Origin of the sequence: Spartinivicinus marinus (genome assembly GCF_026309355.1) — a bacterium.
GTDB classification, from domain to species: domain Bacteria; phylum Pseudomonadota; class Gammaproteobacteria; order Pseudomonadales; family Zooshikellaceae; genus Spartinivicinus; species Spartinivicinus marinus.
Genome location: NZ_JAPJZK010000001.1, coordinates 5048437 through 5106107, shown reverse-complemented (window position 1 = coordinate 5106107; position 57671 = coordinate 5048437). Strand labels below are relative to the sequence as shown.

Sequence of the window (57671 nt, the reverse complement as noted above, 5' to 3'; positions counted from 1 at the left end):
TCACCTACATCCAATAAATATATGTGGGTGACACTCGGTGGTCCACCAGAACAACCAGCCGTATTATTTACTTATGATGCCTCTCGCGAAAAGGAGGTGCCCCTGCGACTGTTTGAAGGCTATCAAGGCTACTTACAGACAGATGGTTATGCGGCTTACGATGCGGTATGTCAAGAGAATAGTATTACGCGACTTGGGTTCCGAGTAGATGAGGACGTTACCGCCCTCACCCCTCACAGACCCGGACGAGCGCAATTAACGCATCCGGTTCCTCATCGTTATTGCCTCGCTAGTTGATGGCCTTGAATATACTGATGATAAATATGTGGCTGTTCTAATGGGAAACGGTTGAGGAGGGCCGTAAATCGTTGCCAGGGAATATAGCTTTTCCTGGACCGCCGCCCCAACCACTTACGCCACAAGTGTTGTACTTTATGGTGGATGTTTCTTAGCGATTTACCATTACCCGTGACACCAAAATAGGCATAATGTCCCCGTAATTTACGATTGAGCATTGTATGCTGTACATCCAATGGCTTGTGACGATATCGCCGACAAAACTCATTAAATGCTTTCAGTGTCCTGGCAAGCCGGTCTTTAGCCGTCTTCTGTCTTACAACAAAATGGCCTCGTCTGGATTTACCCCAGTAATGTGTAAACCCAAGAAAGTCAAAATTAACGGCCTTTCCTCGTTGCTGATTTTCTTTCCTAAATCGAAAGCGAAAATCGACACGCCGGGTTTTCTCTGGGTGTAGGTTAAGTCCATATCGCTCAAAGCGTTTACCCAGCACTTGTTGTACACGATAACAATCATCATAACGCTCAAATACCATGACAAAGTCATCGGCAAATCGCGTTAAACTACAATTGCCTCGCATACGTGGTTTTACTTCTTGGGTAAACCATTCATCCAACACATAGTGTAAATACACATTAGCTAATAGGGGGGATGCTACCCCACCCTGCGGCGTACCTCTGCCGGAGTATTTCAATACCCCAGCATCTAGAACGCCAGCTTTTAGCCACTTATCAATCAGTTTACGGACAACACCATCAACTACTCGTCTGGCCAGAAAATTTCGCAGGTGTTGATGATCAATCATGTCAAAATATCGTTGAATATCAACATCCAGCACCCAACGGCCTTTCTCATCCATAATATGATTACGTAGACTTTGCAGAGCTTGATGAGCTGATCGGTGTTTACGGAAACCAAATGAACAATCATAAAAGTCTTGTTCATAAATAGGCTCCAGCAACATCACAACCGCTCGCTGAACAATCTTATCCTCAAAGGTAGGAATACCTAATGGCCGTTGTTGGCCATTACCCTTAGGGATATAACTGCGACGTATGGCGGGAGCTTTATATTGCCCCGATTTAATTCGGTCCAATAAGTCTTGGAGGTTAGACTCCAGTTGGCTCTCATACATTGCTGCTGTTTGACCATCCACACCAACCGCCCCGTCTTTACGGGTAAGTTGGTAGGCTCTAAGAAGCCATGCATAATCAATATAGTGATTTAGAGAAGTAAAGGCCATCGCTGGGTTATTACGGGCCAGCATGGCTATTCGTTGTTGTTTCGTTGACACAAATATAGGTTTCTGTGCACCCATTATGTTTCCCAATAACGATTCAATAACAATGGTGCTCCCTTTCCTCGTTAGGGTCCTCCCGAGCAGAGTTCCCCTAAGTCAGCAGTACTATGGAGCACTAAGACTTCCAGTATTTACTACCCGGTCACTTATGGATTCGCTCACGGGCTCCTGAGATTGCTTCCTGTTTGCTCCATCAAGTTGGAAGCAGTTGCTTGATGGCCTGGCCCTGTTCAACCATAGAGCCTATGGTGGTTACTACCCAGGTCAACACTGGACCTCACAGGTTCCTGAGAAATCCATCCTATACCTTTGCCCTGGTCATAGATCCCGGTCGGACTGCAATACCTCACCTGTAGTGGTATTGGCAGTGCTGACCCCACACCCAACACAATGAGGTCTCCGACTGGTACATGATATCGAGACTCAATCCCACGGCTTCAGTACCCGCTGTCTACGCTTCACGAATAACGTTGCCGTTACCCATGCAAGACTCACTTCCGGCTGGTGGTTAACCTTTACCGGGAGGGAGTTGAACCCTCTGGATTTCAATGAATGATTTCAGCTCATTTAATACCTCCTTCATTCTCAGGCTTAGCCTGTCGCAAGTTGGGATCATGCTCGCCGTAAATTTGTAGAGGCCAAAAAAGCTGAGCCTCAACATACAAGTCAAACGGGCAACGTCAGCAAAGCGACCATTGCTCTCAATATGATTGCCAAGCTATATCGCATAGAAAAAGATATAAAAGGGCTGGATATTCAACAAAAATATCAAATCAGACAAAAGCACGCTAAACCACAATTAGACAATATCCGGAAATGGTTAGATAAACATAAAGACAAAGTACCCAAGGACGGCAAAATTGGTCAGGCCTTTACTTACCTTGATAATCAATGGGATAAACTGGTCGTCTATTGTGAATCAGGAATACTCCCCATCAGCAATATCAAAGCAGAAAATGCTATCCGCCCCTTTGCTGTTGGTCGAAAAAATTGGATGTTTGCAGATACACCACAAGGTGCCTATGCCAGCGCCACTTATTACAGCCTCATTGAAACCGCTAAAGCCAATGATTTAGAGCCTTATGATTATCTTAGAATCGTCCTAAAAGCACTACCCTATGCAGATAGTGTCGAAAAGCTTGAGGCATTACTTCCTTGGAATGTTGATAAAAGCCTGCTGAGTTAACCGTAAATTATTGACTAGCTTAGCTCAATAACGCTAAAGAATTGGCGCTTACAGTTTTACATCTAAAATAGCGACTTCTAGTATCATACTATCTGCCCCTGGCTATATAGCCACTCCATTATCTTACTTGATACTAATGAACAGTTCTGTTTATCCTGGTAACCTAACCATTTTACTGCCTCAATTTCAGCATTAGCCCGAATTTCACCACTAAACTCTGCTAAATAGCAGGTCATCTTAACCTGAGTACCTACTGAACGACCGTGGGCTTGCGCTTTAAATGTTGCTATATATTCAAGCGTTTCAGGTTTAAGCTCAATTGATAATTCTTCTTTAATTTCTCGAATAAGTGCAGCTTGGTCCGTTTCACCTACTTCCCGTTTGCCTCCAGGAATATAGTAAGTATCTTTACCTTTAGATCGAGCACCCAGTATTTTTTTATCTTTTATAAAGATCCATGCCAACTTATCTATTTCTTTCATTATTATCTCATTCGTGAAAAGCATACCATTGCTGTTTAGTGATTTTATACAATACATGCTCCCGTAATGGGCTTTCCGTTGATACACTAGGATGCTCAAAATTTTGCCTGGTATTGACCATCCCTAGCCTTTGCATCACCGCTTTCGACTGTTTATTAGTCACTGATGTAAAAGAAACCACTTCACTCAAGTTCAATTGATTAAACGCAAACTGTAATACTGATTGTGCTGCTTCTGTTGCGTAACCAACGCCCCAATATGCCTTAGCCAGGCGCCAGCCAATTTCAACACAAGGGGTAAAAGGCAGCTTTGCTTCAGGCTGATGAAGACCTACAAAACCAATAAACTGTTTAGTATCCACTAACTCTACTGCCCATAGCCCCCATCCTCGTTTGGCAATCAAAGAGACTATTTTATCTGCAAACGCATCACTTTCCACAGCTGATAAACAACTGGGAAAGTACTTCATCACTACAGGATCAGCATTGATAGCAGCACAAGGTTTATAATCCTCCGACTGCCATTGACGAAGTATTACCCGCTCTGTTTTCAGGGTTGCTATTTCAACCATTTATATTACTTCCAAACAAAGTGTCATAAAAGCTAACTAGAATACAGTAACTAAGATAATGCTACTACCGCTTCAATTTCAACCAGTAGATCTGGATGAATTAAGCTGGATACCTCAACCAGAGAGCAAGCAGGAAGATGCTTACCGTAAAACTCAACAAGCATAGGTCGGATGGTTGACAAACCATCGATTGATTTTAAAAATAATGTGGCTTTTAGGATATTAGTTGAATCACACCCTTCAATCTCAAGAATTGTTTGAAGCTGGCTCAATACAGTTTCTGTTTGCTCTGCTATACCTTTGCTTTGATTATCAGTACCTAATGCCGTTAACCCTGATACATACAATGTTTTATCATGACGAACAGCATGTACATAGGGCCCTACAATTTCAGGTAAATTTTTATGGCTCTATATGGATTCCTAGGGGGTAGAGCACAATACCACAAATGAGGTATTATTTGACCTCATTGGAAGGCTGTCATTAGATAATATACAAAAAATGATCAATATTAAGCAGCTAGTGGGCCGTGCGGAAAATAAGGTAACATTTATTGTTTTAATATAAAATAGTAGTATGAATACTACAAATGAATTTCGTTTAGCAAATAGCGATAAAGCAGAACTGAGCGCGTGGCTTCGACTAACAACTTTGCCACAAGGGTTAGCAATGAGGGCAAGACTGCTTTTATTGCTTGATGAGGGGCATAGTCCTACCTACATAGCCCTGTATCTGCAAACTTCCCGCAAAAGCATTTACAAGTGGAAAAACCGCTTTATTGAAGAAGGGGTAGATGGTTTGTTTGACCGTCCACGTCCTGGTAGACCTAGCCTAATAGATGAAGCAACCATACAAAAAGTTCTAACGTTGACAACTGAGCGTATTCCTCATGAGTCCACACACTGGAGTGTTCAGTTAATGTCAAAATATGCCGAAATTAGCACTTGGCAAGTGAGGCAAATATGGAAAGCTTTTGACCTGAAACCTCATCGGATTAAAACATTTAAGATTAGTAACGACCCTGACTTTGCAGAAAAAGTGGTGGATATAGTGGGGCTTTATATGAATCCTCCTACCAATGCAGTCGTTCTATCTGTTGATGAGAAATCACAAATACAAGCACTGGACAGAACCCAGCCGGGACTACCATTGAGTCCAGGAAAAATCGGCAGTCGAACCCATGATTATAAAAGGAATGGAACAGTTTGTTTATATACTGCATTCAATGTACTGACTGGCGAGGTGACAGGCAAAGTGACAGATAATCAACGTTCAAAAGAGTTTTTAAGCTTTTTGAAGCAGATTGAAAAGAAGACGCCAGAAGGGTATGAGTTGCATGTCATTCTTGATAATTTAAGTGCTCATAAGACACCTGATGTCATGAAATGGGTAAATAAAAAGCCGCATTTACACTTTCACTTCACTCCAACAAGTTCATCATGGTTGAATGCTGTGGAAGGGTGGTTCGCCCAGCTTGAGCGTAGAAGCTTATATAGAGGTGTATTTACAAGTGTTAAGGAACTTAAGGATGAAATCTACCGATTCATTAGCGTACATAATCGAGAACTAGCTAAACCATTTAAATGGGTAAAAAGTGCAAAAAGTATTATTGCCTCTGTGGAACGAGCAAAGAAACTGTTACCTAATTAGCCGCACGGCCCACTAGTAAACGACAAACAGTGTTATCAGTTCATTCGTCAGACTCGTTGGCCCAATGGCGTCAGTTGCCCCCATTGCCAGTCCCAGCAGGTTGAAAGCAAAGGCTATCACCAGAAACAAAAAGCCAGGAAGCGTTATCTCTGCAAGGCATGTTGTCGTACCTTTGATGACCTAACACTCACCGTTTTTTCTGGACATCACCAGCCAGTTAAAGTCTGGATATTATGTCTTTATTTTATGGGATTAAATCTATCCAATCGTCAAATTGCTCAAGAACTTGATATCAATAAAGACGATGCTCAAAAGATGACAAACCAGCTACGAGAAAGTATTTTTTCTAGGCTTCCAATGGCTGTACTCAGTGGTGAAGTAGAGGCTGATGAGGTCTATGTAGTGGCCGGCCACAAGGGTAATCCTGAGGCAGTTAAAAAAAGGCCGTAAAGGTCGAAGAAATCGATTAAGAGGTGCTCGTGGACGAGGCACATTAGAAAAAGAAAAGCCGCCTATCTTTGGACTTGTTCAACGAGGTGGGCAAGTGATTATACGGATGTTAGATAATGTCAAACAAAAAACCATAGAGCCCGTAATTAAGCAGTTTGTTAGTCCAGATACGCTCATGCATACTGATGAGTATAATATCTATTCACGGCTAAAAAGTTGGGGCTACCAGCATAAGACTGTTTGTCATGGAAAAGGCGAGTACGCTCGAGATGAAGATGGTGATGGCTTTTATGAGGTACACGTTAATACAATAGAAGGCTGCTGGTCTCTATTACGATCATGGCTAAGACCTCATCGTGGAATATCTCAGGAAAAATTGCCTTATTATTTAGCATTATTTGAGTTCGTATATAACGTAAGACGTCGTGGGAAAAGTTTGCTTAATGACTTAGTGGAGTTATTAGTATAACTCCCCCAGGAATCCATATAGAGCCAAGGTAATTATGGTTCACGGCGTTTGGCCAAAGAACTCCAAGAGTTAGGCTTTGAAATCGGTCGTTATAAAGTTCGTACATTAATGAAAAAACTTAATTTGAAAGTAAAGATAAAGACAAAATATAAAATCACCACTGACAGTAAACACAACCAACCTATTGCTGCTAATATTCTTAATAGAAAGTTTAATGTGAGTACAGTTAACAAGGTTTGGACGACAGATATTACCTATGTTTGGACTAACCAAGGATGGCTATATTTAGCAATCGTAGTTGACCTATATTCTCGGCAAATTATAGGCTGGTCTGTACAAGATAATATGCGTTCACAGTTGTGCTTGGATGCATTAGCTATGGCGTGGCACTGTAGGCTGCCTGCACACGGAATCATCCATCATTCAGATAGAGGTAGTCAATATGCAAGTGAGGAGTATCGTAATCAACTTAAGAGCTATGGCATGATCCAAAGTATGAGTAGAAAGGGAAATTGTTGGGATAATTCCCCAACAGAAAGAGTATTTAGAACACTTAAATCAGAGTGGTTACACCGATTTAACTTTCAAACGAAGGATGATGCACGCCAAGCTATCTGGGACTATATTACATATTATAATAGCGAGCGAAGGCATTCAGCTTTAAACTATCAAACACCGATGGAATTTGAGAGAGTCCATCAATTGAAGAAAGCCTCTTAAAAAACTGTTGGTTTTTACTTGACCACTACACTCTGTCTGTTTTACTAGTCAAATAGTCGGAACCAAATAGCACTAAAAACCACGCTTGCTGTACTATAACTCTTGTGTAACCCAAACAACTCTGACCCAGTTGTTACTGCATTGTCTCATGTTCGACTGCTTGTTTGTCGTCCACATTTTGTGAGGCAATGCTTTTTTACAAGCCCTTCAGTTTTACAAACTAACTTCTTTATAAGGTTATTTCTTGCCCAAGATTTTTTAGTTTTAATCAAAACCTAGCTGGGAGTTGATGGCAACTATTTTTCTTCTGGATTGATAAGCTTTAAGCGTTTTAATAGTGGAATAAGCAACAAAAATAGTACAAACCAAGGCACACCCATTAAAATCTCTAGCCTTGTAATAACGTGAATTAGGTACAAAAACTGCCCTAACTGATTAAAATAAGATCATTTATTATACCAATAAATGGTTTTTTAGGCTGCAAACAGTATGTAATAAGCCCACAAAGTAAATTAATAACAAAGCCTTTTTGGCTTCGGTGCCTGCTATGCTCTATATGATTGATATTTTTTAACTGATTCAATTATAGCTTTTTTCTAACTAATAGTTTATCAGACATTAACATCAGTTTATTTTTCATATTCTTTTTAATTCTTATAATTAAGTACAACCCTTCACCAAGTAGTTCATCAGTCAATTCAGATTATATGCAACCTTTGTCACCGAATAACTTTCCACTCAAACCCTTAGTTAATTATTTAAGGGAAGCTCAATCATCTGCATTCTCAGTTGTTAGTTTTAAAATCTCTATAGTGAGACTAGTGGAAGTAAATTAATATGACCAGTATTTCATTGATTGATAGTTTGCAAATCCATGGATTTTTCCGCCCCCTCTTTTTTTTGAAGCAACTTTCCCAAGTTGGCATAAACTTGATAAAAACGTCATCGACATCGCAAAATAATTTTACTGTACTCGTCCTTAAACCTTCTTTTTGTTTGTTTTTTGATTGCACACTTAACTCAATTATTTAGAAGGCTTATATTCAAGAGAGAGAATACTTACCAATACTAAAAGTTCAAAAAACAGCCTAAACCTAGCCAGAACTGATTATTTTTTCTCCAGATTCACGTTATTGAGAATCTAGCTCATTATATTGAAGTACAACAAAAACATGATCAAAGTGAATGGGACAAAATGAATTGCTAGCGGGTTTCCGCTAGCGATGTAACGATTCTGGTTTAATCTGAGTGTATCGACGCAACATATTCCAATCTTTATGACCGGTCACCAATGCCACCTCCTGAATATCATAGCCTTGCTCAAATAACCGACTCGCCGCCTCATGACGAAGGTCATGGAAACGTAAGTCGTGAATACCCAAGCTGCGCACCACACGAGTAAAAGCAGCCCCCACTGACTTTGAATTGTAGGGAAAAATTAAGTCAGAAACTTGTGATTGCTTTAACTCGATTCCGAAGTTTTTTTAGGTTGACATAACTGCTAATTTATTTATGCAGCCGCTCTGTATTTTAATGAGTCAGTGGGCTCTTGTTTGCCCAAATCTAAACCCGCTAAATGCTTTTTCGAGCGGCGCTCAGGAAGCACACTGATTATTGCAGCGGTAAAGGCTTTCAGTTGCTGTTTTGGTTCATCAGCCGTGACAACTGCTTCTACAGTTTTTATTAGGGCTTCTGTTTTGATTCGCTCAGTCAAACAGCCAACAGGAAGCCCGGGCTGCTTATTTTCAAGGCGGACGGATTGCTCTGGATGTAGCAGTAACATATGGTCGTACAGCAGGCTCATGATCACGCCTCGCGTTGATCCTTCTTCGCCTTGTTGTTTGGCCAATCGGTTCCAGCCAGCATGTTGCTTCCAGTCCTCAATGAAAACCTCAACTAACCATCTCAATGTATAAACCCTAGCAATATCACCATGCCGCCAGGACATGTCGGATGCCACTAGATATCGATAATTTTTTTCTCCCTCATATTTCAAAGCAACCACAAACCGCTTTTTACCATGGGCTTTCACATAAACCCGAGCCGCCAGCATGGTGATTGACTGTGTTTTTTGGCCTCGGATAATTAACTTGGTATCGACGCCTGTTTGGCGTGCAAAGTAATGTGTAAGTCGTACTTTTTTTCCTTGGGAAAGGATTAGTTGATTGGAGCGTAATTGACTCACCACTTGAGCACCACCCGTCGCAATGGAAGCCTTATCCATGAATTCTGCTGTGCTATACAGTGCATCAGCAATGACCGCATTAATCTTTATATCAGAAAATGACAATGAAAATGCTTCAACCATCTCAAGTGCTAAAGCTTGTTTGGTCGGATAATCTGGGTTGGGCTTAGGTTTTTTGGGTCTTTCTTTTCCAGGAATACCCAGCCTCTTTAGGGCTTTATTTTTCTGACGCCAAGCACTTAACGCTGGATCAGGTGTATAAAAGCGAAAAGCAATCGGTAAGGTAGCTACAGGTGTCACCAGTAGCATAAACACTAGCTCTTGCCCTTGAACATAGCCGCCGGATTTTTTATGTTTTATTTTATGCACACCTTTAATACGTCGTGTTCTCTTGGAGCGGACTTTATCACTATCGTCAAAAATGAGTACTCCTCTCGTAATATGATAGTGATTGAGTACTTGTCGGACACTGGCTTGCAACAACAATGACCAGGCAATTTTACTATGGTAAAACATCCAACGTAATTGGTCCTGCTTGAATGCTCCTAAGCTACACCGCTCAAAAACAGCCCAGCAAAATACACCAGTGACACCAATTCCCATCAGCATAATAGTTAACCAGCGACACTGGATACGACTTAATCCAGGAGATTGAAAAGAAACAGTCAAGGTGTCGTTTAGAGTTTGAACAAACTTTATCACATGGGGAATAGGGGTAATCAACACAAGTCGTCATCAAGTCGCTATTGAAATACAAGCGCGATATACTACACCATCACTGGTCTGCAGGTGTCGTGTTGATCGTTCTTTGCTAGGCGAAGAAATGGAGCAATACCTGTAGTCCAGTCTTCTGAATCTCTCTCATCGTGCTAGTCAAGCATTAAAAACTTCGGAATCGAGTTTAAAATAATATCCAGCGATTTACCCAGTAGTGGCACTTCCTGATGATTATTGTGTTTATTTTTGGGGTCTTTTCGCTCCCGGATGATGATCGTTTTTTTATCCAGATTCAGGTCTTCCCAACGTAAACTGCAGATTTCGTTTTGCCGCATGGCTGTATCGATAGCAAACTCAAAAATATCACTCATTGGAATATTGGCTTGCTGTTTAGAGAATCTTTTCTCAAAGGCTTCAGATAATTGCTTGATTTCCTCTGGTGTAATTCGTCGATCTCGTCGGCTTGATTTACCGATAAGCCCTAGCTGATTAAGCACTGGTCTTGCCGCATCAATAGCACCAGAGGTAATAGGAAGCCCCCAACCAGCTTGGCAAAGGCTGAATATGGTTCTTAGGTAAGTCACGTCCTGGCTAACAGTGGCAGGCCCCGCTCCTTCAGACTGACGAATCTTGCAGTGCTCAAGGACATCACTACTGGTAAGCTCTGCAGCAATTATCTTACCCAAGTCAGAACAACGTAATTGCTCCAGAGTATAACGCTTGCTTCGCCCTAACGGCTTGATAGGGTCAACCTCTTTGATGTATCGATCGATAAGTTGCTCAATCGTTACTTTTGCCACCTTCAGCTTTTGAATCCCTTCAGGTGTTTGTAACTCTAGCTCACGTTTCCTACCCCACAGTTTTGCTAGCTTCTCACGGTCAAAAGTCCGCGATTCAGAATAGACAATCTTACCTTTCCGCTTTACTCTCACCACGGCTCGATAAGCAACGCTTCCATTTGCTCTGGAACGCTTTAAAATGGTCAACATTTAGCTAGCTCCCAGCGGTGCACCATTTACAATATGGTACACCGAAAGGAGAAATTAAAGGCATTTTTAGGACTTTTTAGTCAACTGTTTGAATAATTTAAGATAGTTAACTTATTGAAATGCAAACAAAAAGCAGTAAAACCTTGAACCGAACTTTCTCCGTGGCGCCCATGATGGATTGGACAGATCGTCATGCACGCTATTTTCTTCGTTTAATTTCTAAACACTGCCTGCTGTATACAGAAATGGTAACCACTGGGGCCATTATTCATGGTGATCACCATCGGTTTTTGGCCTTTAATGCTGAAGAGCACCCCCTTGCTGTTCAACTAGGTGGTAGCAATCCAGCTGAGCTTGCTGAATGCGCCAAGATTGCTGAGAAATGGGGATATGATGAGGTTAACTTAAATGTCGGCTGTCCTAGCGATCGTGTGCAAAATGGACGAATTGGTGCTTGCTTGATGGCTGAACCTGGCACAGTAGCAGACTGCATTAAAGCCATGCAGGATGTCTGCAACATCCCTGTAACAGTCAAACATCGCATTGGCATTAATAGCCGCGAATCGTTTGAAGAGCTAACGGAGTTTGTTGCAACCATCGCAGACACTGGCTGTAATACATTTATTGTTCATGCCCGTATTGCTGTTTTGGAAGGGTTATCCCCAAAAGAAAACCGAGAGATTCCGCCACTAAAGTATGACTGGGTATACCAGTTAAAATCCCTTTTCCCCCAGCTGAATATTATTATTAATGGTGGAATCAACAGTTTAGATCAAGTGCAAGAGCACCTTACCCATGTGGATGGTGTCATGGTAGGTAGAGCAGCCTATCAAACCCCTTACTTGTTGGCAGATGTAGATCGACTGTTATATCAGGATAGTGCTCCTGCCCTCACCCGACACCAAGTGATTGATAAGTTGATACCTTACATAGAACAGCAGATGGCCAAAGGGGCTCAGCTACACCATCTCACCCGCCATATTCTAGGCTTATTTCAAGGTTTGCCTGGTGCTCGCCTGTTCAGGCGTCATTTGAGTGAAAATACCCATAAACCTGGTGCATCAATTGACGTATTAAAAACAGCCTTGACCAAGTGCCCAGACTTTTCACTTGCATAACATCACATGGTACTTCGTCCATGTTATGATGGACGAAGTCAGTTAATGAACGTAGGTCACTAAAATCATATTAGGTATTTTATGAGTAACCAATTAACTCAACTTAAAGCAATGACCACTGTTGTCGCAGATACAGGTGACATAGAAGCCATTAAACGCTATCAACCAGTTGATGCCACGACTAACCCTTCACTATTACTAAAAGCAGCAGCGTTGCCTCAGTATCAACCACTGCTACAAGAAGCAATTCTGTGGGCTAAGCAACAAGGTGGTAATAACCAAGAAGTGCTGGCAAATACAGTTGACAAACTTGCTGTTGCAATTGGCTGTGAGATTCTAAAAGTTATTCCTGGCCGCATTTCTACCGAAGTAGATGCAAGACTTTCATTTGATACCCAGGCAACCATTAATAAAGCTAAACACCTGATTGATCTGTATCAGACAGCTGGTATCAGTAAAGAACGCATATTGATCAAAATTGCTTCCACCTGGGAAGGTATTGAAGCTGCGCGAGTACTTGAAAAAGAAGGTATTGAGTGTAACTTAACGCTTATGTTCAGCTTTGCCCAAGCAGCGGCCTGTGCGGATGCAGGGGCTTTCTTAATTTCACCTTTTGTGGGTCGTATTTTAGATTGGTATAAAAGAGATACAGGTAAAGATCACTACCCTGCCCATGAAGACCCTGGTGTTTTATCAGTTACCAGAATTTACAACTACTACAAACAGTATGGATACAATACCGTAGTGATGGGAGCCAGCTTCCGCAATATTGGTGAAATTCAACAATTAGCAGGTTGTGACCGATTAACGATTAGCCCACAGTTACTGGCTGAGTTAGAAGCGACTGAAGCCCCCCTAACAAGAAAGCTGAGCCCAGAAACAGCTGAAGTAGAATGCGAGAAATACCTGGTTAGTGAACAAAAATTCCGCTGGGATATGAATGAAGATGCGATGGCGACTGAGAAACTAGCCGAAGGTATTCGTAACTTTGCGGCAGACCAGGTCAAACTGGAAAAGCAACTCGCCCAGTTGGGATAGTAAATGTTGTTTTTAACTTACCCCTGACCAACTGGGGGGGGTAAGTGGCCAGTCACTGCTAACTATCGCACTCTAAGCTTTTTACTAAATCTTTGAAAGTGTTGCGGTTTTTCTCATTCATGTTCATTAGCACTTTATGTGCGTCAAGTACTTTTTCTTTAGCCACTTGCTCCGAGCACTCCTGGCAAGGCAACTCGCTCATTTGCTGGCTTTCTTGAAGTTGATCCCTCACCAAAATAAACACCTGGTCAAATCCCATACTTAGCAAGACTCGATTAATGTCTTCATTCGTTGAAACAATGGTTGGGATTAATCCAAAGCGTCTTTTAGCTTGAATAGACAGTTTGGCCAGCAGCCCCAGCGACGTGCTATCAATGCCTTCAGTCTCGGTCAAGTCGACAATAACCGAGCGAAAGTCCGGCTGAGCAAACATCTTATCGAGGAAGGTATCTAGCGTTGAGCAAAGGGTCAGTCGCACATCACCTACAAATTTTAAAATGTACGTGCCTTCACTCTCAGCAAACTGAATTTTACCTACAGTCATGACATATTCCTGGCCAATACCAGTACCGCAATATCATCAGGCGCATCTTTCAGCTGTTCTAGCTCTAACGCCTCTATCAAGGCTTCAACGGTAATGGCGCCACCTCTAATCACTGACAACAAATATTCTTCTTTGTCTTTTAATTTAGCATGTGGGAGCACTTCAATGATGCCATCTGAAAAAGTTATTAACGCAAACTTTTCCGGTAGTTCCATGGTAAAGTCATTATAGGTGGCATCATCAAATAACCCCACTGGTAGTCCATACCCTTCAAGATAGGCAACCTCTTTATCCGTTGCCAATATTGGAAAGGGAAAGTGTCCACCAAATGCGTATGTCAACGTATTCGCTTTAGTATCAACAATACCACCAAACATGGTAACGTGCTTGCCTAAGTCGGTGTTAAGTAAGCCTCGATTGATATAGCTAAACATTTCAGATGGCTTAATTAAATTATTACTTTTTCGTGTAGTATATTCCCGCTTTAAACGGGTAGACATATGCTTAAGTAACACTGTGACAAATGCAGAAGATGCACCATGACCTGAGACATCGGCTAAATAAAAAGCAAACTGATGCTCAGATAACCGAAAATAGTCAACAAAATCCCCACTTAAATAAAGAGAGGGGCTGATATGGTGAGATAATTGGTAGTCTAAATAACGATAGGGAGTTGCCGGCAACATTTTCATTTGCACTTGCCGTCCGGCTTTTTGATCTGCTTGAAGCTCTTCTAAACTTTCACGTAATGTTTGAATCGCTTCTTCTAAGCTTTCTCTATAACGCTGGTTATCTTTAACCAACTGTGCATTTTCAAGAGCACGGTTGACTGCATGTTCCAGAACTTCTAAGTCAACAATAGGCTTAATCAAATAGTCGCTGGCACCCAGCCTAAGCGCCTCAACCACATCAGTCATCACTCCAGCGCCAGAAACCACGATAACAGGGGTTTCTGGTGAAGTTTCTCGAATTTTTTTTAGCACACCCAGCCCGTCAAGCTTAGGCATTCTAAGATCACAAATCACCAAATCAGGCTGATGCTGATCAAAGACTTCCAACCCATGCGCGCCATTTCCAGCTTCTAAAATAGTAAAGCCGCTATCTTCTAGATAGGCCACAACACTTTCACGTACTGTGGTCTCGTCATCTATTACTAGCAGTGTGTTGCTTTCCACCGCCATAAGGCGTCCTTTATATTCTTTACTTGTTTACTGCTTTTTGATGAATGGCTTTTTATCATCACTTTTGCAACCAAGCTTTCAAAAATAGGGTAAAGCACCAGCTAATCAACAGCGCCTAACATGAACCGGCAACACCTTACTCTTTTCTTAATCGAACAGCAAGCGCTTTAAAACTGTGTTATTCCTTAGAATAAACTAGTTATCCACTGTTCGTCATAATAGAGGCTTTGACAGAAAGAAAAATGCCGAGTATAAGGATTGTACAACTACTATAAAAGTGAGGGACAATATGGCTTTGAGCAATAGACTCTTCAGTGAAAAAAGAGGTTTTATCCGAATGGTGATGGACACACCGGCCTCACTCTCTCACGGCGAGCCTCGTCAAACATTTTCCGTTCATTGTCGTAACTTAAGTAGTTCAGGAATCATGATCGAGTATCATTCGCCACTACCAGAAGGAGATCGGGTTGAAATCACAATTCCATCAGAGCGTCCAGAGTTTCCTGATTTTAAAGCAGAAGCAGAAGTGATAAGAGCCGATGTAACTGATGAGACAAAAGACGAGGAGGATGAAACGCTTTATCAAATAGCCTTAAAAATTCACAAAATTATTTAAGGGAATAAGCTTTTCTGTCCACAATTAGCTATCAGACATGTAACAAACAACATTCAACATTTGTAAGCTACACCATAAACAAAACATGCAGAAGGTCAGTCATGCCGACCTTCTCATTATTCTTAATCGTACCCTACAAGCTAAAAATAAACAGATAATTATAACTTTATAATATATAGCCTTTACTCAATATCACTATAACTAAAAGTCATCTTCAGGCTGCTCGCTTGTTAAGAGGAATGCCCTGTTTTGTAAATAAGTATTACGAATAAATGTGTATTTATCCCCTACAATTAAATCCTCTGCTTTTAACAGGCCTGAACGAGTATCAATCACGTTCATTAACATTAAACCATTGCGAGTAGGCACATCTTCAATATGGTTGACAGGGTTAAGTTGTGAGTCAGGGATTAAACCAACAGTAGAACGCACAGTCTGGGGACCAAAGAATGGCAATACTAAATAGTTACCTTGCGGTACATGCCAATGCCCCAATGTTAATCCAAAGTCTTCATAATTTTTCTCTAACCCAAACTCACTGGCTACATCAAGCAAACCTAACATACCCACTGTTGAGTTAACTACAAATCGGCCACTATCATTTAGCGCTTGCTTACCTTCAAGTTGCAGTAAGTCATTAACGACATTACGCACTTCTCCCAGGTTATCAAAAAAGTTACTGACCAAGCCTTCCACAGGATCAGGGGTAACATACTGATAACCTTGCGTGATCGGTTTAAGTGCATAGGTGTCAACTGTCTCATTAAATGCAAAAATAGCACGATTAAACCCTTCCCAAGGGTCTTGATCGTCATTTGCATCAGCCAACACAGGTGTTGCACAAAAAAAACTACAACAAGTCAGTGTAAGCCATTTTTTTGCAAGTCGCATCAAGCTTTAACCTCATTCAATACTAACCTAACTGAACAAAATCAGGCTACCTTATATAAAAGGAGAATATAACAGTTTAAAAGCAGTCAGAAAAACATTTTGCAACAAATTATTGGGCTGGTCACAAACATAGCCCCATATTTCAGGCTAAAAAACAGACAGCACTCATCGCATTAAAACACATACTACAAACAAGTTTGCTTTTTGGAGTTTCATTATAGTTCAAAAAAGCTATGCCTTTCCTTCTAGCTAGGGCTGAGGAAAGGCAACAGTATTATTAGCTACTCCTTATCTTAAAACAGACTTCAGTTTTTGCCCAATATCCGTATGGTGTTGAATGGTTGCAAAACTTTTGGTTAGTGACTCTGGGCCATAAGCCAGCACAGCAACTGGCGTATGAGTATGAGTGCCCGTTCCCCAAACCACGTTTTGTTGTTCTGCTAGCTCACGACCTAATAAGTTAAGCTTTACCTCATCACCATATACATAAAATGCAGTAAAGTCAGAGACTTTAGGAAATTGCTTCAAGCTAAGGTATTTGTGATCTGGCTGATAATAGGGGTTTTGGGCTGTAGCTAAAATTCGTTCAGCCTGTGCGTTGGTAATTTTAAACTCACTGTTTGCATTAACTATCTTCACTAATGCTTTTGCATCTTGCTGATTTTTAGGCAACGCCCAAAACTCTGCAAACATAGTACTAAAGCTTTTTTGTTGACTGTACAGCTTATCTAAAATAGTTGGACTACCAAAGTTAAAGTTAGGTTTAAACTTGACGTTTTTAAATGCATTGCCAGATAAGGTTGATGCTTTTGGTAAGTTTGCAGCAGAATAGCTAAAACCAAAAGATCCTGTTTCATGATCTGCTGTTAATACCACCAGAGTATCATTGCGGTCTTTCGCCCAATCCAGTACAGCTGCAATGGCCTCATCAAACTTAAGCATTTCATGCAACATAGTACCAGCATCATTATTATGACCAGCCCAATCGATTTGGCCACCTTCTATCATCAAAAAGAAACCATCTGGATCATTTGATAATATTGCCAATGCTTTTTCAGTCATTTCCCTCAAACTCGGTTCACGCCGCGCGAGGTCACTCTTTACCTTGCTATAAGCAATACCATCCAGCATACCTGAACTACTGAAAAGTCCTAATACTTTGCCATTATCAGAAGCTGCTGTTAGTTGATCACGATTAAAAGCTAACTGGTAACCCGCTTGCTTAGCTTCAGCCACCAGGTTTCGATTATCTTTTCGTTTTGATTTTAAGCTAATCGTGTCGCCTACCATAGCAGTTACTTGATCATGTAACTTACCCGCCTTAGCAGCATCTTTGGGAATCCAGTGACGTAGCCCACCGGAAAGCATGACATCAGGTGCTGTTGCCAACATATCCTCTGCAATTTTATTTTCCAGCGATCGATGAGGCTGATGAGCAGCAAAGGATGCAGGTGTTGCATGTGTTAAGCGCGTATCAGAAACCAAACCAGTAGCTTTACCAGCTTTTTTAGCCTGCTCTAATACAGTTTCAACCGCATTTCCTTGATCGTCTAAACCAATCATTTCAGAACCGGCAGGTAAACCGGTGGCTAACTGAGTGGCCGAGCTGGCTGAATCAACCACAATGGCTCCCGCGGGATTATGCATTGACAGCCCAACCACTCCCCTATCTGCCAATTGAGCCATCGCCGTTTTACCTTGCGGATAAATGGAATGAGGGGCTTGTCTTGCATAAGCTTCCAACAAGCCAACCTGTTGCGGCCCCATTCCATCACCAATTAAAAAAATTACATTCTTTACCTTACTTTCAGCTGAAAATACCGTCGAAGTGCTTAGCACACAGGCAGAGGCTAAACACCCCCTTGCCAGCCACTTGAATACTTTTTTTATACTTTTATCGTTACTCACGCTACTACTCCCCTTTAAGTTAAGCGTTACAACTCAGCCAACACTGCATTTGGCTAATTAACTAACATTTATTGTCTGTTTTTAATTTACTGACTGAAGGGGTGATGGTAAAGAGGTCATCATGTAAATTTCATAGAATATTCATAAACCCAAGCCGGGTTTATTTCATATAGCTGTCATGTTATTTTTTTATAGTAGATTTAGGAAAGTGTATTTAAAATACCAAGCATTATTGTTAGACAATACTTATTTCAGCCGTCTTCATATAGTAATTAGAAACTAGGGGTTTTTTAACTATCCGGCTACACTATCTTAAAGCCTTCATGACTTTTTACTAGGAGTATTACTTGTACTGTGACTAAACTGATTGGTAGGATAAGCCCAACACTAAAATAGGTTATTTGTCGTCTGCCGGACGCTGTAGCAGCCGCTAACTAATAAGGAACATAATAATGCAGGAGCAACCAAAGAGTTACAGCAATCAGCGCAAATACATTGGCAAAGTCCAAGGCGTCATCTTTGATCTCGCTGGCACTCTCATCGACTTTGGCGCAATGGCACCAGTTGAAGCATTGCAAGCAACATTTGCTGACCATCATATTGACATACCTGAACCACTTCTTCGTCAATTAAGTACCTCTGATTACCAACAACAATTAAAACAATTGTTAGATGAAGGAACGGTGAGTGAAGCCTGGTCAAACCAATATGGTCGACTACCCAGTCATGAAGACTTAGAAAACTTACAACAACAGTTTATTCCTCATCAGATCAAGTCTATTTTAAATCACGCTGACTTAGTGCCTGACGCCATAGAGTTAGCTAAACACTTGCTTAAACAAGGCATTAAACTAGGTATCAATACAGACTACAGTCGTAGTTTAGTAGCAGACTTGCTACCAGAGCTACACAACAAAGGGTTAACCACAACGAGTGTTGTATGTGCTAATGAAGTATCCCGTGGTCGTCCTTACCCACATATGAGCTTAAAAAATGCAATTGAGCTTGATGTTGAGCATATCCATGCTTGTGTGAAAGTCGATGATACAGAAGCTGGCATCGAAGAAGGTTTAAATGCAGGTATGTGGACCGTAGCAGTGGCAGTCAGTGGTAATAAAATAGGCAAAAGACTTGAAGATTGGCAAGCCCTAGACAAGACTCAGCAAGATACGCTAAGAAGCCCAGTGACAATTCAACTGTATCGTGCTGGAGCCCATTATGTGATTGACACCATTAAGGATCTTCCCGCTTGTTTAACCGATATAGAGCAACGCTTAAAAAGAGGGGAAAAACCTTAAAACCCACGCATTGAGTTTTGCATTTACCCTATCTGATGATTGGTTGGGTATTCCCCTCTGGGCAATACCCAACACGCTTATTACTTCACTATACTCATCCCAAATTATCCTTAACCTGTATCACCTATTAAACACCTTTTTTAATAGTGCATTGTTAATTATCTAAAATAAAAATAATCAAGTTATACCCATCATGAATCACTTTTAGGTGTAAAAATAAAGTGGTATATACTCAAAGCGAAGGATTATTTAGGCGAGGCCACCGAGCGATGAAGCCCCAGAAGTTTAGATAAACTAAATGATTGGAGTGAAGAACGACGGTAACAAAGCCCAAAAAATTTTCGCGAAGAGTATAGCTTAATATACCCTTCGCATTGGATATAGATTTAATAAATACTAAAAATATAATTCGACTTAAGTCTATGCAGACAACAATAAAAAATAGTTTACTATAAAAAGACGAAGTGCTGTTTTAGAAAGACTTACACAGGCTATAAGATTGAAACATTATAAATTAATACATAATATATAAATATCAACGACCAAATATTAGTCATCACTGATTCAGCTATTGAGTTACAAAATAATAAGACTCACCCAAAAAACAAACGATTAATATAAAACCTGACCATATGAACAACTTTTAAGGGTTTTAGGATTTCCTTGATAACTTCTTATATCACTGACAGCTTGTTTATCTAAATCTAAATAAATAGCAACAAAAAAGTTGCCAAAAAATAAAAGACAATGATAAGGTTGCCCATCAAATTGGTATGCAAATCATGCAGCCTTATTTTGCAACGTTATACTAAGTGCCATTACATCTATGATATTTGTTAATCTTTATTAAATATATACAGCATAAACTAGATACTTGTAGTGCTAGCACACAATATATAGTCCTTAATCTACTATTGTTTACAAATAGAACATAGTTGCTTGTTCATTTTCTGTCATCAAAATAATCAATGCAGATACTATAAAACACATCTTTACAGCCTCAGCTAGCCCATCCATGGCTAACGAATCTTGACTGTAGAAGTGACAAAAAAATAAAAAATATTAGCAGTGATCAAGCAGTGCAAAATAATGCCTCTGCACCCTAGTTGATAACTTATATAAGAGAAGACCCTATGCCTAGATTCTACAAACCATTAATTGCAGGCCTTGGCGCTTGTCTAAGCCTGCCACTCAGTGCTGAAATAATAATCAGCGAATACAGTGAAGGTAAAAGCTACAATAAGGCAATTGAGTTATACAACCCCACCTCTCAGCCGATTAATCTAACCAATTATCAGCTAACTAAATACACTAATGGCGACCTCAATAAAACCGCTACGCTTTCTCTCAATGGCACGCTTGCCCCTAAAGCCACTTTCGTTATCAGCCATGTAAAAGCAGATAGTGCCATTAAGAATAAAGCACAACTAGTCACAAGTAACTCCGTAATTAATTATAATGGGGATGACCCAATAGCATTATTCTATAACCAACAACTGTTGGATATTATTGGTACCCCAGGCAAGCGCAATAATTTTGGCAAAGACCAAACTATTCAACGCACCATTGGACAAGCCAGCCAGCAATACCAGCCCGCACAATGGCAGTTTGCTTCAGCAAATAATGCAGAGGTCATGGCTAAAACCCTAGGCAATGTTGCTTTTGGCACCCCGAGCCAAAACACGATTAGCTGTAAAACGGGTGACGTTTCTCTGATTAGTCAGCTACAAGGACCAGGCGAGCGAAGCCCACTGATTCCAACTGACAAGTGGCAAAGCGATAATCATGTATTGGTGGAAGGTATTGTCACTCAGTTAACTCCCAACCGCTACCAAGGCTTTTTTATTCAAGAAGAAGTTCAGGATGAAGATGCAGACCCTAATACTTCAGAAGGTATCTTTGTTTTTGGCACTCCTACCATTGCTGTAAATATTGGTGACAAAGTACGAGTGCAGGGTTTAGTGAAAGAGCACTATAACGAAACACAGCTAGTGTTGAAACAAGCCCAAGTTTGTTCCAAGGCTAGCCAGCATCAAGACAGTACGCGTATTGTTGAATTAACTGCTGAGACATCATTACAAGCATTAGAGCCTTATGAAGGTATGCAAGTACGCTGGCATGGTGATGCTGCATTAACTGTTACCAAAAATTATGGTTTCAATTTTAAGAGTCGGCGCAATGATATGGTCCTTACTCAAGGTGCCCCCTTATACAAACCAACACAGCTATTCCCTGCACTTAGTGAAGAAGCTAAGCAGCTAACAAAAGCAAACCAGCAAAATCAAATTACTATCGAAACCGATCATAAACAACAAAATGGAGTGATCAGTTTTTATCCACCATTTGAGCCTAACCAGTTTTACATTCGAATTGGTGACACCATTGACCAACTAACCGGGGTTATTAAATATGCTTATGGTCAATACAGTGTGATTCCTACGCAACTCATTGCTGATAATGCCTTTGATCACTCCCATTATCCTCGACAAGTCACCCCACCAATCAAGCAACACGGCAACTTGCGTATTGCCAGCTTCAATGTCTTGAACTATTTTAACCGTGTTGAACCTGGAGCCACACCCAACCCTGCCAATAACCAAAATCGTGGAGCCACCAACTTAGCTGACTTTACGCTGCAACAAACAAAAATTGTCAGTGCTTTAGTGGCAATGGATGCCGGCATTATTGGCTTAATGGAAATTGAAAATAATGGTTTTACTGAAAACAGTGCCATTCACTCATTAGTCACTGCACTTAACCAGGCCATCAGTAATCCTGATGATCACTATCAATTTGTTAAACCCAAGTCATCGACTTATATTGGCAATGATGCAATTACAGTAGGAATTTTATATCGTCCCGCTCAAGTTGCTATAGTCGGTAATCCCCATATCGTTACTATGCCCCATCAACAATTCACAGTAACATCGGCCGAAGACAAACAGCGAGATTTTGATAAAGGACAACGTGACAGTTTAATTCAAACCTTTAAAACTCAATCAGGAGAAACATTATCCGTTGTTGTTAATCACTTTAAATCCAAAGGGTCTATGTGCCTTGAAGATTACCTGGAATATGCTCTCGATGGAAAAATATCGCTTGATAGCAGAGGACGGGTCACAGGCAAGCCAACTGCTCCTAACTATCTTGATGATTTACAAGGCAGTTGTAATGAGTTAAGGGTATCAGCTGCTTATCGGTTAGGGGAATACCTGAAACAACATAAGAAATCACTTGGTGATAATATTCTTGTCCTTGGCGACTTAAATGCTTACGGTCAAGAGGACCCGCTACTTACGCTCACTGATTTTCAAGCGAACCAAGAATCACGCCCCATTAACACAGCGGTTCAAACGGTGTTAGCAGGAAAACCTTGGCAAGCGCCTCAAACCATTACTACAGGGTATGGTTTAATCAATTTAAACACAAAACTCCATGGTAACAAGACTTTTAGTTACAGCTATGAAGGCGAGTTAGGTAATTTAGATCATGCGCTGGCGTCACCAACATTGGCTAATAAAGTCGTTGATATTATCGACTGGCATATTAACTCTGTTGAGAACAGCTTATTTGAATACAGCCGTAAGTATTCTGGTCAACTGCCGAAATCTGATAACCTGTTTAGCGCCTCTGATCATGACCCCATCATTATCGAGCTACAACTTACCCCTAAAAAATCAGCTAAAACGGAGCTCAACCAACTGATAGAGCATGCCTGGACTGTTTATCAAAGAGTAGTAATTAATGATGTTTGGCACTTTTACCCTCATTCGCTGAAATGGTCCCTTACTAAATCTTTACTTCAGGCAATGGAAGTTCAAACTGATGATAAAGCGACTCAGCAACAGGTTGACAAAGTGACTTCTGACTTACAGCAGGTGCTGGATAAAGCGTCTACATTCCACCCGGTGGTTTACAAGTCAGGCTTAGCAGCAGCCATTGAAATAGCTGGCCATCGTCTTTACCTAGCTAACCAAACACAAGTATTGTGGTATTTTCCAGTTAATGCACAACAAAAGCTGGCTAACCATATCAGTCAGGCAAAGGCTATCTACCAAAACAATAACAGCAGTCAACAACAGGTTAATCATGCTGCTTATAAACTGACGCAAGCCTTATTTTGGTTTGAGCAACAGCGTCAGCTCCGTTGGCGACAACCATGGTCATTAACTATTACAAGCAATAGCAATTGGTTTATTTTTCACTAACCTACCTACTTTAACTGGGGGCAAAATGCCCCCTTAATTCTTCGATTTAATAATACCCTTACATTGCCTTTCAATTTTATAACGACTATTTAGTCAAAAATAGCTTGCTATATATTGCCGCTTTTTTAATTACCATATCTTTTTTAAAAATCAATGTGGTTTGGAGGTACGGATATGACTCCCTTTATAGCAGAGCTGCTAGGGACATTTTTTTTAATCCTATTAGGCAGTGGAGTAGTCGCAAATGTTAGCTTAAATAAAACCATTGGCCATAATAGCGGCTGGATTGTCATCACTTTTGCCTGGGGTTTTGCTGTTTTTACGGGCGTGGTTGTAGCAGGGCCAGTTAGTGGGGCTCATTTAAACCCGGCAGTATCCGTAGGTTTAGCTTTTGCTGGCTTATTTCCTTGGGAAAATCTTGCCAGTTACTGTTTAGCACAAATGATCGGTGCCTCCTTAGGTGCATTAACTGTTTGGTTGGTGTACAAAGACCATTTTGACGCAACAGAAGATAAAAACACAAAACTCGGCGTATTTTCTACCAGTCCAGCTATTCGCAATCTACCACGAAACTTCTTTTCAGAGTTAGTAGGTACATTCGCGCTGGTATTTGTCATCTTATATTTTTCTACCCCTACCCTACAGTTAAATGATGCCAATACAACCATTGGCTTAGGTTCGTTAGGTGCACTGCCTGTTGCTATTTTAGTGGTAGTCATTGGTATGTCGCTAGGTGGCACCACAGGTTACGCAATCAACCCTGCCAGAGACTTAGCCCCACGTATAATGCATGCAATGCTTCCCATCAACAATAAAGGCACCAGCCAGTGGGATTATGCTTGGGTACCTGTATTAGGCCCAATTGCTGGTGCTTGCCTCGCCAGTAGCCTTTATTTAGTCTTGTCTCAGTAGGAAAGTGTTGTAGATTATATGGACAAAGCTGAGGTTGAAATTTGCCAGCCTCAGCAGCAAAATTGTTGGAGTATATAGCCAGCCTTAAGATTAGATTAAATAACCAACAAAGAGGTTAGTGGCTGACGGCTCTTGAGAATACATTAATGATAATAACGCCTAAGACGATCAATAGCATCCCCACTATTGCAGGTAAATCAAGTACTTGCTTATAAACAACCACCCCAACAATAGCAACCAGCACAATGCCAAGCCCAGACCATATGGCATATGCAATTCCAACAGGCATGGTTCTTAACACCAGGGTTAACAAATAAAACGCCAAACTATAACCAATTACAACAATTAAACTGGGAGTCAACTTAGTAAACTCTTCTGATGCTTTTAAAGCACTGGTAGCAGCCACTTCGGCCACAATGGCAATAGCTAGATAAACGTATACCATCTATAACTTCCTCATTAAAAGAATAAAGCTATTAACCCAACTTCTAAAAACCTGGAATTTCAACTTCTTCAACAACTAAAGTTTTAAAAACAACCTTCCTTTAGCCATAAAAACAACAAATGCAATATTTTTATGACTATCCTTGTACTTATCACTTTCCATGTTATACCCGTCGCGAATCATTGTTAGGCTTTGTTATCGTCGCATCTAACCCCAATCACCTATTAATATAGGCTCATGGGGCTTCGTCACTTGATGGCCTCACCTAAAAAAACCTTCGCATTGGGTATACCTCAGTTATGACAACAGTTTAACAAGGTATTGACACCTACTATAACAATATTGCCACTGTTTATGTTAACAGGCGTTTATCATTAAAGGATGATTGAATACTTTACAACAAAAAAGACTATTGGATTATAATCATCATAGCAGCCCACCAATCTATATTAATCCATAGAAAAGTTATAAAATAACGTCATTGCTAGCTATACTTTACTACTGACTGTGGGATTTACGAATAGTATCAAGTGAGTCAAATGACTATGTTATTAGCTAGCCGTTTTTTTCTTCTTAGCTTACTAACTGTTATCTCAACTACCTTAGCCGCTGAGTCGATTTCACTATCAGTGACCCTGGATAAGTCTTGGGAGATTCTTGATGCTAACATCCAAAATCAGCAGGCCATAGGAAGTCAGGTTACTTATCACTTGAAACTAGATCAAGAGGTAATGTTTGAAGCAAATAAGAAAAATACAAATAGTGTTTTTGCTATTAGTCTTATCCCTATAGACTCTATTGAAAGCATAAAATCAGCAAAAAACTATCTGATAAAAAATAAATTACCTGATCCAGATACGCCTTATGATACTGCCACCCAGTCAATCAGTGGTATAGCGTTTGACAAAATCAGTACTACTATTAAATATGATCCGACCGTTACAACCCTAGAACAAAGCTATGCGACATTTAAAGATTCCTATATTATAGAAATCTATACTACTTGTGATAAAAACCATCCATCATGCCAGGAAATACATAATTTAATTAAAGCGCTCAAGTTCAATAAGTAAATAGTTACGCCTTTTCATAAGCTATATTTTGCCTTCTATCTAACCATCCACATCACTAAGGGTACGACAAGGAGTAAAACACCAACAGCACTCCACACCTCTAGAGGCAATAGTTTATTTGATCTTATGTTTACTATATTACCTATTTCAGGCAATACTAATAGCACGAGTCCAATACCAGGTAGAAGGCTATAAAACCCCCATTGTGCTCGATATTCAAATGGACCGGCTATAACTAAATGCAAAATAGTTAAAGCAGCTAAAATAGTCGCAACTATCAACTGCTTACCACTCGCCAAAAACTCCCTAAGCAACTCGCCAACCAGCCAACAAATCAACAAGCAACCAATTAATGGCAAAATAAATACAACTATGGAAAGTGAGATTGACATAAGTTTCTAACAAAATTAGATTATAGTGCCCCTTCGTACAATAAGGGTTATGATTGCTCAAATACCTTAACGACAATATTCTCTAACTCATTACTTCTTGGCAATGGTTCTTCCATCGCAAAAAAAGCGGCCAATAATAGCGATGCTGAAAAGTTTCCCCGATTAACTCGATTAGCTAAATTATTTGGCTCTATATCAATACTCGTTTTTTGTTTAATTAATTCAGCTAGATCTCGAAATGTAAGATTATTTTTCTGCCTAGCCTGCTGGACAAGCGTGGCACAAACTTTATCCCAAGACGATTTATTGATTCGAGAATCTTTCATTTATAGCTATCTCCTATCAATGGCAAGCATTTTTTTTGCCCAATTGATATGAGTAGACGGCTCGCACATTTGCCCATCTGCTTTAAATACTGCTTTATCTTGATGTAGAATAATTTTTTTAGCTAAGTCAAGCTCTTCGTTTTTTACAGAAAGAATTTCCTGAATTAAGTCAACTTGAACAGGATGAATAGCCGTTTTATTTAAAAAACCGTAAGCACGATCAAGCATCAGCTCTTTTTTTAGTAAAGGTAAGTTTTTATCATCAATATATTCAAATACCGGTGCTGATAATTGATAACCAAAGGGCCTAAAAGCAGTAATACAGTTGTCAATGGCAATTCGTACAGGCGTTTCATAAATCGTTACATAGTCAGGCCTTTTTATACCAAGCAGACTTAACAAGTCGTTACCCCCTATTCTAAAACAAGGAATGCCGACAGGAAATGTATCAATAAATTTTCGTAGTCGGATTAGCTCCTGATTATCAAAGGCTATTTCAGTTTCAATTGTTGGCATTAAATAAAACGTATTTTTACCAGAATCCTCAACAGCTTCCTTATATTCATGTACATTACTGTGATCAATTTTCGGAATAACAAACCCTTTAATATGATCGATCGTATCCAGCGCCAGTAAATTAGCTAAAACCTGTGGTGAGCGAGCACGAATAAATACATTAGTATTTATTTGGGGAAAGCTCATCAACAGCTTATTAATATTTTTTAATGCATCTTCAATTTGAGACTCTGAAATGGCATCTTCCGTACAGAGTACCACTGACCCGGCCTGAGTTGTTGTTAGTCTCTGCGCAAGATCAGGTCTGATTGCGGGCATATATAGTGTTGCCCCTAATCGATAATACAGTTGCTCAGCATGTTTTTTCATAGCTGATTCCTTGTTAAATCTTTAATCAAGGCCAATGCATTAAATGGCATGGTGTGATCAAATGTAACACTAACTTGTTTTTCTTCTGCCAACATTAACAAATGCTCAACATCTTCTTGATGCCTATTTTTTAAAATCAATAAATCTGGAATCCGACGCAGCATGACCCGAGTAGCTTCTGCAATACCTGGCTTCACTTTATTAATATCGGCAATATCATGCGACTTCATTACTTGAGTTAAATACGCTAATACAACCTGGTGCTGTCTATGCTGAAACTGTGGATCGAGTATTTCTGGAGCTTCTAATACAACTGGATTCAATTGGGTAATTTCACTGGCAATTTCTTCAATAAACCAGTTACTTAAATCATGATTTTGTAAATCATGATAGGTAACACATTGATGAAAACCGACCACCCCCGGATTACGAATAGTCCTTGAAACCAAGCCAGATACAGTGCTATTTAAAATACCAGAAGGGATCACATAATCATCATGAGTAGCTACATAATGGGCAGTAAAACCAATATCTGATACCACACATAACTTATCACTGAGTTGATAGTCTTTATTTTTTATATTCCAGCCTGCTATTGCCTGTCTTAATTCTCGAGTAATCGCGCCTTTTGCCGTCCAACCATCAACAAACACTATAGAATCAGCCTTCACACCACTCGCTTGTAAATACGCCAAAGCTGCTTCATCAATTCCCTTGCCACGAATAATAGAAATAGAATAGTGCTGCACTGAAGAAACACTGCCTAGTGCTAACAAAGCACGTTTTAGTAAGATACCAATTGGAGTGCCAGCTCTCGCCAAAGAAACCAAGGTAATTGAACTACCAATCGTTTGTTGGAGCAGTTTAGCCAGTTGTAAAATTTCTGTTGCCAGTCTGTTTTTATATTTAGCCGTTAATTTATAAAAGATCTCAAGATAAGCTTGAGTAGGAGCATGTTCAATGGATACCATCTGTGAGTAATGGACACCTGACTGTAAACGTTGTTCTTTTTCCTCTACTGTCAATAACTCTACACCTTCGGCTTCTTGCAAGAGAAACTGACAATCTTTTGGGTGATAGCTGCCTGTTAACAATTGTTGTTGCCCCATATCACTTCCCACTTGATCCTTACTTGTTATAAAGCTTGTTCGGTGATTTGACAGTTTTGTGGCACTACCAGATAATCACAGGCTTTCATAAACTCTATATCACTTAAACTATCCCCTGCCCCAACAAATAATGTATGCTCATCTAGCATTTGGTATTTTTGCTTTAAATAATTAACAGCTTTAGCTTTGGAAGCATAAGGTGGCAATAGAGCCATATTTCGACCGTTAATATGAACCCGAGCTTCTTCCAGGCCATTTACCTCGTTAATAATAGGTTCCAATAATGAATAGAAATCCTCTATCTTATTAACGTGATTGTCTACCTTTATACTGACATAGCAGCTGATATCAAAATCAGTAATCACTTTGGCTCGTAATGGCAACTGCTGTTGATCAATTATTGCCTGAACTTGCCTTGTCCATTCTGCTAAAAGCTCCTGCCATTGAACCAGCATTAACTCAATAATTTGCAACCAACCATTATCAATGGTTCGATCATGATTAAGCACTAATGCCCCATGATTAATCACTATTTCATGATTAAATGAAAACCGGGTACGACAGAGCGCAGCATTATTTCTTCCTGTTACTGGAATCAATTTACCATCACCCAGTAAGTTTATTAATCTATGCTGCTTTTCTGTATAAAAAGAAATAACTTGCCCATCTCGATCAACGGCCCCTGGATGCAGTTTGTCACTGACTGAACACTTCCGTTCTGTTTGCATTAGCGTGTCATCAATATCAGTAAATACAACGAGTGACATCTTTACACCTCAACAGACTGTTGAATGACAGGGATACAGTCAATTTGTTTAGCTAGACCACAGCTCTTATATTGAGCATAGGTTTCATAAGCAATTATTGTCGTGCGTTCTTCAGGGCGATTATAAACGTAGTTTTCATAGCCATCTTCAACGGCAAATATTTCCTTTCGCTTGATTCCATCTCCTTCTAGAATTGGGGAGCGTGTTGTTGACTGAAACACGACATCAAATCCCTGACTTTCCATCTGTTCTGCAAGCTTATAGGGTTGATATAAAAATTCGCCATAACCTAGCACAATATATTTTTCGGACTTAACCAGTTCATCCAATGTAAAAGGTGTTCCGGTTAGTTTATAAAAGCGATTGGTCTCTTCATTAAAAGTGATACCTCTACGTATTTCAACCAACACCGCTTGCTGAGAAATCTGTTGTTGAGTCCTGGCAGGCAAATCACAGGAAAACTCTGCACTTGGGGTAAATTGGAAATCTCCTGCTACTAAACAAACAAAGGATACTTCAACACCAGGTAATAACTGTTGTATCTCGGCTTTACGCTGCTCAGATAACCAGCTAACCAGGCTAACCCATACAATTTTTTGCAAATCGTCTACATAATCAATTAACTTTTCTGACAACTGGAGCAGAGTATTACCCGTGGTAATTTCATCATCGACTAAAACGGCTGTTTGTACCTGCTTGACTTTCATTTGCTGAGCTGGTTGATAAACAATATGTGCAGGCGCATGACTGTGGCTTTCATCAATTTTGAATATAACGGGCACATCAATTAATTGATATCGAGTGGTATGGGTATACAACAGATTATGCCCTGGTTTTACCAGTGCTTCTGCTACACCTGCCCCCAAACCCGTGGCAGTTTCAGCTAACCCTACTACTAAACAAGAATCCCCTATCAACTGAGTCGCTTCAGCCAGGTGACAATAGGTTTTTCTCATTAAGGCAGGTCGACAGGGTATATGTTTACCTAATACTTTTGAAATAAATAAATAGCCACGCTTAGGATTTTGTCTGGCCCCAAATGTTAACAGATCAAACAGACTGTAGTGCTGGCTATTTTGATGATGGTTGATCGTAAAGGCTAACGCGCCTGACTGAATTTCGACTTTTTCTTCCATGGAGAGGAACAACTTCTAAAGAAAGGAAAAAGAAAGGAAATAGGCGGCTAATGCCGCCTACCTAATGAGTACTGGTCCTTAATGATGAACAGACCTAGCCTACATTAACACCGTACTGAGTCGCCATTGACTTTAAGCCACCGCTGAATCCTTGACCCACAGCTTTGAATTTCCATTCACCACCATGGCGATAAAGCTCACCAAATAACATCGCTGTTTCAACTGAGTAGTCTTCACTTAAGTCGTAACGTACAACTTCTTCGTTGTTCGCTTCATTGATGATACGAATAAAAGCGTTAGAAACCTGACCAAAGTTTTGGTTTCTGGATTCTGCATCGTGAATAGTGACACCTATGACAATTTTTTGGATATCTGCAGGAATTTTAACCAAATCAACTTTTACTGACTCGTCATCCCCTTCTCCTTCACCAGTACGGTTATCCCCCATATGCTCAACAGAGCCACACTGGCTTTTTAGCTGGTTATAGAAAATAAAGTCAGCATCGCTACGCACTTTACCTGAGTCAGTGACCAGAAAAATGGAAGCATCCAGGTCAAAGTCAGAACCATCAGTGGAACGAGCATCCCAGCCTAGGCCAATTATGGCGTTAGTCATGCCTGGTGCTGTTTTTTCTAAACTTACATTACCACCTTTCGATAATGAAACTGCCATTTTTTCTCTCCTGTCCTTTTCTTGTTACAATTATTAGAGGTGCTCTTGATTCATACGACGAGTGTTAGGCCAATCCATAAGTCTGCAAAAAGGCTGATAATCCACCTGCAAAGCCATCACCTTTAGCCACAAAACGCCATTCGCTATCTTTTTTGTAGATCTCGCCAAAAATAAGTGAGGTTTCAGTAGAATAATCTTCTGTCAGGTCATAACGGACTACTTCCTGCTGATTATCATCATTCAAAATGCGAATAAATGCATTTTCTACCAGGCCAAAGTTTTGCTTACGCTCTTCAGCATTGTGAATAGTCACCACAACTACTAGTTTTTCAACTTCAGCAGGAATGCTTGGCAAGGTAACCTTGATGACTTCATCATCACCTTCTCCTGCACCAGTCAGGTTATCCCCCATGTGCTGTATTGACCCACAAGCTGACTTGGTACTGTTATAGAAGACAAAACCGCCTTCACCAATACCTTTTCCTTCGTTGTTTACCATTAATAGAGATGCATCAAGATCAAATGCAGCACCATCTGTAGCGCGCACATCCCAACCCAAGCCCACATGCATTTTAGTCATACCAGGGGCTTCTTTTTCAAGGTTGACACGTCCACCTTTTAATAAACTAATTGCCATGTAATGTTCTCCTTAATCGTGGTTATATCTTTTGCTTAAACACCAGTAGGTATTGAGTATTACACCACTTCACTTTCTTTTGAGTTTGGTTCTTCTTTTTCAGGAAACACAATAGATGCCACAACACCCAATGCTATTGTGCCTAAGACAATGAACAAGCTCAGGCTGTGAGAAATTTCAATGCTGAATCCCCAGATATGCTCAGCGGCTTGTGCACACAGCTTAAATGCAATGAAGAATAGAACAAATGCTACCGCTTTTTCCAGATGACATAAATATTTAGCCGCCACAGCTAACATGAAATAAAGATTACGCAAGCCTAGAATAGCAAAAATAACTGCCGCATAAATCAAGAAAGGCTCTTCTGTCACTGCAATAATGGCAGGAACTGAGTCAAATGAAAAAACAATATCACTGATCTCAATACAAATTAAGCATAAAAAGAGTGGCGTTGCATAAAAAGCCGCTTTACCCACTACATTTAAGCTTGGGTCATTCGCTTTAAGCGTTTCTACTTCATTATGCTTAACAAAAAAATGATTTCCACTTAAGCGTGGCAAAACAGGAATCAACTTCTTCGTCCAACTTACTGACCAATGGTTAGAATAGTCTTCCGTTTCCTCATCATCTCCACCACCTTTCAGCATCATTACAGCAGTCCAGGCAACAATTAAGCCAAAAATGAACTCAACCCAGACACTTAAGCCAAACAAGGAAGTACCTACTGCGATAAAAATTGCTCTAAATAACAGGGCTCCAATGATACCGTAGTAAAGCACCCGGTGCTGCAAAGCACCTTTGATACCAAATGAAGCAAAAATAGCAATGAATACCATCATATTGTCTACTGACAGCGTTTTTTCCAACACATAGCCAGTTAAAAACAAGTCAGCCCATTTGGCATCATAACGGAGGTATAGATAAGCATAAAAAGCAATGGCCAGTGCTACCCAAAAAATAGACCAGCCTAAAGCATCTTTAAATTTTATTTCAGTTGAATTTCGGTGACTAAACAAATCGCACCAAACAGAAGCAGCTACTACTACAAACAACACAACAACTGCTTCCAAAGGAAAACCAAATGATTCCATAGATTACTTCCTGGTTCGGGATTAATTACAACTCAAAATCAGCGGGATTTAACCCCAACTCTACTGCAATCTTCTTGGCAACAGCTTTCTCATCATTATCGAAATCACCATCAGCAGCCGCAATGGCGATAATCAAACGCATAACGGTACGACAGGCGACTTCATTACCTTTAAGCCTGTTAAGTGCTTCAAACGCTTTAGACTCACCAATATCTTTATCAAACTCCAGATTCTGAACATGGTCAGAGAAAGTAGACACAACTTCTGTCGTTTTAAATACTTTTAATGCTTCATTATTTTCAATAAATTTAACCATTTTTTGTTTTTCTTCAGCATCGATCGAACCATCAGCTAAAGCGATAAGTGCAGCTCCACCCGTTGCTGCATTTAAGAAGTTTTTATTCTTAAACTTCATTACATCATCTTTTAATTCATTCGCTTTTTCTTTTAGTGAGTTTAAAAAGCCACTAAATCCACCTGCCATAATACAATCCTCTAGTCAATCTGGGTTTTGTTGTTGTGAACGCCAGGGCAGCCCCCACCCATAGGCCTGATCCATTGCAACCAATGAATCAAAAAACTCAACGAGTGGGGTGAGCTTATATTGTTGAGCCACTCGCTCTATCATTGCCACTGCACATAATGGCTGATCACAACGATAGGAATTAATATTTATTTGGTCTAATTTGTTAAAATCAATGCTGGCACCCAATTTATTCCACTGACTTAACCCTTCTAAAATAAAGCAATAAACTAAAATGCGATAAGATTTATGCCAGTATTGGGTATTCAACTGTAACTGTTGGACACGCTGCTCTTCATTGCTCAGCGCCTGAATATACGGCACCCCATAATAAGACCCTCGTTCTTCACCATAAGACTGAACTAAGCCACGCTGCCCATTACTCAATTCGTAAAAGGCACCAATCCTCAGGTCATTAACAGGATTAAAATCAAGTACATTATTGATAGGATCATGGGGGTTGAGCTGGTTGTCCCAAGAGAGTGTAACCAGCAAGTCGTCAGCTGAAATGGAATGAAGCACTTGTTTATTTTGTTGTGCAGACACCTGTGACTTTGTTTTATCTATTACTCCACCAGTGCTTGTTGTTGATGTAGGCTCAGCTAGGGAAATGTTATATTGCTTTTCTAGCTGGACAATTCCATCATTAAACCCCTGACAAACAGACCTAACCTTCCAATTTTCCTGATGACGATAGAGCTCTGATACAATTAACAACGATTCATTAGGATTGTTAGCAAGGTCAGTTTTCACCTCAAACAAAGACTGGTCAATAAGTGTATCAGTATAGATAACGGTTAGCTGGCTTACCAACGTCGCCAAACTAACATCGCCATAAGCAACAAATTTTATTTTATTAACTTGATCAGGTAATTCGAAAGGCTGAATCAACCAAGTCATTTCATTGCTCTGATTGATACCTGTGCATTTTTCCTGAATAACCTGCTGCTGTTCATCAAGCACTAAACTCAACCACTTGACCCCCATATTACCTTCAACACGAAGGGTCACAATAGGATTATCAATCTTTGCATTTTGCCCAGGTATCAATGACTGCATTTCAGCGAATTCAGCTTTCTATAATTGATTTACTAAATTTTAAACTGATTAGATATAAGAGCGAGAGACCGTCTCAATGGTTTGTTCCAACCCTTGGTCTCGTGTTGCTTCACCAACTGCTTTAAATTTCCAGTCTCCATCCTTTTTATACAAAATACCGAGTACCATTGAGATAGAACCAGAAAATGAAGGATCATTGGCAATATCATAGGTAGCTAAAATATTATTGACTCGTGAAGGGGTTCCTTCATATAAACGGATAGAAGCAAAGGGAATTGCCGCAAAATCTTGTTTGCGAAATGAATTAAGTACTACAGCAACAGCAGAAACACCCTGTGGCACTTGCTGTAAATTAATGGTAATGACTTCATTATCTAAGCCATCATCACCTTCCATATCACCTGTTAGATCATCACCACTATGATGAATTGAGCCACACTTACTTCTCAATTGACCAAAATAAACGACATCCACTGGCTGTTTATTATCATTATACAAGCCTACGCTGGCATCTAGATCAACAGGTACTTTTTTCGTACCAAAAAAACCTTTTTTCTCAATAGCCCCCCAGTTAACTCCCACACAAATTTCTTGAAGGTCTTTACCCGCTTCTTTTTCAAGGCTAATTCGTTGACCTTTAGTTAATGAAATTGCCATATAGACTCCTTGCCCTAATCAAGTTTCATACAATAATATGAAGGCAGCACTTTGACATACCCCCTATAACTAGTCAATAAGAATAACAATGGTTACTTAATGACTTGATGATAATAATTACCTGCTTAAATTCAGGGTAGATCGATACCACCAATGGATAATACATATAATACAGTAGCCGACTTAAGAACGACTTGTGTTGAAAAAATTCGAGTTTTCTGTGACAAGCAGCGACACCCTTATTAAAAATATCCCTGTTAAATCTGCCTGCGACATTCGTCTTCTGGCAAAAGTGCTACCATAATGACAATTAAACTGACATAAAGTTTCATTGTCTGTTTTTAGCCTTCAATCGTTATTGAGCACCTTCAGGCCAAGGTAATACAGGTACAGCTGTTACACTATTTTTTGGTGAACCTTCAACCAGTTTATCGCTATAAGTCAAATAAATGATTACTTGTCGCTTAGGATCAAAAAAACGCACTACTTGCATGGTTTTAAATAACACAGAAGTACGCTTCTTAAACACCTGCTCACCATCTAACTTGCCTGCTTTTAGTTCATCAGACAGCTTAATAGGCCCCACCTGTCGACAAGCAATAGAAGCATCGGAAGTGTCCTCAGCCAAGCCTAGCGAACCTGATACTCCTCCTTTTTTTGCTCGACTTAAATAACAGGTCACACCACTGACATCAGGATCATCAAAAGCCTCAATCACTATTTTATCATTAGCACCAAGTAGCTTAAATGTTGTGGCAACTTCTCCTACTATTTCACCATAACACTGGCTGTAAAAAGCCACGCCAAATAACCCTACCCCAATTGACTTTGCTATCTGCTTTACTAGCATTTTATTGGTTACCTTTTTGCTTTTACTAACCTTTGAATACTATATCACCTTCCAGCGTTTGCAGCATTTGTCGTATTTCATCAATAGCAGTCTCCGTTAAAAAAAAAGGGCTACTTTCTGTGCCACCAATAAACTCCTTTTCATCCAGCTGTAAACAACGTATCCGTATAGTTTCCAGCTGTGCATCATTGTAAATAGGGATACTGATAAAAACCTGCCAGTCTTCCTCACTTGCTTCCCCATTGACGATATCAAAAAATAAGGTTTTGACTCTGGCCCGTTCGATTCGATAACGCGGCGTTCTGACGTTAAGTAGCAGCAACACAATGCAGCCAATGAGTATACTTGCCAACAGAACCGTGATTAGCCAAACAGCCATAAAACACTATTCGTCTTAAGTTTTTAACTGAGCTAACATGACATCTTTTGCCGCATTGACTTGAATTGCTAAATAACTGGTTCCCCCTTTGTCAGGATGAAGCTTTGTCATTAAGCGACGGTGAGCATCAATAATTTCTTGTTTAGTGGCTGTTTCTTTTACTCCCAACACTTCTGCTGCTTCTGTCACAGTCATGGGTTCATTATTCCCAGAACGATGTGACTGCGAGTGAGATTGCGATTGTTGATGTTGTTCCTGGTAGGACTGCCACTCAGATGAACGCATCTTACTCAAATAAGTATCCAACAATTGACGAGTGTCTTGCTCGTTAGCAGGGCAGTGTGAATAAAGTTCAGCCAGCTGCTCAATGGTTAGCTCACTTAATCGTTTACCTTGGTATTGACCAACTAGCACGTCACCATCAATGTCACCACTGACATGATTTAACGTCATCACTAAAAGGTGGGTACGAACTGTTGACTGCTTCCCTTGGGGTTGCTGTTGCCCCCTGGCACTAGGAGTTAAAACACTTTTGTGCTGCCATAGCTTTTGAATAAATGGCCAATAGTTTGCTAAGGAAAGGGTTTTTCTAATAAACGGAATTAATGCTGCCAACAAAGCAAAAACGATGGAAAGTCGACCGGTAATCACCAGATAAGCAAAAAATAATAGGCCGGTAATAATTAACGATTTCTTTAACCACTTTTTACGGTCTTCGGGTGGCAGCTTTCGATATTTATACCAAGCTATTGAGCCACCAATTAATGCAATCAGAATAAACAGTCGAGACAAAGCTAAATATCCTTTATTCTTTAATTCTCAAGACCCACCAGCTTTTGATAACCTGCTATTGGTAGGTATTGCTATTAACCACCTGATAATTGATGCTCAAGTTGTAACACCACATCGGGCTGCCCTTTAGCAAAGTGTCGAAGCGCTTTCAGCCCTCCCACTGAATAGACTGCTACTGCTGATAAAAGTGCCTGCAACTCAGCTGCACTGCCTTCATTAAACTGACAATGGGCACCCCCAGACACTTTGGCTATTTGCTGGTAACCTTGGGTAGCGACTTCATCGTGACCTTCTTGAAATAAAAATACTGGCACACCATGTAACTTCAATTGCCCAGCCCAATTGCACAGCTCATCTATGGATTCTTCCAAGCTATCACCCACAAATACTATCGCCTGCAATGGTTGCTGCTTTGCTTCTGCTAAACCATGCTGTAACAGTCGGCTAATTTGAGTATAACCACCAATGCACGACACCTGATTCATTTCCGCAAGCAAGGCTTCTGTTGAATGTAGCCAGGGGCTGGCATGGAACTGGCTAAAACCACGATAGTAGCAAAGCTGTACGGCTAACTGGCCAAATGCATGGGTTTCCACAAACATCTTGCCTTGTAAGTGACAAGCACGATCCCAAGTTGCTTCACGGCTGGCGGTAGCATCTAAAGCAAAAATCAAGCGACCTTTGTCGGCAGCACAGGTAGCAGGCAGCTGTTCTGCCTGCCGAATAAAGTCAGCTATTGCCTTACTGTTTGAAGGGGTTACTGGTAAATGATCATCTTTATGGTCAGCCATGAAAACCTCTTACAGCGTTATCTCTCTATAAGATTAAGATATGGCCACCAATAAAGACAAAATCAAGGGTAGGGAAATAGATGTTTGTTTTTTATTGCTGGAAAAGCTATTTAACAAAGCACCACATTAACCGCTAACCCACCTAATGCAGTTTCTTTGTATTTCGATTGCATATCCATACCGGTTTGACGCATGGTTTCGATAACACTGTCTAAAGCTACTCGGTGGGTACCATCCCCTCGTAACGCCAACCGGGCGGCATTCACCGCTTTAACAGCGCCCATAGTATTCCGCTCAATACAAGGGATTTGCACCAGCCCACCAATAGGATCACAGGTCATGCCTAAACTATGCTCCATACCAATTTCAGCAGCATTTTCCACCTGTTCAGCACTGCCACCCAATACCGCAGCCAATGCACCAGCTGCCATTGAGCAGGCTACACCAATCTCACCCTGGCAACCTACTTCTGCTGCTGAGATAGAAGCATTCTTTTTATAAAGCATACCAATAGCCGCTGCCGTCGCCAAAAAGTCATAAAGCCCTTGCTGATTAGCGCCTGGCACAAATCGCATGTAATAACTCAATACCGATGGAATCACCCCAGCAGCACCATTAGTCGGTGCTGTCACCACTCGCCCACCTGCTGCATTTTCTTCATTGACCGCTAAAGCAAACAAGCTAATCCAGTCCATTACTGTCAACGGGTCTTTCAAAGAGTCCTCAGGCCGACTACAAAGTTCTTTATGTAACTTCGGCGCCCGTCGCAGTACATTTAAGCCACCAGGTAACACCCCTTCGGTTCTACAGCCACGCTCTATACAATCATGGAAGACCTGCCAGGTTGCCTCCAGCTGTTGCTCAACAGCTGCCATAGACCCTTGCAGTACTTCTTCATTGGCAAACACCAACTGAGCAATAGACAAGCTATGTTGTTTGCAAAGCTTTAATAGCTCTTCAGCGTTATGAAAAGGAAATGGGACTTCTATTTCTGATGCAGCAGGTGCAGTCGTAGAAAGCTCTTCTTTGCTGACGACAAAACCACCTCCTACCGAGAAAAATTGATCATGATGGAGGATCAGCCCATTGGCATCATAAAGGCTTAATTCAATGCCATTAGGATGCTCAGGTAGAAAAGTCTCATTATGAAACTCAATAGCTTGATCAGGATCGAAGTCAATTTCGTACTTACCTGCCAACATCAAACGATGAGTAGCACTAATTTCATCCAGCTTGGCAGCCACCTGCTGCGGATCCACCTGATCAGGACGCTCTCCAAGCAGCCCGAGTAATACGGCGGTATCGGTACCGTGACCTTTACCAGTAAGAGCTAGAGAGCCATACAAGGCAACCTTCACTTTAGTAACTTGATCCAGACAATCCTTGCTATCTGCTAAAAATCGATACACTGCCCACATAGGCCCCACTGTATGGGAACTGGATGGGCCAATACCAATTTTAAAAAGGTCAAAAATACTTAATATACTGTTCTCACTCATACAGCTAACCAATGCCCTTTAGATGAAGCACTTATCATTTTAATTTAGACCTTCAGCTTAGGACTTTTTTCAACAATTGGCCTAGCTCACTGCGACTTTCTATACTCATGTGCACGCCATGCTTTGTAACCAGCGCTCTTTGCTAACAATCAAGCAGCCGTTATCAGCAAGCAAAGTGAGTTCACTATGAAACAGTCAAGTGTCGGATAAAGCAGTGGACTACTGTTTTTGACAACTTGTTTTAATTCAGTTGTTGTAAGAAGCAACTGTAAAAAACAAAGGAAGTAATAAAGGAAAAGGATTTAATGTAATGAAGTGATATGTCGACTGCACTTAGCTAAAAAAAAAGGGTCTATCGAAATAGACCCTTTTGCATTGTTTGGCGGAGAGGCAGGGATTCGAACCCTGGGTGGGCTATTAACCCACGCCGGTTTTCAAGACCGGTGCTTTCAACCGCTCAGCCACCTCTCCAAACTGTTTGGGTGCCCCCGAACTTGGTGGCAGATAATACCGGATTTTTTTTCAGAGTCAACGGGTATTTGCTTGATTTTACCTGTGACAGAGGTATGATTTTCAACAAAGGCAATTTTTGCTTGTTTTATAAACAAAACAGGAGTTTATCGTGTTAGAGAATAACCAGTACTCAACTGCAGCGGCCTCCAAAGAGGCTTCGATTATTCAAACCAACAAGGTATTAAAAAATACCTATATGTTATTAGGTATGACACTGTTATTCAGTGCCATTAGCAGCAGTGTTGCCATTGCTACTCAAATACACGTACCTTTCTTAGTCTACTTAATTGGCTTAGTAGGGTTACTTTTTGGCATCCACAAAGCCCGCAATAGTGCTTTAGCCCTGCCGCTGACATTTGCCTTCACCGGATTTATAGGGTTCTGTACAGGCCCTGTTATTGGCGCCTACCTAAGCTTACCTAATGGGCCTGAGCTGGTAGCTTCTGCGATGGGAACAACAGCGCTGGTCTTTTTTGGCCTCTCCGGTTACGTTTTAACTACCAAAAAAGACTTTAGTTTTTTGGGTGGTTTCTTATTTGCCGGAATAATGGTGGCCTTCGTAACCACCCTGATTGCTTTGGGAATGAGCTACTTCTTCCAGTATAGTATTCCAGGCTTACACCTAGCGATTTCAGCTATTATGGTTCTCCTACTGAGCGGCTATATTCTTTACGATACGAGCAATATTATTAACGGTGGAGAAACCAACTATGTGATGGCAACTGTCAGCTTATACATAAATATCTGGTTTCTTTTTATGAATTTGTTGCATTTATTTGGCTTTATGTCAGGTGACGACTAAGTCTTAAGAATATATGCTAGAACCCTGCAACTGCAGGGTTTTTTTTGGCCTAACAAATTAAGATGGAGTGATAGAGTTAATTCCAAATGAAATTTACTTTACTTATCACAGGCGCACCTTATAACAGCGAAGCTCCTTATACTGCCCTTCACTTTGCTAAAGCAGCGCTAAAAGGGGGGCATACTATTTACCGAGTATTTTTCTACCAGGATGGGGTTCATTGTGGCAACAGTTTGGTTACCCCCCCACAAGATGAGCTTAATTTACCCAAAGAATGGAGCCAGTTTATTCAAAAAAATAAGCTTGATTGTGTCGTTTGTATTGGTGCTGCATTACGTCGTGGTGTTATCGATGAGCAAGAGCAAAGTCGTTACGAGTTACCCGCTGCCAACTTACATAAAAATTGGCCATTATCTGGCTTAGGTCAATTAATCGAAGCGACTCAACATTCTGACCAGGTGATTACCTTTGGTGCTTAGTAAGGATGGTTCCCCCTATGAAAAGCCTTTGCATTGTTTCTCAACAATCGCCTTACGCTTCCCCACGAGCCAAAGAGGCACTCGACGCAGCATTAGTGGCTGCGACCTTTGATATTCCTACCACGCTGGTGCTCTTGGGTGATGGGGTGTTTCAGGCGATCAAAACGCAAGCAGGTGAAAAGATTCAGCAGAAAAACCTGGGCAAGCAGTTGGCTGTCTTACCCATGTATGACATTGAAGTGCTTTATGTATCTGAGCAAGACCTTAGCTGCCGAGGCCTTAAACCAGAGCAGCTGATGGACAATGTACAGGTGCTCCCAGGCGAACAAATCAGTGAATTAATCCGTCAGCAGGATATGGTAATTTCTTTATAAACCCATGATTTTACACACACTTAACCAACACTCTGAATTATTGGTCCGTAACTGCTTAAATACGATTGCCTCTGGTGATAGCCTGTTATTGATTGAAAATGCTGTTTACCTGGGCATTGAGGAAAGCTTTTCTACATCACCAATGGCAATGCGCACAGACATCAACTTGTATGCACTGATACCCGACTGCGAAGCCAGGGGGATCAGCCCCCTATTATTTCCTGGATTTGATTTGATTGACTACCCTGGCTTTGTCAAACTATGCACCGAACATAAGCAAGTGATTAGCTGGTATTAATATGCAGTGTCTAACCGTGTTAGATAAAACGATTCCATTAGATAAGGAAGGTTATTTAAAGCAGCTTTCTGACTGGAATCAATCGGTAGCGGAGGCACTGGCCGAACAAGAAGGACTGGCGTTGAGTGACCGCCATTGGGAAATCATTCATGCCTTGCGAAACTTTTACCAGCAGTTCGAGCAATCACCTGCCATGCGACCTTTTGTTAAGCATATTGCTAATAGCCTGGGTAAAGACAAAGGTAACTCTATTTATCTGATGCAGTTGTTTCCAGGCAGCCCAGCCAAACTAGCCGCTAAAATCGCTGGCCTACCAAGGCCGACTAATTGTTTTTAATTTATTGTCTCAAGGCTATAGGTAGGGCTACATAAACAATTACCAGACAAATAAAAACTCTTTACTTCAGTGCCCTATATGGAATAACAGGCTATTCTTCCTCCGCTTTTGAAGGACCATCCATGGCCCATCAAAAGCTAAAGCGACATCCCTGTCGCCGCTACAGAATACCCTGCTACTCCATATCCACAAATTTTTTCGACAACCCACTACTGTAGGGCGAACGACAGCAACTTTAGTTGATATAAAAAATGCTGGCTGGAACGCCGATTAGAGCATCCAGGGAGAATTGTGACCATCATGGATGATGGAAATGCAGTTTAAGCAAGGAGCATTCAACTGCCTGCGTGTCCGGTATCGTTTATGTAGCCCTACTACTCCGCAGAAAACCAAGCCAGCTTACTCCGTAAGGACACAACCTCTCCCACTATTATCAGCGTAGGCGGCTTAACTTCCTGATCTTTAATGACAGTTTCAATCGTCGCTAACGTACCCGTATAAACCCGCTGTTTTTGGGTAGTGCCTTGTTGAACTAACGCAATTGGTGTATCCGGGCTGCGACCGTGATTTTGTAACTGCTGACAAATGGTGCCCAACCCCATCAAGCCCATATAAAACACCAAGGTTTCAGCTGGGTTACTAAACTGCTGCCAGGGGAGTTCAAGATGACCTTCTTTCAAATGACCGGTAATAAATCGTACTGACTGGGCATAGTCTCGATGGGTCAATGGAATCCCCGCATAACTGGCACACCCAGAAGCAGCAGTAATGCCTGGTACCACCTGAAAAGGAATACCTGCTTCAGCCAGCTGATCAATTTCCTCCCCTCCTCGACCAAAGATAAAAGGGTCACCACCTTTTAGCCGTAACACTCGTTTACCCTGTAGTGCCAAATCAATCAGCCGTTGATTAATTTCTGCTTGAGGGAGTGCATGATTAGAACGCGCTTTTCCAACATAGAGCCGATCAGCATCACGTCGTACCAGTTCCAGCACTTCTGGAGAAACAAGACGGTCATATAGCACCACATCTGCTTGCTGCATTAGCCGTAAAGCACGAAATGTCAGTAAATCAGGGTCCCCAGGCCCCCCACCCACCAAATAGACTTCACCGAGTTTATTCGGTGTCGCTTCAGCAAGAGCTGCTTCCAACTGCAGCTCTGCTTTATCCAATTTGCCAGCAAATACCTGTTCTGCGATAGGACCGGTAAGCACTTTTTCCCAAAAATAACGCCGGTCGTTAATGGCACTGAATTGCTGCTTCACTTTTTCCCGGAATTTACCTGCCAACTCAGCCAATTGGCCATAGCGATGGGGAATCAGTGACTCAATTTTGCCACGCAGTAAACGTGCTAAAACGGGTGCCGCACCACCACTACTAATTGCAATAGTTAAGGGGGCTCGATCAATAATGGCTGGAAAAGTAACTGTTGATAAGGCAGGTTGATCCACAACGTTAACGAGGATATTGGCCTGTTGTGCTAACTGGGAAACTTGTTGATTAACCTGCTGGTCGTTAGTAGCTGCTACTACTAATGCATAAGGCAGATGCTGTATATCCTGCGGATTAAAGCATCTGAGATGACATTGACTGCCTTGCTTTAAAACCTGACTTTGTAAGTTATCATTAATTTGGGGGGCAACCACAATTAACTCCGCCCCGGCTTGCAACAGCAGATGCGCCTTACGACTGGCTACATCTCCACCACCGACTAGCAAGCAAGGACGATTGGTTAAATTATGAAATAAAGGCAGTTGATCCATTGAAATACCCACTCACTCAATTAGGCTTCTATTGTGTCGAAGCCTAACTGCTTCAGCAAATGAGCTTTTGATCTAAGCTAATTACCTGGTTTTTAATTCGCTTATTTTTTTATTCAATCACCTCAAGGCCACCCATATAAGGTTGCAGCACTTTGGGTATATGGACCCGACCAGTTTCATCTTGATAGTTTTCCAATACGGCAATTAAGGTACGCCCTACTGCCAGGCCAGAGCCATTTAAGGTATGCAACAGTTCAGGCTTACCCGTTTCAGGGTTCCGCCAACGCGCTTGCATTCGACGCGCTTGGAAATCCAGGGTATTACTGCAAGAAGAAATTTCCCGATATTTATTTTGGCCTGGTAGCCATACCTCAATATCGTAAGTTTTCGTGGCACCAAAACCTAAGTCGCCACCACATAGGCTGACAACCCGATAAGGCAGCTCCAATAATTGGAGAATTTTTTCCGCATTACCGATCAACTCTTCCAGTGCAGCAAAAGACTCATCTGGCTTAACAATATGTAGCAGTTCAACCTTATCAAACTGATGCTGACGAATCATCCCTCGGGTATCACGACCGGCACTACCCGCCTCGCTACGGAAACAAGGTGAATGACAAACAAAGCGCATGGGCAACTGATCTGCATCCACAATTTCGTCCCGCACCATGTTAGTGACAGGCACCTCTGCCGTAGGGATTAAATAATAATCTTTACCGCTGTCAGGATCATGCTCAATTTTAAATAAATCTTCACCAAACTTTGGTAACTGTCCAGTGCCTTTTAGTGTGTCATCATTAACAATATACGGCACATAAATTTCTTCATAGTCATGCTCATTCGCATGAGTATTCATCATGAACTGGGTCAGCGCGCGGTGTAGTTTGGCAATAGGCCCGCGTAAAACAATAAAGCGAGAGCCGGTTAGTTTTGCTGCGGAATTAAAGTCCATCCACCCCTGTTTTTCTGCAAGGGCTTCGTGATCCTTCGGTTCAAAACTCAACTGTTTGGGCTCACCCCAACGACGAATTTCTTCGTTATCGTCTTCGGTTTCTCCTTCAGGCACAGACTCATGGGGGATGTTAGGAACACCCAGCATCAAGTCCTGCCACTGAGCCTGAACTTCATTTAGCTCTGCTTCTGCTTTTTTGACTTCTTCAGCTAAACGATCCATCTCAGCTTTTAATTCTGAGATATCTTCACCTTTCGCTTTTAGCTGGCCAAATTTTTTCGATCCAACTTTACGCTCATTTTGTAATTGCTGGGTCCGTACTTGAATTTCTTTACGGCGACTTTCTAACGACTCAACCAAACTAACGTCGAGTTGAAAGCCACGGCGTTTAAGTTGCTCCGCCACTTCTACTGGACGGGTGCGAACAAGTTTTGGATCTAACATGAGCGTTAATTACCTTATTTATAAATTCAGGTTTTGTTGATAATTCAGTAATGATCTGCCGGACTGCTCATACAACAAAGTCATCTACAGCAACATCATCTACAGCAGCTAATCAAGTAAACTTTGTGCAGCAACCAGTCCTAACCAAGTGGCTAATAAACACAATACGACACTTCCTACCATATAGCTTAATGCAATCCAAGGCTCACCATTTTGAATCACTCGAAACGCATCCAATGAAAAGGTAGAAAATGTCGTAAAAGCGCCTAAAAAACCAACAATTAAGCCATTGCGCCAAGCTGGCTGCAATTGTAAACGTTCTACCAAAATAAAATAAGCGATGCCAATAAAAAAAGAGCCCAGCACGTTTACTACCAGAGTAGGAAGCGGAAAAAACTTTCCCCCGAGCTGTTGATAGCCCCAATAAACCAAAAACCGTGCAATGGCCCCTAAGGCACCACCACAGGCAACTGAGATCATCTGTTGTAGCATGGTAATTAAACTATTAATTGGAGTTGCTAATCAGAATAACGTTGCTGCTCACTAAGCTGATCCCATTCAGCCAGCTGCATCAGCTTTTGTTTAATCTTTTGCTCTAGACCACGATCAACGGGGTGATAAAACTGCGTACCGACCATTTCCGGGGGAAAATACTGCTCACCTGCCACATAGGCATTGGGCTCATCATGGGCATAACGATACTCTGCACCATGGCCTAACGACTTCTGTAGTTTCGTGGGTGCATTACGTAAGTGGATTGGCACTTCGTAGTCAGGTAATTCTTTAACTGCTGCACAAGCTTTTTTATAGGCAACATAAGCGGCATTACTTTTTGGTGCACAAGCACAATAGGTAATCGCTTGCGCAATGGCTAGTTCGCCTTCAGGACTGCCTAAGCGTTCTTGCACATCCCAAGCAGACAAGCAAACAGATAACGCTCTTGGGTCGGCATTACCAATATCTTCACTGGCCATTCGCACTACCCGTCGGGCGATGTACAGCGGGTCACACCCACCATCTAACATTCTGGCATACCAATACAAAGCGGCATCCGGTGATGAACCTCTGACCGCTTTATGCAGGGCCGATATTTGATCGTAAAAAACATCGCCACCTTTATCAAAGCGCTTAGGTAAATCAGCAATAACTGGCTTAATTTGTTCAACTGTTAACACTGTATCGTTAACGGCTAAATCAGCAACCACTTCCAGCACATTGAGTAACCGCCGAGCATCTCCATTGGCTGCCATCAATAACAAGGCTTGAGCCTCTGAACAAATGCTAAGCTGTTTTTTACCAATACCACGTTCTCGATCAGTCAGTGCCTGCATTAACAGCTGCTCTAACTGCTCATCTTCCAGAGGTTTTAAGGTATAGACCCTGGCTCGGGATAATAAGGCATTATTTAATTCAAAGGCTGGGTTTTCAGTGGTAGCGCCAACAAAAACGATAGTGCCGTCTTCCACATAAGGTAAAAATGCATCTTGCTGGGCTTTATTAAAACGATGGACTTCATCAACAAATAAGATGGTCGGCTGCTGACGCATTTTTGCCTGCTGCACAGCCTCCCGAATATCTTTAACGCCGGCCAGTACTGCTGAAAGGGTTTGGAAGTGAGCCTTAGTATATTCTGCTACTAATTTGGCTAATGTGGTTTTACCTACCCCAGGTGGCCCCCACAGCACCATGGAATGTAATTGGCCTTGACGAATTGCTTCACCGAGAGGCTCACCAGGCCCTAGCAAATGGGCCTGGCCTACATATTCATCTAAAATACGCGGCCGCATTCGCGCAGCCAGTGGCTGCCAGGGCAGCGACTGATCTGCAAACAGGTCGGACATAGTTTACTCTTCAATCACATCCGCATTTTTGAGTACATCAGCTGGTAACGTAAACTCATCAGCTGAAATTTCTTTATTGGTACTGATATCAGTAAAATCAATGGTCGTATGCGCACCAAGAGAATCAGTCAGTTTCATGTTGGCTAACACCCCTTCATTGAAGCTTAACCGCAAGGCTTCAAACACACTGTCTTTTGCTTTAGGTGTTAGTTTGAAGTTGACGTCTTGTTTGGTGCTTTTTCCAATTTTCACTACTTCAAAATTATCCGCCAGCTTCTTTACATCACCACTCAATAATAATGCTGGAGTACTACTCACTTGCTTATCTAGCTTTTGCACAGTGACTTGCTCTAGGTCTGGGTCATACACCCACACTTTTACTCCATCGGAAATAACAAGCTGGGGAAAGGGACCAGTGACTTCCCAACGGAACTGATTAGGTCGACTGACTACCACCTGACCTTCGGATTTTTGAGTCCGATTACCTGCGGCATTCAATGTGGTTTGATGAAACTTCGCAGTAATGGAGTGGGATTTTTCCAAGAGTTTATTTAATGACTCAACGGCTTGCTGATCAGCAACAGTCGCTGTAGCCAGACAACAGCCGACGACGGCTAACATAAATTGTTTCAACACAGTAAACCTTTTCAACAGCTGATTTATTAATCGGTAACAGGAGCTGGTGCAATGACTTCACGAGAACCATTACTACCCATAGAGCTAACAACACCCGCTGCCTCCATTGCCTCAATCATTCGGGCAGCTCGGTTATACCCGATTTTAAGGCGTCGTTGCACAGATGAAATGGAAGCACGCCTTGATTCTGTGACAAATGCAACAGCCTCATCATAAAGTGCGTCTTGTTCACTGTCATCCGAATTTTCCGCAGATATACCAGGCACATCGGCGTCGCCCCCTTGTAAGACCTCATCCAGATAATCAGGTTCAGAGCGCGCCTTCCAGTCAGCCACGACGCGATGAACTTCATCATCAGATACAAACGCCCCATGCACTCGAATCGGCACACCCGTACCTGGCGGAAGGTACAGCATATCACCATGTCCTAGCAGCTGCTCTGCCCCACCTTGATCAAGAATAGTGCGAGAGTCTATTTTCGAAGACACCTGAAAGCTGATGCGGGTAGGTATATTTGCCTTGATTAACCCAGTAATCACATCCACTGACGGACGCTGGGTGGCCAAAATCATATGGATACCCGCCGCCCGTGCTTTCTGTGCCAGACGGGCAATGAGTTCTTCAACCTTTTTACCGACAATCATCATCATGTCAGCAAACTCATCAATCACTACCACAATAAATGGCAGCGCCTCTAACCCTGGCGCATGATCATCTTCACTGACAGGCTGATGCAATGGATCTGGGATCGGATCTCCCGCTTTAATCGCATCCTTAACCTTCCGGTTAAATCCAGCAATATTCCGCACCCCCAGCTTGGCCATTAGCTTATAGCGGCGCTCCATCTCTGCCACACACCAGCGCAGCGCATTAGAAGCTTCTTTCATATCAGTTACGACAGGTGCCAGCAGATGGGGTATACCTTCATAGATGGAAAGCTCCAACATCTTTGGATCCACCATAATCAACCGCAGTTCTTCGGGTGAGGCTTTAAACAACATACTTAACAGCATACTGTTAACCCCAACCGACTTACCTGAACCCGTGGTACCCGCTACCAGTAAATGAGGCATTTTAGCCAGATTCACCACCACCGACTGGCCTGAAATATCATGTCCCAGCGCTAGGCTTAAAGGTGAGTCTGAGGCTTGATAGGCCTTGGAGTTAATCACCTCGCCAAAGTAAACAATTTCCCGGTCTTCATTCGGAATTTCGATACCTACAACTGATTTACCAGGAATGACTTCCACTACCCGCACACTCACTACCGCTAAAGAGCGTGCCAGATCCTTAGCCAGGTTAGTGATTTTACTCACCTTAACCCCTGCTGCTGGCTGAATTTCAAATCGAGTAATAACGGGTCCTGGGTGGACAGCCACCACTTCAGCCACCACATTGAAGTCTTTCAGTTTTACCTCAAGCAGCTCTGATAAGGTTTCTAGATCTTCTTCAGAAAAGCCTTTGCGGTTTGTAGCATCAGGCTCATCTAATAAGGTAGCAGCAGGCATATCGCCAGAAACCTGACCAGCATATTGAACATTACGGCGCTTTTTACTCTTTGGCTGAGGAGCACTGGCAGGCGTTACTGCTTGAGTAGGTGGAGATATTAAAATGGGGGACCGCTTACTCCCCTCCCCTACTTCAATCTCATCTTCCATATCGCTATCAAACTCTGGTTCCTGACGTTTTTTCCGTTGTCGTTTAGGCTTGGCAGGTTGCTCCACCACTGCTTTTTTTTCAAATTTGGGTCGACGTTTCCAAGCTAGCTTACAGCCATGCGCTATTAGGGCCAGAAAATCCAACACAACCCGCCCAGTGACATCCATCAGCCGCAACCAGGATAAGTCGGTAAACACCGTAACCCCCACTAAAAAACAAGTCACCAAAACCAGCGTTGAACCGATCACATTAAAGGCAGGAAGGGTGTGCTTAATAATAACCGTACCCAGGATGCCACCCGAAGATGCCGGCAATTGCTCTGCAGCAGGCATAGCAAAATGCAGCGATGCCAGTGAGGCACCAGTCGCTACTGTGACGATCAAACCCAGGGCGCGTAACGTCCACAAGAGCCCGTTAAACTCAATGGGTCGGTGCCGAAAGCGAAACACCTGCCAGGCTTTAATACCAAGCAGCAGTGGAAATAAGAAGGCAAAATAGCCAAAAAGTGATAATAGTAAATCAGCAAACCAGGCCCCTGAAGCACCTACGGCATTTTGCACGGGCTGGCCACCACCTGTATGAGACCAGCCGGGATCAGTGGGGCTATAGGTAAATAATGCCATCAGCAAATAAACACAGGTTGCCACCAAGGCAATTAATATGCCCTCTTTCAGCCGTGCAACAAATGAAATGCTGGGAATTGTAATAGTATCGTTAGCTCGAGTTTTCGCGCCTTTCAATAGCCTACCCTTCCTCAAAAAAGCTTATATAATAATAGCTTAGCAAGTTATTGCCCACCACTACATTAACTATACGCGCCTAAATTACTGAATACTGTAGTTTTTATAGTAGCCAGTCAACGTACCTCTCTTACGACAATATGACTACCTCTAACTAACATTTATCCACTTATATTGGCGTTATCTCGCGTCCACACACCAGAAAGCAATATTCAGGCTAAAATTGCCAATGCCCCTTCTGACTGTTAGGGTGCCGCAAATAACAAGAAACGAAGCTAACTCATGTTGGTGAATATGGCGCAAATTCCTTGGCTTAACGATTACCCAGTTAAATTTCCTCCAGTGAGTGATGCCTTAGACTACCCTGATGGTTTATTGGCGGCAGGGGGAAATCTCTCTGTCTCCACTCTACTGGAAGCTTATCGCCGTGGTATTTTTCCCTGGTTCAGTGAAACCGAACCCATTCTTTGGTGGTCGCCTAATCCACGCATGGTATTACTACCAGAAGAACTGAAAGTATCCCGAAGCCTGCGCAAGTTTATTAAGAAGCAGCATTTTACCGTAACCTGTGACCAGGCATTCTCCCAAGTTATGCAGGCCTGTGCTGAACCACGAAAAGAAAGCAGCGGTACCTGGATCAGTGATGAAATGTACAGTGCCTACAATGAACTGCATTTATCAGGGCATGCTCACTCTATTGAGTGCTGGCAAAATGATACTCTGGTCGGTGGGCTCTATGGTGTCGCTATCGGCTCAGTATTTTTTGGTGAGTCTATGTTCAGCCGAGCAACCAATGCCTCGAAAGTAGCACTCTACTATTTGGTTGAACAGCTGAAGCAATGGAACTTTCCACTCATTGATTGCCAGGTTTATAGTGAACACTTGGCCAGTTTAGGTGCAAGACCTATTTCCAGGGAGCTGTTCGTTGACTATCTTAATCAATATTGTTGTCATACATCTGTGACTAACTGGAAAGAATTTCACACCACGTTGCTGGGTGAGAACACATGAGTAACCTGAAAGCATTAAAATTCTACGCCACCCAGCCCCATACTTGCAGTTACTTACCTGAGCAGCAAGCCACCACACTATTTCTTGACCCAGACATCATTATCTCCAAGCCACTTTACAGTCAGCTGACCGACTTAGGCTTTCGGCGCAGCGGCCAGCATTTATACCGCCCTCACTGCGAAGCTTGTTGTGCCTGCACACCTGTGCGAGTCAAGGTTGATGAATTCAAACTCAAACGACGATTTCAACGAATCTTAAAGGTTAACCACGCCATTACCCTGGAAATCCACCCGCCTCATTACTGCGATGAATACTATGATTTGTACGCTCGCTACATTGAAGCTAGACATGCCGATGGCGATATGTTCCCTCCCAGTAAAGAGCAATTTAATTCTTTTTTGGTCGGCGATTGGTCGTTTTGTAAATTTATGGAGTGCCGCTTAAACGATAAGTTAGTAGCTGTTGCGGTGATGGATGAGCTGGCCAAAGGCTTGTCCGCCATTTATACCTTTTTTGAACCCGATCTCACTAAGCACAGCTTAGGTACCTACTGCATCCTACAGCAAATTCGCTTGGCTAAATCCTTAGGTTTGCCCTATGTTTATCTGGGCTACTGGATCAAAGAATGTCAAAAAATGAGTTATAAAACCGAGTTCAGACCATTAGAAATCTATCTGGATCATCAATGGTTAACTGTTTTATAAAACGGTTGCAATATAATTTATAGATTCATTACCTACTGCTATTTTCACCACGTTTATAGTCAAAAGTATATAGGGCTAGTCCAAAGTATAAGAAGCGGGTGCTACCTCCTATAAACAAAGGCATTTAAAGTGTTTATGATAAAAAAATTAGTTTTCTAGACCTTTATAGCCTTTACTTCTAGACTAGTTTTCAGGCAGAATGCAGCCCGTTTTACCAGAAGCTATCTTGATATAAATCAGCTAGCTTATATTGAGACTATATCAAGCTAGCCGACTTATACTGAGTTAGCTTCTCAGCTAATCAACGCATTGAGGTGCTAAGCCGAATGGCAAAAGAAGACTCTATTGAAATGGAAGGCACAGTGATTGACACTCTGCCAAACACCATGTTTCGTGTAGAACTTGAAAATGGTCATGTAGTGACTGCCCATATTTCTGGAAAAATGCGCAAGAACTATATTCGCATTTTAACTGGCGACAAAGTAAGGGTTGAGCTGACACCTTACGACTTAAGCAAAGGTCGTATTACTTACCGTGCCCGTTAATTAAATCTGCTACGTCCAGCTCACTATTCCAGAGCCAGATTGCGAGGGCAGCTTCAAGCTGCCTCATAATCCAGTGTTAACATACCGTCTTTTACTGAGACGTGAACCTTGCCACCGTTACCGGCCAACTGCCCAAACAGGATTTCTTCTGCCAGCGGTTTTTTCAAGTTTTCCTGAATGACCCGCGCCATTGGTCGTGCGCCCATTTGCTTGTCATAGCCTTCTTGTGCAAGCCAAGCAAGAGCACTTTCATCAACCTCTAGCAGCACTTTCTTATCATCAAGCTGCGTTTGCAGTTCAGTTAAGAATTTATCAACCACATGCTTGATCACATCTGGATCTAAATTTCCAAACTGGATAATGGCATCTAAGCGGTTACGAAACTCTGGCGAGAAAGTCTTTTTAATTGCTTCCATTCCATCAGTCGAGTGATCTTGCTCAGTAAACCCAATCGAAGCACGACTAACCGTTTCAGCCCCAGCATTGGTTGTCATCACAATAATCACATTACGGAAATCCGCTTTACGACCATTGTTGTCTGTTAATGTGCCATGATCCATCACTTGCAGCAGCAAGTTAAATACCTCTGGATGGGCTTTTTCTATTTCATCCATTAATAAGACACAATGCGGCTGCCTGTTGATTGCCTCAGTTAACAGGCCGCCTTGGTCATATCCCACATAACCGGGTGGTGCGCCGATCAACCGTGAAACGGTATGCCGTTCCATATACTCAGACATATCAAACCGAACCAGCTCAATACCCAGCACCTCAGCCAGCTGACGACTTACTTCAGTCTTACCCACACCGGTAGGTCCAGCAAATAAAAACGCTCCTACAGGACGCTCTGGCGCCTTTAAACCAGCACGAGACATTTTGATTGCAGTTGATAGTGAAGTAATCGCTTCATCCTGACCAAACACCACCATTTTCAAGTTGCGCTCGAGTTTTTCTAAGATTTCCTTATCAGAAGCAGATACATTCTTCGGTGGAATCCGGGCAATTTTCGCCACGATAGACTCAATATCTCCAACACCAATGGTTTTTTTCCGTTTATTTTCAGGCTGCAAACGCTGATAAGCCCCCGCTTCATCAATTACATCAATCGCTTTATCAGGCATATGGCGATCATTGATATAACGATCAGCTAACTCAGACGCTGCCCGCAGTGCAGTTTCTGTGTATTTAATACAGTGGTGCTCTTCGAACTTTGGTTTTAGCCCTTTGAGGATATGGAAAGTATCCTCCACATTGGGCTCATTAATATCCACCTTTTGAAATCGCCGCGCCAACGCCCGATCTTTTTCAAAAATACCGCGAAACTCTTGAAAGGTAGTTGAACCAATACAACGTAACTCACCTGACGTTAACAAGGGTTTCAGCAAGTTAGAAGCATCCATTACTCCACCTGACGCAGCCCCTGCACCAATAATGGTATGGATTTCATCAATAAATAAAATGGCATGGGCTTTTTTACGAAGCTCTGCCAGCAGCTGCTTGAACCGCTTTTCAAAGTCACCACGATACTTGGTACCGGCAAGCAGAGCACCCAAGTCTAATGAGTAAATAGTGGCATCTGACAAAATATCAGGGACTTCTTCATCCACAATGCGCTTGGCAAGCCCTTCAGCAATCGCTGTTTTACCAACGCCCGCCTCCCCCACTAATAATGGGTTATTTTTACGGCGGCGAGTCAAAATTTGCGCTACCCGCTCCAGCTCTTGATCTCTCCCCACCAACGGATCAATCCGACCGGCTTTAGCTTGTTCATTGAGGTTAGTGGCGAAGTTCTCTAGTGGATTCGATGACGTGCCCGTTTCTGTTGCAGCCTCATCATCGCCTTGCTCATGACCAATTTCCTCTTGATCACTACTTGCGCCTGATACTTTGGAAATACCATGGGCAATAAAATTAACCACATCTATTCTGGCGATATTTTGTTGTTTGAGGAAGTAAACGGCTTGACTCTCTTGCTCACTAAAAATGGCGACCAATACATTGGCGCCAGTCACTTCCTTTTTTCCCGAACTTTGCACATGAAATACGGCACGTTGCAATACCCGCTGAAACCCCAGCGTAGGCTGCGTTTCTCGATCATCTTCATTACTAGGAATTAAGGGTGTGGTTGAGTCGACGAAGTCAGTTAAGTCCCTGCGTAAGCGATCCATATCAGCACCACAAGCCTTCAATACCTTGGCTGCTGCATCGTTATCCAGCAGCGCCAACAGCAGATGCTCCACCGTCATAAATTCATGACGTTTGGCACGAGCATCCTTGAAGGCATGGTTCAAGGTCACTTCGAGGTCTTTATTCAACATATCGTTGGTACCTTAGGTTCCGCTGATTAATTAGCTTTCTCAATGTTGCACAACAGAGGGTGCTGGCTCTCTTTTGAATATTGAGTCACCTGCTCTGCTTTAGTTTCAGCAACATCTTTTGTAAACACTCCACAAACCCCCTTTCCTTGTGTGTGGACTGTTAGCATGACCTGGGTAGCTTTCTCCCAGTTCATATTAAAAAACAACTGTAGTACTTCAACAACGAAGTCCATTGGGGTGTAATCATCATTGATGAGTACTACTTTGTACATAGCGGGTGGTTTTAAAGCAGGCTTTGCCGGCGCCACCACAACTTGTCCGTCCTCGTCTAGATCGCCGGTTCCATCCTCACTATCTAATGTTAGACGAAGTTCTTTTAATTTACCCATCGTTAATACTCAACCCTATTCACAAGAAAAATTATTCTATGGAATTCTTATTATGATAACTCTGTTAATCGAAATTTTGCAGCTTTGAACTACTTGACATAAGTCTTCTCTTGTTAAACACTAGTTTTAAAACCATCATTGATGGTTTTTTTCGTTTATGTTGCCTAGGGACAAGGTGACATAGTGTTGTAGGAACTACTCCAATTAGGAGTTTATCGCAGAGGGAATTAAGCATGCCAACAGGTAAAGTGAAATGGTTTAATAATGCCAAAGGGTATGGGTTTATTTTACCAGAGGACAGTGACGAAGACCTGTTTGTGCACTACTCATCGATTGAGATGGATGGTTACAAAACCTTAAAAGCAGGCCAACCCGTCAACTTTGATATCCTTCAAGGCCCGAAGGGATTGCATGCCATTAATATTGTTCCTTTACCCCAGGATGCCGGAGGCTCGATAGCAGTTTCAGAGCCAGGTGTGAAAGTATCCACTTTTAACCAGCGAGAGGAAGCAGCATTAGAAGACTAACAATAACAAATTAACAACAATAATAATTGCTGTTTACAGCAACTAACAAAAAGGGTCTTAATACCATTTGGAATTAAGACCCTTTTTGGTATGAATGGGTTGCTATTTATTTGTATTAATCAACCGCTAATTCTCTACTGATTATTACCCTACAGTTAAAGTACAACAATTAACCATCAACAATTTTTTAAACAATTTTGTAATGACCACCTAGCCGTCTATTAATTGATCGCTATTAATAATTGATCTATGAATTGACCGTTAGGTAGTGCAAACAAAAAGCGCCTCAATTAGCCCATATGCTCAACCATAGCATCACCAAACTCAGAACACTTCAGCAACTTAGCACCATCCATCAAACGCTCAAAGTCATAAGTAACGGTTTTAGCTGAAATCGCGCCTTCCATACCTTTGATGATTAAATCAGCCGCTTCTGTCCAGCCCATATGACGCAGCATCATTTCAGCAGATAGAATCAATGACCCTGGGTTCACTTTATCCTGCCCAGCATATTTAGGTGCTGTACCATGAGTCGCTTCGAAAATAGCCACAGTATCACTTAAGTTGGCACCTGGAGCAATTCCAATACCACCCACTTCTGCAGCCAGTGCATCGGATAAATAGTCACCATTTAGGTTAAGGGTGGCAATCACGTCATACTCTGCTGGACGTAGCAAGATTTGCTGCAGCATGGCATCGGCAATCACATCTTTAACCACAATTTCTTTACCCGTTTTTGGGTTTTTAAAGGTGCACCATGGGCCCCCATCTAATAACTCAGCACCAAACTCTTGCTGCGATAACTCATAACCCCACTCTTTAAAAGCACCTTCAGTAAACTTCATGATGTTGCCTTTGTGTACCAAAGTAAGAGAAGCTTTATCATTATCGATGGTATACTGAATCGCTTTACGTACTAAACGTTTAGTGCCTTCTTCTGAAACAGGTTTAATGCCTATACCACAGTTGGTGTCAAAGCGGATTTTGGTCACACCCATTTCTTCTTTGAAGAATTTAATGACTTTATCAGCTTCTGGCGTGCCTGCTTTCCACTCAACCCCCGCGTAAATATCCTCAGAGTTTTCGCGGAAAATGCACATATCGACAGTTTCAGGATTGACCAGTGGGCTTGGTACACCCGTGAACCAGCGGACAGGGCGCTGACAAACATACAAATCCAGCTCTTGACGAAGCGCAACATTCAGCGAACGAATGCCACCACCAACCGGTGTAGTTAGTGGGCCTTTAATACCGACTGCAAACTCTTTAAATGCTTCTAAGGTTTCTTCAGGTAACCATGTGTTTTCATCGTATACTTGAGTGGCTTTTTCGCCTGCATACACTTCCATCCAAGAAATCTTACGCTCACCACCATAAGCTTTTTGAACAGCAGCATCGACCACTTTGATCATGGCAGGTGATACATCAACCCCAATACCATCCCCTTCAATGTAAGGAACAATAGGATTGCTAGGTACATTCAGGGAGTTATCAGCATTAACGGTAATTTTCTCGCCTGTCGTT

General features: G+C 41.8%; 59 protein-coding genes, 1 tRNA gene and 3 pseudogenes (2 of these 63 only partly in view). 24 read left to right on the top strand and 39 right to left on the bottom strand.

Going from position 1 to position 57671, the window contains the following annotated elements:
- Positions 1-297 carry the end of an IS66 family transposase gene (locus OQE68_RS22955; protein ID WP_266195519.1) on the top strand. The gene continues 816 nt to the left of window position 1, outside the view, so only the last 297 of its 1113 coding nucleotides appear in the window; its start codon lies beyond the left edge, outside the window; it ends in the stop codon at positions 295-297.
- Here OQE68_RS22955 and ltrA read toward each other — a convergent pair.
- Positions 279-1616, bottom strand: a complete 1338-nt coding sequence (gene ltrA / locus OQE68_RS22950; RefSeq protein ID WP_219340275.1) for a group II intron reverse transcriptase/maturase — start codon at positions 1614-1616, stop codon at positions 279-281. The genes OQE68_RS22955 and ltrA overlap by 19 nt on opposite strands.
- Positions 1617-2217: 601 nt before the next feature.
- Here ltrA and OQE68_RS22945 point away from each other — a divergent pair.
- A pseudogene (locus OQE68_RS22945) lies at positions 2218-2607 on the top strand (IS66 family transposase); the annotation flags it as partial.
- Positions 2593-2784, top strand: coding sequence for a transposase domain-containing protein (locus OQE68_RS22940; RefSeq protein ID WP_266195865.1), 192 nt, complete (start codon positions 2593-2595; stop codon positions 2782-2784). The pseudogene OQE68_RS22945 and the gene OQE68_RS22940, both read left to right, overlap by 15 nt.
- Before the next feature lie 83 nt (positions 2785-2867).
- On the opposite strand, the gene OQE68_RS22935 is transcribed toward OQE68_RS22940, so the two are convergent.
- Genes OQE68_RS22935 through OQE68_RS22925 form a run of 3 tightly spaced genes read right to left on the bottom strand, consistent with a single transcriptional unit; the run spans position 2868 to position 4226 of the window.
- Positions 2868-3266, bottom strand: coding sequence for an NUDIX hydrolase (locus OQE68_RS22935; RefSeq protein ID WP_266195800.1), 399 nt, complete (start codon positions 3264-3266; stop codon positions 2868-2870).
- Positions 3267-3273: 7 nt separating this feature from the next.
- Positions 3274-3837: a GNAT family N-acetyltransferase gene (locus tag OQE68_RS22930; protein WP_266195799.1), complete on the bottom strand. Its 564-nt coding sequence runs from the start codon at positions 3835-3837 to the stop codon at positions 3274-3276.
- Positions 3838-3887: 50 nt separating this feature from the next.
- Complete coding sequence (locus tag OQE68_RS22925; protein WP_266195903.1) at positions 3888-4226, bottom strand: RidA family protein; 339 nt, start codon at positions 4224-4226, stop codon at positions 3888-3890.
- A gap of 187 nt (positions 4227-4413) precedes the next feature.
- Here OQE68_RS22925 and OQE68_RS22920 point away from each other — a divergent pair, with 187 nt between their 5' ends.
- The 5 genes and pseudogenes from OQE68_RS22920 to OQE68_RS22905 form a co-directional block, all read left to right on the top strand.
- Positions 4414-5487 carry an IS630 family transposase gene (locus OQE68_RS22920; RefSeq protein ID WP_266195779.1) on the top strand — a complete coding sequence of 358 codons (1074 nt, stop codon included), beginning with the start codon at positions 4414-4416 and terminating at the stop codon, positions 5485-5487.
- Positions 5488-5517: 30 nt separating this feature from the next.
- Positions 5518-5646, top strand: a pseudogene (locus OQE68_RS30990) (transposase); the annotation flags it as partial.
- Between the two features lie 87 nt (positions 5647-5733).
- The gene (locus OQE68_RS22915) at positions 5734-5937 is read left to right on the top strand and encodes a hypothetical protein (RefSeq protein ID WP_266195798.1); all 204 of its coding nucleotides are present in this window, start codon (positions 5734-5736) and stop codon (positions 5935-5937) included.
- Positions 5909-6406, top strand: a complete 498-nt coding sequence (locus tag OQE68_RS22910; RefSeq protein WP_353620496.1) for an IS1595 family transposase — start codon at positions 5909-5911, stop codon at positions 6404-6406. Before OQE68_RS22915 ends, OQE68_RS22910 begins: the two co-directional genes overlap by 29 nt.
- A gap of 33 nt (positions 6407-6439) precedes the next feature.
- Positions 6440-7126: pseudogene (locus tag OQE68_RS22905) on the top strand (IS3 family transposase); the annotation flags it as partial.
- Between the two features lie 1217 nt (positions 7127-8343).
- Here the strand turns inward: OQE68_RS22905 and OQE68_RS22900 are convergent.
- The 3 genes from OQE68_RS22900 to OQE68_RS22890 all read right to left on the bottom strand — a co-directional run bounded on the left by OQE68_RS22900 (position 8344) and on the right by OQE68_RS22890 (position 11017).
- Positions 8344-8598: a tyrosine-type recombinase/integrase gene (locus OQE68_RS22900; RefSeq protein ID WP_180571966.1), complete on the bottom strand. Its 255-nt coding sequence runs from the start codon at positions 8596-8598 to the stop codon at positions 8344-8346.
- A gap of 38 nt (positions 8599-8636) precedes the next feature.
- Positions 8637-10037 (bottom strand): transposase, encoded by a 1401-nt coding sequence (locus OQE68_RS22895; protein ID WP_266195417.1) that lies wholly within the window; start codon positions 10035-10037, stop codon positions 8637-8639.
- 143 nt (positions 10038-10180) lie between these two features.
- Positions 10181-11017 (bottom strand): tyrosine-type recombinase/integrase, encoded by an 837-nt coding sequence (locus OQE68_RS22890; RefSeq protein ID WP_180567412.1) that lies wholly within the window; start codon positions 11015-11017, stop codon positions 10181-10183.
- Between the two features lie 119 nt (positions 11018-11136).
- Between OQE68_RS22890 and dusA the strand changes: the two genes are divergently transcribed.
- On the top strand, positions 11137-12135 hold the full coding sequence (gene dusA, locus OQE68_RS22885; protein ID WP_180567413.1) for a tRNA dihydrouridine(20/20a) synthase DusA: 999 nt from the start codon (positions 11137-11139) through the stop codon (positions 12133-12135).
- 81 nt (positions 12136-12216) lie between these two features.
- Complete coding sequence (gene tal, locus OQE68_RS22880; RefSeq protein WP_180567414.1) at positions 12217-13173, top strand: transaldolase; 957 nt, start codon at positions 12217-12219, stop codon at positions 13171-13173.
- Positions 13174-13231: 58 nt separating this feature from the next.
- On the opposite strand, the gene OQE68_RS22875 is transcribed toward tal, so the two are convergent.
- A complete protein-coding gene (locus OQE68_RS22875; RefSeq protein WP_180567415.1) occupies positions 13232-13717 on the bottom strand; it encodes an STAS domain-containing protein in 486 nt (161 codons plus the stop codon).
- Entirely contained in the window at positions 13714-14898 is a 1185-nt protein-coding gene (locus OQE68_RS22870) for a SpoIIE family protein phosphatase (RefSeq protein WP_180567416.1), read from the bottom strand. Before OQE68_RS22870 ends, OQE68_RS22875 begins: the two co-directional genes overlap by 4 nt.
- A gap of 295 nt (positions 14899-15193) precedes the next feature.
- Here OQE68_RS22870 and OQE68_RS22865 point away from each other — a divergent pair, with 295 nt between their 5' ends.
- Positions 15194-15514 (top strand): PilZ domain-containing protein, encoded by a 321-nt coding sequence (locus OQE68_RS22865; RefSeq protein ID WP_180567417.1) that lies wholly within the window; start codon positions 15194-15196, stop codon positions 15512-15514.
- A gap of 201 nt (positions 15515-15715) precedes the next feature.
- Here OQE68_RS22865 and OQE68_RS22860 read toward each other — a convergent pair whose 3' ends face one another.
- Together OQE68_RS22860 and OQE68_RS22855 are read right to left on the bottom strand one after the other, a co-directional pair.
- Entirely contained in the window at positions 15716-16405 is a 690-nt protein-coding gene (locus OQE68_RS22860; protein ID WP_180567418.1) for an MlaA family lipoprotein, read from the bottom strand.
- A 288-nt stretch (positions 16406-16693) separates the two neighbouring features.
- Entirely contained in the window at positions 16694-18313 is a 1620-nt protein-coding gene (locus OQE68_RS22855; protein ID WP_266195797.1) for an alkaline phosphatase, read from the bottom strand.
- A 452-nt stretch (positions 18314-18765) separates the two neighbouring features.
- Here OQE68_RS22855 and phnX point away from each other — a divergent pair, with 452 nt between their 5' ends.
- From phnX to OQE68_RS22840, 3 genes are all read left to right on the top strand, one after another.
- Positions 18766-19611, top strand: a complete 846-nt coding sequence (gene phnX / locus OQE68_RS22850; RefSeq protein WP_180567419.1) for a phosphonoacetaldehyde hydrolase — start codon at positions 18766-18768, stop codon at positions 19609-19611.
- A gap of 1133 nt (positions 19612-20744) precedes the next feature.
- Positions 20745-23819, top strand: a complete 3075-nt coding sequence (locus OQE68_RS22845) for an ExeM/NucH family extracellular endonuclease (protein ID WP_180567420.1) — start codon at positions 20745-20747, stop codon at positions 23817-23819.
- Positions 23820-23993: 174 nt separating this feature from the next.
- Positions 23994-24731 (top strand): MIP/aquaporin family protein, encoded by a 738-nt coding sequence (locus OQE68_RS22840; protein WP_180567421.1) that lies wholly within the window; start codon positions 23994-23996, stop codon positions 24729-24731.
- A 115-nt stretch (positions 24732-24846) separates the two neighbouring features.
- On the opposite strand, the gene OQE68_RS22835 is transcribed toward OQE68_RS22840, so the two are convergent.
- Positions 24847-25176, bottom strand: a complete 330-nt coding sequence (locus OQE68_RS22835; RefSeq protein WP_180567422.1) for a DMT family transporter — start codon at positions 25174-25176, stop codon at positions 24847-24849.
- A gap of 539 nt (positions 25177-25715) precedes the next feature.
- Here OQE68_RS22835 and OQE68_RS22830 point away from each other — a divergent pair.
- Positions 25716-26249, top strand: a complete 534-nt coding sequence (locus OQE68_RS22830; protein WP_180567423.1) for a hypothetical protein — start codon at positions 25716-25718, stop codon at positions 26247-26249.
- 35 nt (positions 26250-26284) lie between these two features.
- On the opposite strand, the gene OQE68_RS22825 is transcribed toward OQE68_RS22830, so the two are convergent.
- The 18 genes from OQE68_RS22825 to OQE68_RS22740 form a co-directional block, all read right to left on the bottom strand.
- Positions 26285-26641, bottom strand: a complete 357-nt coding sequence (locus OQE68_RS22825) for a hypothetical protein (RefSeq protein WP_180567424.1) — start codon at positions 26639-26641, stop codon at positions 26285-26287.
- Between the two features lie 47 nt (positions 26642-26688).
- The gene (locus OQE68_RS22820; protein WP_180567425.1) at positions 26689-26967 is read right to left on the bottom strand and encodes a DUF6471 domain-containing protein; all 279 of its coding nucleotides are present in this window, start codon (positions 26965-26967) and stop codon (positions 26689-26691) included.
- Positions 26968-26973: 6 nt separating this feature from the next.
- Positions 26974-27852 carry an aldolase/citrate lyase family protein gene (locus tag OQE68_RS22815; protein WP_180567426.1) on the bottom strand — a complete coding sequence of 293 codons (879 nt, stop codon included), beginning with the start codon at positions 27850-27852 and terminating at the stop codon, positions 26974-26976.
- Entirely contained in the window at positions 27849-28961 is a 1113-nt protein-coding gene (locus tag OQE68_RS22810) for a cysteine protease StiP domain-containing protein (protein ID WP_180567427.1), read from the bottom strand. Before OQE68_RS22810 ends, OQE68_RS22815 begins: the two co-directional genes overlap by 4 nt.
- Before the next feature lie 26 nt (positions 28962-28987).
- Positions 28988-29728: an HAD family hydrolase gene (locus OQE68_RS22805; protein WP_180567428.1), complete on the bottom strand. Its 741-nt coding sequence runs from the start codon at positions 29726-29728 to the stop codon at positions 28988-28990.
- Between the two features lie 2 nt (positions 29729-29730).
- Entirely contained in the window at positions 29731-30864 is a 1134-nt protein-coding gene (locus OQE68_RS22800) for a phosphoribosyltransferase domain-containing protein (protein ID WP_180567429.1), read from the bottom strand.
- Positions 30865-30958: 94 nt separating this feature from the next.
- A complete protein-coding gene (locus OQE68_RS22795; protein ID WP_180567430.1) occupies positions 30959-31537 on the bottom strand; it encodes a TerD family protein in 579 nt (192 codons plus the stop codon).
- A gap of 64 nt (positions 31538-31601) precedes the next feature.
- Positions 31602-32174: a TerD family protein gene (locus OQE68_RS22790; protein ID WP_180567431.1), complete on the bottom strand. Its 573-nt coding sequence runs from the start codon at positions 32172-32174 to the stop codon at positions 31602-31604.
- Positions 32175-32233: 59 nt separating this feature from the next.
- Positions 32234-33265, bottom strand: coding sequence for a TerC/Alx family metal homeostasis membrane protein (locus OQE68_RS22785; protein WP_180567432.1), 1032 nt, complete (start codon positions 33263-33265; stop codon positions 32234-32236).
- Positions 33266-33290: 25 nt separating this feature from the next.
- Positions 33291-33749 (bottom strand): tellurite resistance TerB family protein, encoded by a 459-nt coding sequence (locus OQE68_RS22780; protein ID WP_180567433.1) that lies wholly within the window; start codon positions 33747-33749, stop codon positions 33291-33293.
- Between the two features lie 15 nt (positions 33750-33764).
- Positions 33765-34847 carry a TerD family protein gene (locus tag OQE68_RS22775; RefSeq protein WP_180567434.1) on the bottom strand — a complete coding sequence of 361 codons (1083 nt, stop codon included), beginning with the start codon at positions 34845-34847 and terminating at the stop codon, positions 33765-33767.
- A 48-nt stretch (positions 34848-34895) separates the two neighbouring features.
- Complete coding sequence (locus OQE68_RS22770; RefSeq protein ID WP_180567435.1) at positions 34896-35504, bottom strand: TerD family protein; 609 nt, start codon at positions 35502-35504, stop codon at positions 34896-34898.
- A 355-nt stretch (positions 35505-35859) separates the two neighbouring features.
- Positions 35860-36354: a CreA family protein gene (locus tag OQE68_RS22765; protein ID WP_180567436.1), complete on the bottom strand. Its 495-nt coding sequence runs from the start codon at positions 36352-36354 to the stop codon at positions 35860-35862.
- A 25-nt stretch (positions 36355-36379) separates the two neighbouring features.
- Entirely contained in the window at positions 36380-36733 is a 354-nt protein-coding gene (locus OQE68_RS22760; RefSeq protein WP_180567437.1) for a hypothetical protein, read from the bottom strand.
- Between the two features lie 15 nt (positions 36734-36748).
- On the bottom strand, positions 36749-37525 hold the full coding sequence (locus OQE68_RS22755; protein WP_180567438.1) for a DnaJ domain-containing protein: 777 nt from the start codon (positions 37523-37525) through the stop codon (positions 36749-36751).
- Positions 37526-37599: 74 nt separating this feature from the next.
- Positions 37600-38316: a VWA domain-containing protein gene (locus OQE68_RS22750; protein ID WP_180567439.1), complete on the bottom strand. Its 717-nt coding sequence runs from the start codon at positions 38314-38316 to the stop codon at positions 37600-37602.
- 110 nt (positions 38317-38426) lie between these two features.
- Positions 38427-39815, bottom strand: a complete 1389-nt coding sequence (locus tag OQE68_RS22745; protein WP_219339952.1) for an L-serine ammonia-lyase — start codon at positions 39813-39815, stop codon at positions 38427-38429.
- A gap of 380 nt (positions 39816-40195) precedes the next feature.
- Positions 40196-40286, bottom strand: a tRNA-Ser gene (locus OQE68_RS22740).
- Between the two features lie 151 nt (positions 40287-40437).
- On the opposite strand from OQE68_RS22740, the gene OQE68_RS22735 reads away from it, so the two are divergent.
- The 5 genes from OQE68_RS22735 (at position 40438) to OQE68_RS22715 (ending at position 42618) form a co-directional block, all read left to right on the top strand.
- The gene (locus tag OQE68_RS22735) at positions 40438-41130 is read left to right on the top strand and encodes a Bax inhibitor-1/YccA family protein (RefSeq protein WP_266195796.1); all 693 of its coding nucleotides are present in this window, start codon (positions 40438-40440) and stop codon (positions 41128-41130) included.
- Between the two features lie 86 nt (positions 41131-41216).
- Positions 41217-41609: a sulfurtransferase complex subunit TusD gene (gene tusD, locus OQE68_RS22730; protein ID WP_180567440.1), complete on the top strand. Its 393-nt coding sequence runs from the start codon at positions 41217-41219 to the stop codon at positions 41607-41609.
- Between the two features lie 17 nt (positions 41610-41626).
- A complete protein-coding gene (gene tusC, locus OQE68_RS22725; protein WP_180567441.1) occupies positions 41627-41983 on the top strand; it encodes a sulfurtransferase complex subunit TusC in 357 nt (118 codons plus the stop codon).
- Between the two features lie 4 nt (positions 41984-41987).
- On the top strand, positions 41988-42281 hold the full coding sequence (gene tusB / locus OQE68_RS22720) for a sulfurtransferase complex subunit TusB (RefSeq protein ID WP_180567442.1): 294 nt from the start codon (positions 41988-41990) through the stop codon (positions 42279-42281).
- 1 nt (position 42282) lies between these two features.
- On the top strand, positions 42283-42618 hold the full coding sequence (locus tag OQE68_RS22715; RefSeq protein WP_180567443.1) for a TusE/DsrC/DsvC family sulfur relay protein: 336 nt from the start codon (positions 42283-42285) through the stop codon (positions 42616-42618).
- 374 nt (positions 42619-42992) lie between these two features.
- On the opposite strand, the gene cysG is transcribed toward OQE68_RS22715, so the two are convergent.
- The 6 genes from cysG to OQE68_RS22685 all read right to left on the bottom strand — a co-directional run bounded on the left by cysG (position 42993) and on the right by OQE68_RS22685 (position 50653).
- Entirely contained in the window at positions 42993-44381 is a 1389-nt protein-coding gene (gene cysG, locus OQE68_RS22710; RefSeq protein ID WP_180567444.1) for a siroheme synthase CysG, read from the bottom strand.
- A gap of 109 nt (positions 44382-44490) precedes the next feature.
- A complete protein-coding gene (gene serS, locus OQE68_RS22705) occupies positions 44491-45777 on the bottom strand; it encodes a serine--tRNA ligase (protein WP_180567445.1) in 1287 nt (428 codons plus the stop codon).
- Between the two features lie 108 nt (positions 45778-45885).
- Positions 45886-46269, bottom strand: coding sequence for a fluoride efflux transporter CrcB (gene crcB, locus OQE68_RS22700; RefSeq protein ID WP_180567446.1), 384 nt, complete (start codon positions 46267-46269; stop codon positions 45886-45888).
- A gap of 26 nt (positions 46270-46295) precedes the next feature.
- Positions 46296-47618 (bottom strand): replication-associated recombination protein A, encoded by a 1323-nt coding sequence (locus tag OQE68_RS22695; RefSeq protein ID WP_180567447.1) that lies wholly within the window; start codon positions 47616-47618, stop codon positions 46296-46298.
- A 3-nt stretch (positions 47619-47621) separates the two neighbouring features.
- Positions 47622-48254 carry an outer membrane lipoprotein periplasmic chaperone LolA gene (gene lolA, locus OQE68_RS22690; RefSeq protein ID WP_180567448.1) on the bottom strand — a complete coding sequence of 211 codons (633 nt, stop codon included), beginning with the start codon at positions 48252-48254 and terminating at the stop codon, positions 47622-47624.
- 26 nt (positions 48255-48280) lie between these two features.
- On the bottom strand, positions 48281-50653 hold the full coding sequence (locus OQE68_RS22685) for a DNA translocase FtsK (protein WP_255490796.1): 2373 nt from the start codon (positions 50651-50653) through the stop codon (positions 48281-48283).
- 294 nt (positions 50654-50947) lie between these two features.
- On the opposite strand from OQE68_RS22685, the gene aat reads away from it, so the two are divergent.
- The 3 genes from aat (at position 50948) to infA (ending at position 52913) form a co-directional block, all read left to right on the top strand.
- Positions 50948-51664: a leucyl/phenylalanyl-tRNA--protein transferase gene (gene aat / locus OQE68_RS22680; RefSeq protein WP_180567450.1), complete on the top strand. Its 717-nt coding sequence runs from the start codon at positions 50948-50950 to the stop codon at positions 51662-51664.
- Entirely contained in the window at positions 51661-52368 is a 708-nt protein-coding gene (locus OQE68_RS22675; RefSeq protein WP_180567451.1) for an arginyltransferase, read from the top strand. Before aat ends, OQE68_RS22675 begins: the two co-directional genes overlap by 4 nt.
- Positions 52369-52694: 326 nt before the next feature.
- Positions 52695-52913, top strand: a complete 219-nt coding sequence (gene infA, locus OQE68_RS22670; RefSeq protein ID WP_027706826.1) for a translation initiation factor IF-1 — start codon at positions 52695-52697, stop codon at positions 52911-52913.
- Between the two features lie 53 nt (positions 52914-52966).
- Here infA and clpA read toward each other — a convergent pair whose 3' ends face one another.
- Both clpA and clpS read right to left on the bottom strand, forming a co-directional pair.
- Positions 52967-55231: an ATP-dependent Clp protease ATP-binding subunit ClpA gene (clpA, locus tag OQE68_RS22665; protein ID WP_180567452.1), complete on the bottom strand. Its 2265-nt coding sequence runs from the start codon at positions 55229-55231 to the stop codon at positions 52967-52969.
- A 26-nt stretch (positions 55232-55257) separates the two neighbouring features.
- Positions 55258-55620, bottom strand: a complete 363-nt coding sequence (clpS, locus tag OQE68_RS22660) for an ATP-dependent Clp protease adapter ClpS (protein WP_180567453.1) — start codon at positions 55618-55620, stop codon at positions 55258-55260.
- A 233-nt stretch (positions 55621-55853) separates the two neighbouring features.
- Here clpS and cspD point away from each other — a divergent pair, with 233 nt between their 5' ends.
- Positions 55854-56147, top strand: a complete 294-nt coding sequence (cspD, locus tag OQE68_RS22655) for a cold shock domain-containing protein CspD (RefSeq protein WP_163833209.1) — start codon at positions 55854-55856, stop codon at positions 56145-56147.
- 290 nt (positions 56148-56437) lie between these two features.
- On the opposite strand, the gene icd is transcribed toward cspD, so the two are convergent.
- Positions 56438-57671 carry the 3' portion of an NADP-dependent isocitrate dehydrogenase gene (gene icd, locus OQE68_RS22650; RefSeq protein ID WP_180567454.1) on the bottom strand. Its footprint extends 26 nt past the window's final position, so 1234 of the gene's 1260 nt are visible here — the last part of the coding sequence; its start codon lies beyond the right edge, outside the window — the gene reads right to left on this strand; its stop codon occupies positions 56438-56440.

What these genes read in the sequence shown, in the direction of transcription:
- OQE68_RS22835 (WP_180567422.1), bottom strand. Translation starts at nt 25,176, where the DNA reads ATGGTATACGTTTATCTAGCTATTGCCATTGTGGCCGAAGTGGCTGCT.
- OQE68_RS22915 (WP_266195798.1), top strand. Translation starts at nt 5,734, where the DNA reads ATGGGATTAAATCTATCCAATCGTCAAATTGCTCAAGAACTTGATATC.
- OQE68_RS22775 (WP_180567434.1), bottom strand. Translation starts at nt 34,847, where the DNA reads ATGCAGTCATTGATACCTGGGCAAAATGCAAAGATTGATAATCCTATT.
- tusB (WP_180567442.1), top strand. Translation starts at nt 41,988, where the DNA reads ATGATTTTACACACACTTAACCAACACTCTGAATTATTGGTCCGTAAC.
- aat (WP_180567450.1), top strand. Translation starts at nt 50,948, where the DNA reads ATGGCGCAAATTCCTTGGCTTAACGATTACCCAGTTAAATTTCCTCCA.
- clpS (WP_180567453.1), bottom strand. Translation starts at nt 55,620, where the DNA reads ATGGGTAAATTAAAAGAACTTCGTCTAACATTAGATAGTGAGGATGGA.
- dusA (WP_180567413.1), top strand. Translation starts at nt 11,137, where the DNA reads ATGCAAACAAAAAGCAGTAAAACCTTGAACCGAACTTTCTCCGTGGCG.
- OQE68_RS22715 (WP_180567443.1), top strand. Translation starts at nt 42,283, where the DNA reads ATGCAGTGTCTAACCGTGTTAGATAAAACGATTCCATTAGATAAGGAA.
- clpA (WP_180567452.1), bottom strand. Translation starts at nt 55,231, where the DNA reads ATGTTGAATAAAGACCTCGAAGTGACCTTGAACCATGCCTTCAAGGAT.
- OQE68_RS22870 (WP_180567416.1), bottom strand. Translation starts at nt 14,898, where the DNA reads ATGGCGGTGGAAAGCAACACACTGCTAGTAATAGATGACGAGACCACA.
- OQE68_RS22790 (WP_180567431.1), bottom strand. Translation starts at nt 32,174, where the DNA reads ATGGCAATTAGTTTATTAAAAGGTGGACGTGTCAACCTTGAAAAAGAA.
- OQE68_RS22890 (WP_180567412.1), bottom strand. Translation starts at nt 11,017, where the DNA reads ATGTTGACCATTTTAAAGCGTTCCAGAGCAAATGGAAGCGTTGCTTAT.
- OQE68_RS22745 (WP_219339952.1), bottom strand. Translation starts at nt 39,815, where the DNA reads ATGAGTGAGAACAGTATATTAAGTATTTTTGACCTTTTTAAAATTGGT.
- tal (WP_180567414.1), top strand. Translation starts at nt 12,217, where the DNA reads ATGAGTAACCAATTAACTCAACTTAAAGCAATGACCACTGTTGTCGCA.
- crcB (WP_180567446.1), bottom strand. Translation starts at nt 46,269, where the DNA reads ATGCTACAACAGATGATCTCAGTTGCCTGTGGTGGTGCCTTAGGGGCC.
- OQE68_RS22815 (WP_180567426.1), bottom strand. Translation starts at nt 27,852, where the DNA reads ATGAAAAAACATGCTGAGCAACTGTATTATCGATTAGGGGCAACACTA.
- OQE68_RS22830 (WP_180567423.1), top strand. Translation starts at nt 25,716, where the DNA reads ATGACTATGTTATTAGCTAGCCGTTTTTTTCTTCTTAGCTTACTAACT.
- OQE68_RS22875 (WP_180567415.1), bottom strand. Translation starts at nt 13,717, where the DNA reads ATGACTGTAGGTAAAATTCAGTTTGCTGAGAGTGAAGGCACGTACATT.
- OQE68_RS22840 (WP_180567421.1), top strand. Translation starts at nt 23,994, where the DNA reads ATGACTCCCTTTATAGCAGAGCTGCTAGGGACATTTTTTTTAATCCTA.
- OQE68_RS22695 (WP_180567447.1), bottom strand. Translation starts at nt 47,618, where the DNA reads ATGTCCGACCTGTTTGCAGATCAGTCGCTGCCCTGGCAGCCACTGGCT.
- cspD (WP_163833209.1), top strand. Translation starts at nt 55,854, where the DNA reads ATGCCAACAGGTAAAGTGAAATGGTTTAATAATGCCAAAGGGTATGGG.
- OQE68_RS22760 (WP_180567437.1), bottom strand. Translation starts at nt 36,733, where the DNA reads ATGGCTGTTTGGCTAATCACGGTTCTGTTGGCAAGTATACTCATTGGC.
- OQE68_RS22845 (WP_180567420.1), top strand. Translation starts at nt 20,745, where the DNA reads ATGCCTAGATTCTACAAACCATTAATTGCAGGCCTTGGCGCTTGTCTA.
- OQE68_RS22795 (WP_180567430.1), bottom strand. Translation starts at nt 31,537, where the DNA reads ATGGCAGTTTCATTATCGAAAGGTGGTAATGTAAGTTTAGAAAAAACA.
- OQE68_RS22765 (WP_180567436.1), bottom strand. Translation starts at nt 36,354, where the DNA reads ATGCTAGTAAAGCAGATAGCAAAGTCAATTGGGGTAGGGTTATTTGGC.
- OQE68_RS22935 (WP_266195800.1), bottom strand. Translation starts at nt 3,266, where the DNA reads ATGAAAGAAATAGATAAGTTGGCATGGATCTTTATAAAAGATAAAAAA.
- OQE68_RS22820 (WP_180567425.1), bottom strand. Translation starts at nt 26,967, where the DNA reads ATGAAAGATTCTCGAATCAATAAATCGTCTTGGGATAAAGTTTGTGCC.
- OQE68_RS22800 (WP_180567429.1), bottom strand. Translation starts at nt 30,864, where the DNA reads ATGGAAGAAAAAGTCGAAATTCAGTCAGGCGCGTTAGCCTTTACGATC.
- cysG (WP_180567444.1), bottom strand. Translation starts at nt 44,381, where the DNA reads ATGGATCAACTGCCTTTATTTCATAATTTAACCAATCGTCCTTGCTTG.
- tusD (WP_180567440.1), top strand. Translation starts at nt 41,217, where the DNA reads ATGAAATTTACTTTACTTATCACAGGCGCACCTTATAACAGCGAAGCT.
- OQE68_RS22750 (WP_180567439.1), bottom strand. Translation starts at nt 38,316, where the DNA reads ATGGCTGACCATAAAGATGATCATTTACCAGTAACCCCTTCAAACAGT.
- OQE68_RS22675 (WP_180567451.1), top strand. Translation starts at nt 51,661, where the DNA reads ATGAGTAACCTGAAAGCATTAAAATTCTACGCCACCCAGCCCCATACT.
- OQE68_RS22805 (WP_180567428.1), bottom strand. Translation starts at nt 29,728, where the DNA reads ATGTCACTCGTTGTATTTACTGATATTGATGACACGCTAATGCAAACA.
- phnX (WP_180567419.1), top strand. Translation starts at nt 18,766, where the DNA reads ATGCAGGAGCAACCAAAGAGTTACAGCAATCAGCGCAAATACATTGGC.
- serS (WP_180567445.1), bottom strand. Translation starts at nt 45,777, where the DNA reads ATGTTAGATCCAAAACTTGTTCGCACCCGTCCAGTAGAAGTGGCGGAG.
- OQE68_RS22825 (WP_180567424.1), bottom strand. Translation starts at nt 26,641, where the DNA reads ATGTCAATCTCACTTTCCATAGTTGTATTTATTTTGCCATTAATTGGT.
- OQE68_RS22940 (WP_266195865.1), top strand. Translation starts at nt 2,593, where the DNA reads ATGTTTGCAGATACACCACAAGGTGCCTATGCCAGCGCCACTTATTAC.
- OQE68_RS22810 (WP_180567427.1), bottom strand. Translation starts at nt 28,961, where the DNA reads ATGGGGCAACAACAATTGTTAACAGGCAGCTATCACCCAAAAGATTGT.
- tusC (WP_180567441.1), top strand. Translation starts at nt 41,627, where the DNA reads ATGAAAAGCCTTTGCATTGTTTCTCAACAATCGCCTTACGCTTCCCCA.
- OQE68_RS22920 (WP_266195779.1), top strand. Translation starts at nt 4,414, where the DNA reads ATGAATACTACAAATGAATTTCGTTTAGCAAATAGCGATAAAGCAGAA.
- OQE68_RS22785 (WP_180567432.1), bottom strand. Translation starts at nt 33,265, where the DNA reads ATGGAATCATTTGGTTTTCCTTTGGAAGCAGTTGTTGTGTTGTTTGTA.
- OQE68_RS22770 (WP_180567435.1), bottom strand. Translation starts at nt 35,504, where the DNA reads ATGGCAATTTCATTAACTAAAGGTCAACGAATTAGCCTTGAAAAAGAA.
- OQE68_RS22930 (WP_266195799.1), bottom strand. Translation starts at nt 3,837, where the DNA reads ATGGTTGAAATAGCAACCCTGAAAACAGAGCGGGTAATACTTCGTCAA.
- ltrA (WP_219340275.1), bottom strand. Translation starts at nt 1,616, where the DNA reads ATGGGTGCACAGAAACCTATATTTGTGTCAACGAAACAACAACGAATA.
- infA (WP_027706826.1), top strand. Translation starts at nt 52,695, where the DNA reads ATGGCAAAAGAAGACTCTATTGAAATGGAAGGCACAGTGATTGACACT.
- OQE68_RS22860 (WP_180567418.1), bottom strand. Translation starts at nt 16,405, where the DNA reads ATGCGACTTGCAAAAAAATGGCTTACACTGACTTGTTGTAGTTTTTTT.
- OQE68_RS22780 (WP_180567433.1), bottom strand. Translation starts at nt 33,749, where the DNA reads ATGGCAGGTGGATTTAGTGGCTTTTTAAACTCACTAAAAGAAAAAGCG.